Genomic DNA, 56,718 nt, shown 5'->3' with positions numbered 1-56,718 from the left:
ATGTGCGGGTGCGGGGGCACCTGCATGCCGGGTTCGCCGGCGATGTCGTCCGGGCCGTAGTGGTCGACGAAGCACCAGGCACCGACCATCCGCCGCCCGAGCGTGGGCAGCAGCCGGCGTACGACGGTGGATTCGCCGAGCGGCACCAGGCGGCCGGTCAGCAGTTGCTTGACCGGCCCCTCGGAGGCCTCGCCGCCGCAGCGGGCGGCCGTCGGGCGGAGGTCGAGGTTGCTCATGCCGCGAGTATCCCCCGCGCACGCGCCGTCGGCCGTGAGCCGCGGCCGCCCGGCGGCGGGCTGTTCGGGGCTCGTCCCGGGCCGGGCCCGGCCGCCGGGCGGGGGCCGCTCAGGACTGCCGGGCGAGGGCCTGCCCGAGGAAGGCGGTGGCGTCCGGCAGCACGCGCCGCCAGAAGCCGTCGGTGTGGGCGCCGCGCGGGAAGTGCGTCTCCGCGGCCCGGTCGGCGAGCGTCCGGGCGGCCGGGCAGAACGGGTCCTCGGTGCCGCACCAGACGGCGAGCCGCCGGGTCAGCGGGCGGTCCAGGTGGCGCAGCGGCTCGTGTTCCAGCCAGTCGGCCTCGTCCTGGAACGCGTCGAGCGGGCGGGCCACACCCCAGGAGGTGAACAGGGCCGGGCTGAGCAGGGCCGCTGCGGCGAGGCCTCCGTTGCGGGCGCGGGCGTACTGCAGGGCGCCGGAGCCGCCCATGGAGATGCCGAGGACACCGGTGGGCGCGGCGAGGCCGCGGGCGGCGAGCCAGCCCGGGACCTCGTCGAGCAGCATCGCCATCGGGTCGCCGGTGCCACGGCGGCGGTGCCAGTAGCTGGCGTCGCCGCCGTCCACGGCGACCAGGTGGAAGGGCGGCACGCCCCTGCCGGTGGCGGCGGCCAGGAACTGCGGCAGCCCCAGCTCGAGCAGGCCGGCCGCCGAGCCGCCGCGGCCGTGCAGTGCCAGGCAGACCGGCAGCCTGCCGGGGTCGGCGGTTCCGGGCGGGGTGAGGATGCTCAGCTGGACGCGGGTGCCGCGGGCCGCCGAGGCGAGGTGCTCGGTGCGGACGGGCCCGGGGGTGACGGCCGGCACGGTGCCGTCCGGGCCGGTCATGCCGACGGCACGGCGCAGTCGGGGCCCGCCCGGCAGGACGTCCTCGATCATGGCGCCGCCGACGGCTGCGGTGCCGACGCCGGCCACCAGCAGCGCGCGCAGGAACCTGCGGCGGCCGGTGCCGGTCTCGGCAGGGCCGGGATCCGGCGTGTCCGTGTCGGACGGCTCGGCCTGCACCGTCCGGCGGGCCCTGCGGGACTGCGGCGGCACCGTCCCGGTCGGCGCCGGCGCCTCGGTCGTCCGCTCGTCCCCGCTCTCCCCCAAGGCCCCTCCCCCGGTCGATCTTGGGCCCCTACTCTACGGGTCGTCAGATCCGCCCAGGGCCCAAGGTCCTCATCCGCAGTCGGGCAGCCCGTGGGGGCGCCGAGGTGTTCCCCGCGCCCCTGTGGGCTGCCCCGGTGGCCTCGCCTAGTGGCGGCAGGCCCACGGGGCGGTGGCGGTGGCTGCCTCGGCCTGGGCGCGGAGGGCGCGGACGGCCTCCGCCGGGTCGTCCGCGTTGTAGACGGCGGAGCCGGCCACGAAGACGTCGGCGCCGGCCTCGGCGCAGCGCTCGATGGTGGACGTGGCGACGCCGCCGTCGACCTGCAGCCACAGGTCGAGGCCGTGCTTGGAGATCAGCTCCCGGGTGCGGCGGATCTTGGGCAGCATGATGTCCAGGAAGGCCTGGCCTCCGAAGCCGGGCTCCACGGTCATGATGAGGACCATGTCGAGCTCGGGCAGCAGGTCCTCGTAGGGCTCGATCGGGGTCGCGGGGCGCAGGGCCATGGCGGCGCGGGCGCCCTTGGCGCGGATCTCGCGGGCCAGCCGGACGGGCGCGGTGGCGGCCTCCACGTGGAAGGTCACGGAGCCGGCGCCGGCCTCGACGTACTGCGGGGCCCAGCGGTCGGGCTGCTCGATCATCAGGTGGCAGTCGAGCGGGGTGTCGGTGGCCCTGGCGAGGGACTCGACGATCGGCACGCCCAGCGTGAGGTTGGGGACGAAGTGGTTGTCCATCACGTCCACGTGCAGCCAGTCCGCGCCGCGGACGGCCTCGGCCTCGTCCGCCAGGCGGGCGAAGTCGGCGGAGAGGATGCTGGGGTTGATCTGCGCCATATCCGGGTACCTTCACAGCTCGGTGCGGGCGGTCGTCTGCGGCCACCTCCTCCCATCATCCCGTGAAGCGGTGGCCGGAGGGGAACGCCGGGGTGCCGGGTGACCCGCATCACAGCAGGACCGGATCGATGCAGGACTCGCAAGGGGGGCGCGGCAGCAGTGTGCGCCTCGGCCCGCACCGGGAGCCCGCCGGCTCCAGAGAGGCTGTCCGTCAGTGGCTGAACACGTCCATCCCGCCCGTGCCCTGTGGTGGCTCTTCGAGCCCGTGCACGCACTCACCTACTTCTCGCCCGAGGGCCGGGCCGCCTACGAGGCGGTCGGCCTGCGCGGCTACTGGCGCGGGTACTTCGGCGGCCGTTCGGCGCCGCTCGGCCCGGTGGACCCGGCCCCGGTGGTCGCCGCGTTCTTCAACTTCGCCCCGGCGATGGTCGAGCGCGCGCTGCCGGACATCTGGCACCGTGCTTCCCCGGACGCCGCCCTGGAGGCCCGTCTTGCAGGTGCGACCGCCGCGCTGGAGCGCGTCCTGGAGACGGTGAAGCCCGATCTGGTCGACCGCTCGGTGGAGCTGCTGGAGCGCGCCGTCGACGGCCTGGACTGTTCCGGCCGCGTGCTGGCCGCCGCCAATGCGGTGCTGCCCCGCCCGGAGGGCAGGTTCGGCCGGCTCTGGCAGGCGACGACGGTGCTGCGCGAGCACCGCGGGGACGGCCATGTCGCCGCCCTGGTCTCCGAGGGCCTGGACGGCTGCGAGGCGCTCGTCCTGCGCTGTGCCCTGGACACCCGCCGCGAGGTGCTGCAGCCGCACCGCGGCTGGACGGACGAGCAGTGGCAGGCCGCCACGGACCGCCTGGTCGAGCGCGGCTGGCTGCAGTACGGCGGTGCGATCACCGCCGAGGGCCGCTCGCGGCACCGGGCGCTGGAGGCGGTGACCGACCTGGCCGCCGCCCGGGTGTGGGACGGCTTCCACCGCGCCGAACTCGACGAACTGGCGACCGCGTTGCGCCCGGTCTCCACCGCCTGCCGGGCCGAGCTGCCGCAGTTCAACCCGATCGGCCTGCCCACGGCGAGCTGAGCGCCGTTCAGAGGGCGGCGGGTGCGGTCCGGGCTGCGCGGGCCGTCCACCGGCCGTCGTGGCGGGCGATGCTGATGGGGTGTCCGAAGCAGGCGCTGATCAGTTCGGTGGTGATGACCTCGTCGACCGGGCCGGCCGCCACGCAGGCGCCCTCGCGGAGCAGCAGGGCGTGGGTGGTGGTCTCCGGCAGCTCCTCCAGGTGGTGGGTGACCAGCACGGTGGCGAGCTGCGGGTGGCGGCGGCGCAGCAGGTCGAGGCTGCCGAGCAGGAGTTCGCGGGCGGTGAGGTCGAGGCCGGTGGCGGGCTCGTCGAGCAACAGCAGGCGGGGCTGCGGCATGAGTGCCCGGGCGATGAGGACGCGGCCGCGCTCGCCCTGGGAGAGGGTGGTCCACGGGTCGTCGGCGCGTTCGGCCATGCCCATGGTGTCCAGCAGGTGGTCGGCGTGCGCGACCTGGTCCGCGGTGGGGTGCCGGCGGGGTTCGGGTTCGATGCTGTTGGTGAGGCCGGTCAGCACCACGGTGCGGACGGGGAGCGGTGAGCGCAGCGGGTGGCGGGGGTTGACGTGCCCGAGGTGGGTGCGCAGGGCCCGGATGTCGACCCGGCCGAGCCTTCGGCCGAGGACGTGGACCTCGCCGTGGGTGGGGTGGGAGACCGCGCCGAGCAGGGCGAGCAGGGTGGACTTGCCGGCGCCGTTGGCGCCGAGCAGTGCCCAGTGCTGGCCGGCCTCGACGGTGAGGGAGACGTCCCGGAGCAGGTGGCGTCCGTCGCGCACCACGTCCACGGACCGGGTGCGCAGCAGGGGTGCGTCGGTCAGTGGTTCGGCGCTGGTCACGGCGGTCTCCCGGGTGTTCGCGGTGCGGGCGCCGGCCGTGCCCGCGGCGCGGCCACGCCAGCAGTGCGCGGGCTGCGGCGGCCGGGATGCTCACGGTACGGACGACCCGCGCCGGTTCCCGGCCGTGCGGTACGGCTACTCGGTGCGGCGCGGGGTGGGCGGGCCGAGCAGGATGCCGCGGCCGGCGTAGAACCGTTCGAGGTCGTCCCACGGCACCCGGGCGTGCTGCTGCGACTCGCCGGGGAAGCCGGAGGGGTTGTGGATGAACAGGGCCTCGTCGTCGGCGCCGACGGCGAGCACCAGGTGCCCGCCGGTGCGGGGCGGGGCGGGTTCGAGGAGGCGGATCGAGGGGTGGACGGAGATCACCGGGAGCCGTCCGCCGGCGAGGTGGCTGCGCAGTTCCTCGGCGGGGAGCGGTGCCCGGGCGTCCGCGTACAGGCCCCAGCGCTCGCGGACGTAGGCGGCGAACGGGCCGTGGATGAGCCCGTCGAGCCGCCCGTCGGGGTGCCGGACGTACGCGCCGGCCTCCCGGCTCTCCTCGGCGAGCCGGACGATCGGCGGGGCCACGCCCCACCAGTGGTCGAGGGCCATCCGCAGGCAGGCCATGCCGCAGGCGCGCCAGGACCAGTAGGCGTACTCGGCCGGGTCGGGCGCGCCGGACTCCTCCCAGCGCGGGTCGTCCTCCGCGAGGAGGGTGCCGTCGAGGATGTCCGGGACGAGCTCGGGGGATTCCCACTGCGCGTAGTAGGGAACCGGGTGGCTGATCGGCTGCACAATGATCATTCTGACGCACCCGGGCAGCGGCCGCCTCGGGTGCGGGCCCGGACGCGCATGCGCGCAGGCAGACCCCCATGGTGCGCCTGCGGCCTTCCGCGCTCCGGCGCCCTGCCCCGGCCGGCTCCCCCGGGCCCTCAGACGATGCCCGCGCCGCGCAGCAGCCAGCGGTTGGTGCGGCCGACCAGGCCTGCGCGGTCGAGGACGCCGACCACCTTGGCGGCCATCTCGGTCTTGGCTGCCCGCCAGTGCGGGTTGCGGCGGGCCGCCCGGCGGCCCTCCTTGGGGTCGATGCCGACGGCCGCGTACACCCGCGGGTTGATGAGGTGGGTGGTGGCGACGTGGATCACGATGCCCATCAGCAGCTGCTCCACCCTGCGGCGGACCGGCCCGAGGTCCTGGCGCACCAACTCCTCGCGCGCATAGGTGATGTGGCGGGACTCCTCGATGACGTGGATGCGGGCGACCTGGCGGGACAGCGGCTGGAGCGACTCGTCGGCCGTCATCTCGCGCTGGAAGGCGTCCAGGATCTCCTCGACGTACATGGTGCCGCCGAAGGTCTGGCTGTGCGTGGAGATCGCCTTGAAGACCCGGCCGAGCTCGTGGGCGAGGCGGCCGGGGCCGTACGCGGGCGCGCCCATCCACGCGATCATGCGGGCGAACATCACGGAGTGCCGGCACTCGTCGGCGATCTCGGTGAGGGCGTACTGGACGTGCGCGGTGGTCGGGTCCCGGTCGAAGGCGTGCCGGAGCAGCATCTGCATGAGGATCTCCTCGAACCAGATGCCGACGCTGGCGACGCAGGCCACCTCGTGCTTGCTGAGCTCGATCCGCTGCTCCTCGCTGAGGCGCTCCCAGAGCTCGGTGCCGTAGAGGGAGATCCGGTGCGGGGTGATGTAGTAGGCGCCGGGGACGGGTTCGCTCGCCCAGTCGACGTCCTTGAGCGGGTCGAAGGAGAGCTTGGCGGAGGAGGCGAGGAGGCGCTCCGCGGTGCGCCGGCGCTGCCGGTCGCGCTCCTCCAGGACGGCGGTGGTGTCCTTGCGCGCGGTGGTGGCCATGGGGGTCGGCTCCTCGGTCGCTCGGGCGGGGTCTGCCGAGACCGTAGACCGTATTAGATTGAGCGTCAATAACTCGCGCAGCGCCAGGGGTGCACCCCTGCGGTGCACCCCTGGCGTCCTAGAGGTCGATGCCGAGGACGTAGACGGTGTCGGACGCCCGGTCGAGCAGGAAGGACGCGCGGGCCGGTGCGGGCGTGGACAGTTCACTGTCGAGGGAGGGGCAGCCGATCCAGGACGCGCCCTCGGGTGCGGCGTCTGCCAGGTCCATCAGCCAGTCGCTGTCCAGGTCCGGGGCTTCCTTCGGCGTGCACTCCCGGCCTGCCGTCAGTTCGGCGACCCGGCCCGGCCGCAGCCGGAAGAAGCCGGCCAGCCCCGGGTCCGGCGAGGGCAGCAGGTCGCGCGGGCCGTCGGTGGAGCGCCACGTGCCGGAGACCGCCGGGGCGAGCGGCGGGAAGCTCCGGTCGAACCAGTCGGTCGAGGTGTGGCGCTCCTCGGCGCGCGGCTCGTCCCGCTCGGCGACCAGCGTGCAGCCGCCGACGATCACCGCCCAGAACGCGGTGAACACGCCGACCGGCACCCACAGCGACCTCGGCACCGCGCTCTTCTGCTCCTGCATGCCGACCCCCTCCCCCTGGATGATCGATGCTAGATGATTGATGCCGAGGGGTTCAGTGGTCGTACCCCGCCAGCGAGCGCATGACGGGCCGGCCGGTGTGGTCGTTGTGCCGGATCGCGGCGGTCGGCGCGAGGATCCGCCGGAGGACGCGGACCATGACGCCGCCGGGTGTGCGGCCCCGGTGTCGCTCGAGGTCGAGCCGACCCTGGAAGGTGTCGTCGACGGATTCGACGATCTGCCGCAACGGCTCGAACAGCTGCGATCCGGCCCGCTCGGCCTCGCCCTTGCGGGCCGGACGCAGGAGCCGGAGTTGCAGCTCGGCGAGTTCACGCTTCCTCGGATGACGATGTCTCAAAGATCGCCCGCACAACTGTTCCACTTCAGTAACATGCGTTTCCGACGCCGCCGACGACCTGCCGGCGACCAAGGACATGGAGAGGACGCGTGATCCCGGTGGGGGTTGCCAGCTGGCTCGTGCTCGGGACCGAGGACCCTGAACACTCTCTTCCCGAGGCTGCCGGACAGGCCGGCCTGGTCAGTCAGCTGCGGCCGCTGATCCGCGAGCTCAGCGCTCCCGGTGACCTGGTGTTCGACCCGTTCGCCGGGTGGGGGACGACGCTGGTGGCCGCCTCCGTGGAGGGCCGCCGCGGGTTCGGCATCGAGGTGAACGAGGCCCGCGCCGAGGAGGCCCGCAGGTGGCTGGAATCGTATCCGGGTCAGGAAATGGTCTGCGGAGACGCCCGTAAGCCCCCGCTGGCGGCCGGCTCGGTCGACCTGGTGCTGTGCGACCTCCCCTACTTCGGCACCAACCTGGACGTCGACGCCACGGACGGCGCCCAGTTCTACGCGCTGCGCGACTACGACGACTACCTGGCTGCGCTCGACGAGGCGTTCGCCGCCATCGCGCAGACCATGCGTCCCGGTGCGCGCGCCGTGATCGCCGTCCAGAACCGGCGCATCGCCGACCGGTTCGTCCCGCTCGCCTGGGACGCCGCCCGGGTCCTCGGGCACCACCTCACCCTGGGCGACGAGCGCATCCACCTCTACGACCGGCCGGCGAGCGGTGACGACCCGATGCTGACCAACCGGTCGCACGAGTACCTGCTGATGGCCACCAAGTAGGACCCACCGGGGTCCGGGGCCGCCAACGCCCGCCGCGGGCGTACGCCGCTACCGCGCGCCGTACGCCCGTCCGATCTCCTGCGCCAGGTCGACGAGGCCGGAGGCGGCCCGCTGCTGCAGGCCTCCTCCGAAGGTGACCCGCGCCGCGCCCAGGCTGCCGAGGCGGCCGGGCGAGGCCGCGCCCGGCAGGTACAGGGCGTTCACCGGCTTGAACAGGTTGGTGGCCAGATCGGGCAGCAGCTCCTCGGGGGCGAGGATCGGGTAGATGACGTCCGCTCCCGCGTCGATGTAGAGCCGACCGCGCCTGACCGCCGACTCCACCGAGCGGTCACCGTACAGGAACGTGTCGACCCTCGCGTTGAGGACGAGCCGGTCCCCGGCCGCCACGCTGACCTCGGAGAGCCACTCGGCGTGCTGCTCGGGGTCCTTGAGCCGTCCGGTGGCGGCGTCGGAGTCCTCGAGGTTGCAGCCGACCGCGCCGGCGTCGAGCAGCCGCTCGACGATCTCGACCGGCGCGAGCCCGTAACCGCCCTCGATGTCGGCCGTCACCGGCACGTCCACGGCCCGGACGATCCGTCCGACCGCCGCGAACATCTCGTCGGCCGGAGTGTCCTCGCCGTCCTCGTAGCCGAGGACGGCGGCGATCGCCGCGCTGGAGGTCGCCAGCGCGGGGAAGCCCGCGTCCGCGAAGGCCCGCGCGCTGACCGCGTCCCAGACGTTGGGGAGCACGAGGGGGTCGCTGGGATCGGTACGGTCGTGGAGTGCCAGGAACTCTCCGGCGCTCGTGGTGTCCACCATCAGGTGGTCTCCTCCTCATTCCAGATTCGGGTGGGTGTCACGCGTCGGCTCACGGCCGCACGGGTGGGCGCGTGGTCTCAGACGGGGGCAACGGCGTAGATGCTCGCCAGTTCGAAGGCGACATCGAGTGCCTGGCCGAGGTTAAGCCGCGGGTCGCAAGCGCTCTCGTAGCGGGCCGGCAGGTCCTCGGGGCGGATCTCGTAGGTGCCGCCCACGCACTCGGTGACGTGTTCTCCCGTCAGTTCCAGGTGGACGCCGCCGGGATGGGTGCCCAGCGACCGGTGGACCTCGACGAATCCCCTGACCTCGTCCAGGATGTCGACGAGCCTGCGGGTCTTGTGCCCGCTCGGGGACGACACGGTGTTGCCGTGCATGGGATCGCAGATCCAGACCACCTCGGCGCCGGAAGCGGTCACCTTCGCCACCAGGTCCGGCAGCGCATCGCGCACCGCACCCGCACCCATCCGGCTGATGAAGGTCAGCCGGCCGGGCTCGCGGTCCGGGTCGAGCCGGTCGACCAGGCGCAGGGCGTCGTCCGGGGTGGTCGAGGGCCCGAGCTTGACGGCGATCGGGTTGCGAATTCGCGCGGCGAACTCGACGTGCGCGCCGTCCAGTTGGCGCGTCCGCTCGCCGATCCACAGCAGGTGACCGGACAGGCCGTAACAGCCGGACGGCGTGCTGCGGCTCAGCGCCCGCTCGTACTCCAGCACCAGCGCCTCGTGGCTGGTCCAGAACTCACCGCCCCGGTCGGCGGTCAGCGTCCGGAGGTGGTCCAGCGTCTGCGCCGAGGCACGGTAGACGCGCCGCAACCGGTCGGGGTCCGGGGTGCGGGCCTCGGCGGTGAAGGCGGACCCGTTCACCATGTCACCTCGGTACGAGGGCAGCTCGACGCCGTCCCGCTGCTCGACCTGACTCGACCTCGGCTTGGCGAACTGCCCGGCAATGCGTCCCAGTCGGGTCACCGGGAGACCGGCGGCCTCGGAGAGCACGGCGGCCATCCGGCCCAGGGTCTGGAACTTGGCCGCGGTCGTCTCCGGACCGACCGCGTCCAGCCTCTCGGCGCAGTCGCCGCCCTGGAGCAGCAGCGCCTCACCGCGGGCCACCGCGGCCAGCCGGTCACGGAGCCGGTCGCACTCCTCGGCCGCGACCAGCGCCGGAAGTCCGGCGAGCTCGGCCGCCGCCGACAGCAGGGCCTCCCGGTCGGGCCAGTCGGGTTGCTGCGCCACCGGCGGGCCGGTCACGGCTGCGATGTCGTACAGGTTCATGAGGTATCGACCCTTCGTCCACCGAGGGCTCGGTCGACGAGCAGTCCCGCCGCCCCGGTATAGCCGTTCGGGTCCAGGAGGCCCGCAAGCTCCCCGTCGCCGAACACGTTCTCGAGTTCGGGAAGTTCCGTGAGGACCGCGGCGAGCGGGCGGCCCTCGTGATCGGCCAGTACGGACGCCCGGGCGAGGCACTGGCGGGCCGTCGCCTTGCCGATCCGCGGCGCGAGGACGGCCGCGATCCGCTCGGTGACGATCTGACTGTCCGTCATGTCGAGGTTGGTGCGCATCCGCTCCGGGCGGACGGCCAGGCCCTCGGCGAGCTCGACGGCGGTACGGGCGGCGCCGCCCGCCAGCCGCAGGCACTCCCTCAGCAGCAGCCACTCCGCGTGCCAGACTCCCCCGGACCGCTCGTCCTCGGTGGTCAGGCACTGCGTCAGACCGGCCGCCAGCACCGGCACCTGCAGCGCGGCCGAGCGGATCAGCGTCGCCAGCACGGGATTGCGCTTGTGCGGCATGGCGGAGGAGGCCCCCCGCCCGGCCGGTGCGGGTTCGGCGGCCTCCGCCACCTCGGTGCGGGCCAGCACCTGCACGTCGACGGCCAGCTTGCCGAGCGCCGCCGCGGTGTGGGCGAGGCCGGCGGCCAGATCGGCGAGCGGAGTGCGCAGCGCGTGCCACGGCAGCACGGGTCGGGCGAGTCCGGTCTCGTCCGCGAAGGCGGCGGTGAGCCGGTCCAGGTAGTCGCCGAGCTCGTGGTCGGCGATGCCGCCGTCGATCCTCGCGTACTCCAGGTATCCCGCCAGGGTTCCGGCGGCGCCGCCGAGTGCCACCGGCAGCCCGCCGTCCCGGATCCGCTCCAGCCGCTCGGCGGACTCCAGCACCAGCTGACGCCAGCCGGCCGCCTTGAGGCCGAAGGTGGTGGGCACGGCGTGCAGCGTGAGGGTACGGCCGGCCATCGGGGTGTCCCGGTGGTCCCGGGCGAGGTCGGCCAGCGCGTCGGCGGTGCGGTGCAGGTCGGCGATGACGATCGTCAGGGCGCGGGAGGCCACCAGCATCGCCCCGGTGTCCAGAATGTCCTGGCTGGTGGAACCGCGGTGAACGTACTCGGCCGCGGCCGGGTCGTCGGCGGCGACGACGGCTGTGAACGCCTGGACCAGGCCGACCACCGGGTTGGCGGTCTCCCGCGCGGCCAGGGCGAGGTCCCGGAGGTCCAGCCGCTCGGCGCGGGCGGCGCCGCTGATCGCCGCGGCGGCCGGCGCGGGAAGGGTGCCCAGCCGTGCCTGCGCCCTGGCAAGGGCTGCCTCGGCGTCCAGCATCGCCTGGAGCCATGCCCGGTCCCCGGTCGCCTGCTCCACCGGCGTGCCGGCGCGCACCGGGGACAGCAGGCCCGCATCGAAGTCGTACGCGCTCACGCGGCGGACTCCTCACTGCGGGCCGGGGCGCCCGCGGCCGGCAGCGCCAGCACCGCGGCGGCGATGGCGTCGGAGTCCTCCACGGTCACCGAGCCGACGCCCGGGCGGATGCCGGCCGCGGTGACCCAGTGCACCGACTCGGTCGGAACACCGTGGACGAACCGGCGCGGGTGGGGTCGGCCCTCGGCGTCGAGCAGGTGGTGCGGCCCCTCCGACACCGCGATTCCGCCGGACTCGTACTCGGTGCCGCACTCGCCGGGAATGCGGTACGGCGCGCACTGACCCGTCCTCAGCAGATGCCGCATCAGCCGGTCCTCGGTACGCCTGAGATCCGGCTCGGGCAGCCGGGCCTCGACCAGCGCGCCGGCCCGGATCCGGAAGCCCGGTATCCGGCGGGATCCCACCTGGAAGGCGGCACCCTCGGGGTCGTCCGCCACCGCCTCCACGATCATGCCCGGGCCGGTGATCTCGACGATCCCGGCCTCGATGAGGGCGATGAGCTCCTCGATCCGGGAGACCGGCGGGCCGATCGACAGGAAGGCGTTGAGCGGGGTGTACCAGCCGTCCAGCTCGTCCCGGTGGGAGTTGCCCTCCAGGCCGCCGTAGTCGACCGCGAGCCGGATCTCGTTGCGCAGATCGCGCAGTACGTCCAGGGCCGCCTTCAGCGGACCGCTCACATTGCCGGCCCGGGCCTCGGCCGCGTCCTGCCGCAGGTACTCCAGCAGCCAGGTCCGGAACTCCGCCGGGGTGGCGAACTCGCGCTGCCCGTACGGCTGGGCGATGCGGTCCCAGTCCCAGCGTTCGGCAGGGGCGACACCCGCGGCGTCGAGCGACCGGGCCTTGTCCGCCGCCGAGCCGGCGGCCGCGAGGTAGCGGTCGGTGAAGGCCGCCACGTCGGTCCCGTCCGCGCGAGCGGTCAGCAGGGTGGCGTAGTAGACGCTCTCCACCTCCGTGGCGATCAGCGGCCACAGGTGGGTGCCGAACCGGATCCACTCGTCCTGGGCGGCCCGGGCGCGCAGCTCGTTCGCCCGCTCGACGGTCAGCAGCCTGGGCTGGTACCTGCCGTAGGCGCCCTTCTCGTTCTCACCGCGGGCGTGGTACGGGATGCCGCGGCGGGATCCCGCGTGGATCCGCGGCTCGCGACCGGAGGGGCGGTAGACGAGCCGACCGTCCGCCTGCTCGAACGAACCGCCCCGGCCGACGGTGAGCAGGGCCGTGTAGTCGAAGAAGTTGAGGCCGAGGCCGCGCAGCACGACGTTCTCACCCGGGCCGATCCGGGAGAGGTCCACATCGGCCGGGTTGGACGACCTGAGGTACACCAGGCCGTGCTCGGCCGCGAAGGCGGTGAGCCGCTCCTCCTCGGGAGTGGGCCGGGCCGGCACGTGGCCTTGCGCCAGCACCACCGCTTCCAGACCGGCCAGCCGGGTGCCGTCGGCGAGGAGCAGGGTCTGCGGGCCGTGCGGATCGCCCTCCTCGTCGTCCAGTGCGACCGCGAACTCCGAGTGGACGTGGATCTCCAGGTGGGCCGGGGCCTCGGCGACCAGCTTCCGGAACACCCACTCCAGGTAGTGTCCGTAGAAGGCGCGGCTGGAGTACGAGTCCGGTCCGAGCCGGCGGGCCTCCGCCAGCACGCCCTCGTCCCCGGGGTTGGGGATCACGCCGGCTGCCACGTCCCGGGCCCAGTCGTGGAGGCTCGGGCCCTCCTCGATGGGGCCCGTGAGGTTCACGCTGGCGTCGGTGAACGCGGTGATCTGCGACGTCACGGTGTTCATCAGCAGGTCACGGGGCTGCTCGGTGCGCCACACCGTGCCGGGACCCGGCGAGGAGGGGTCGAGCACGTGGATGGCGAGCCGGGCCCGGGACGCGGACTTCCGTTCCTGGGCGCAGATGCGCTCCAGGACCGATAGGCCGCGGGGACCGGCCCCGACGATGGCCACGGCCGACGTACTGCTCTTCACGAGTGTTCTCCGCTCGGAGGTAGGGATGGGATCGGGTCCGGTTCGGCGGGGAGCTGCACACGAGGGGGCGCGGGCCCGGCGGAAAGCCGGTGCGAGACCTCGACGCCGCCGCCGATCGCCAGGGAGGTCGAGGTGTAGTCGCCCGATCTCCGGACCCGTGCGAGGTACTCGGGCGACGGCGGACCGGCCGCGACGACGACCGTTCCCGGGCGCATCCGCGGTTCGAGCGCCGCCAGCGCCGGCAGCATGTCCTCCCGCCAGCCGCTCAGCACCGCGATGTCGACGGCCCCGGCCAGTTCGTCCGGGACTCCACAGGTGGAGCGGTCGCACACCTCGGCCCAGCCGGCGAGGCCGGCCTCGGTCAGCGCCCTGCGCACCCGGGCGGCCCAGTAGGGGCTCGGTGCGGAGCCGACGAGCCGCCCGGACGAGTTGTCCCGTAGCCCGGCGGCGAGGTGGAGCAGCGCGCTTCCGTACGAGCCGCCGCACTCCAGGACATTCGTCGGGCGCAGTGACCGGACCAGCGAGTACAGCAGCCAGCCGAACTCGGAGGACGCCGTGGCGACGGAACCGGAGCTGCGGAGCGAGGCGAGCGCGGACCGCACGGCAGGATCGTCGAGTCCGGTCCGCCCCGCCGCCGTCGGGCGACCGGCGGCGCGGACCGACGGTGGACCACCCCGCTCCCGCTCGGCCGGGTGCGCGGTGCCGGCGCGGCGCACTCCCGGTGAAGTGAGCCCTGGCACCCCGGTCGCGTACACCGGGATGCCGAGCTCGGCCAGCTTCCGTACCGCCTCGGGGTCGACGGGCTCGCCGCACCACAGCAGCGGTGGCCGTTCGGTGCCGAAGAGGGCCGGCAGCGGCAGTGCGCGCCGGACGGTGGACGCCGCGGCCCGGGACAGCTCGGCCGCCAGCCACGAGGTCACCGCCAGTGCCGTCGGCCGGGCGGCACGCAGCCAGCCCGGCACGCCGGAGTCCGTCCCGGCGACCGTCCGGGCCGGAAGCACCGGTCCCGGAGGTGGCAGAACGAACCGGCCGCCGAGCTCCAGTACCATTGCCAGAAAGGCGGTTTGACGTTCGGTCACCGACATCGGCGCCGCGATCACGCAGCGGGCGAGAGCGGCCTCGGGCACCTCGCCGCGCAGGGCTTCCAGCGTGGACCGGACGAGCGGCCCGTCAAGTCGCGCACCGCCGCCGCAGACGTCCGGCACCGGTTCGCCGGCGCGCGGCGGCAGCCGGCAGGGGCGCACCGCAGCAGCGCCGGCGGCAAGGTCCACCGCCACCACCGGGAGCTCGGCGGGCAGCACCCGCTCGGCGCCCCATGCGTCGAGGCGGGCACGCCCCGACGCATCGGCGACGATGACGTGGGCCCTTCGGACCGTGGACGCCGCGGACTCCGGGGAAGCCGTGAGCGGCACCGGATGGGCGGTGGCCCGCAGCGCGAGCAGCGCGAGCGCGACCACCAGGTGCTCCGCGCTGTCACCGCACACGACGGCCACGTGCAACCGGTCCCGACCGTCCCGGCCGGAACGCCGGGTGGTCGCCAGTATGTCCGCCAGTTGAACTGCCGCGCGCGCGACCTGACGCACTGTGTACAGAGCATCAACGCTTCCGTCGGCGCCGAGGATCTCGATCAGCGGCCGGCCGCTCTCCGCGTGTCGCAGTGCGCGTTCAATCGACCACACTGCGACACACCTTTCGGCCGGGCGACGCCCACCGGGGCTCGGAGCCGGGGCGGACGTCGGCCGGGCAGCCGGCATCACGGGCGCTGGGCATGCCCGACCTCCCCAGTCATGACGAATGGCACGGAGCGCCGACCGAGTCGATCGGTTCCCGACCCCAGGGCGGGGCGAATTTCCTGACTTGACGTCAGATCAGGTGAGCCGTACCCGATTTGGCGCAACGTTCCAGCCCACGTCACACTTCGGCGCGACATTCCAGCCCACGTCACCCTTCGGTGCGACGTTCCAGCCCACGTCACACTGCGGCGCAACGTTCCAGCCCACGTCCGCGCGGGCGGAGGACTCGCCTCCGGCCCGTGCCGACACCCCCAGTGCCAGCGCTGCGGCAAAGGCCACGGCGGCAATCGAATACGAACTACGAACGGTTTTCCGAAGCATCATCGAATTCACCCTCAGTGAAATTGCCAGAATTGTCGGTAATGAACTGGAGAGTTAATTTGACATACGCTCGGCAGACTGAGGCTGAATTCTGACCAGCCACCCCCCCGGCGCCCCCCGAAACAACTGTGCAATCCCCTCGACTAGCTGGACAAGATCGCCGATACTTCGGGTAGTCGCAGTGCCGCGAAACGAGGGATGCAAATGCAAATGCAGTGGTACAAACCGGACAGGCTGGATTTAGCTGCAATGTCCACCGTCGAAGCCGTGGACGACGCCCTGGCGGCCACCCCGCCACAGGACGACCTCGGCTACCGCGAGACCCTCTTCATGATCGGCGAAGCGCTCGGCGATCTCTCCCGCGCGATCTCCGCCCAAGCCGAACGCAACCCCGTCCCCACCCGCCAGGCGATCGAACCGTCAGGTCCACGACAAGTAGCGGGCTTCGAAACCATCGAAGGATTACCTGAGATCAAGGACGCCATCCAGGAGGTGCTCGACGGTGTCACCTCCGAGATCCTCACCGCCCAGCCGGACGGGCCGCGCCCGGGCGTCGTCCTGGACGACGCGCTGACGGCCGTCCGCAAGCAGATCGCCGCCGGCGTCTCGATGCGCACGCTCTACCAGCACAGCACCCGGTTCGACGAGCCGACGAAGGAATACGTCAGGGCAGTCACCTCGCACGGCGCACAGGTCCGCACTCTGGCCGAGTTCTTCGAGCGGATGATTATCGTCGACCGGCGGACGGCGTTCATACCGGCAAATGCCTCGCGCACCGCGGCCCTGAAGATCACGCAACCGGCAGTGGTGCAGTTTCTGGCCGATATCTTCGACCGGGCCTGGGACCGGGCCGAGTCCTATCCGTTTCTGCCGGTCCGCGCCGCGGACGCGGCGCCGGAGGTCATTCCGGCCATCCGCGGTTCGATCCGGAAGCTGCTGATCGAAGGCAGGTCCGACAAGGAGATAGCCCGAAGACTGGGCCTGAGCCTGCGCTCCCTCCAGGCACACGTCGCGCGGCTCAAGGAGGAGTACGGGGCCGAGCACCGGCTACAGCTCGGCTATCTCATGGGGCTTCAGCAGCGCTGCGCCGGCAGCGCGGAAACCGGCAGCACGCTGTCCTGACCGTGGGGGCCGGGCAGCACGTACGGCCCGGCCGGCACCATCGCCGGCCGGGCCCACCTCCCGACGGAAGGCGCCTCAGACCGCCCCGCCGTCCGGCTCCAGCACCAACTCGCCCAGGAACCACTGCTCCAGGACGCGCAGCCGGCTCTCGCACTCCGCCCGGTCCGCCCCGGAGACCAGCGCGGTGACCAGGAAGTCGGAGGAGTAGGCAGCGGCCTGCATGGTCTGCCCCGGTGCGACGAAGACCTGGTACTTCTCGATCCAGGGAAAGGCCGGCGGCTCCTCGGGCACCGACACCACCCGGCCGGGTCGCTTCATCAGCACCAGCTGTCCCACCATCCGGCGCGGGGTCGGCTTCTCGGAGCCGAGCCACTCGGGCAGCGGCAGTCCCAGCTGCGCCCGCACCCAGGCCTCGCTGGGATCGACGGCGAACATGGTGCGGACGATGTCCCGGATGGCGGCGCCGCCCGTTCGGCATGCGATCTCGCACAGCACCAGCTCGTCCTCCGGGGTGTGGAAGAACTCCGCATGGAACGCGAAGTTCTCCGGGCCCGAAAGCGCTTCCAGCGTTCGTTCGGTGAACTCCAGCAAGCGGTGGGCGAGCGGGTCGTCCACGTCGAGTGTCAGGTCCAGCCGGCCGCCGGTGTCGGTCCGGAAGGACGACAGCGAGTACTGGTACTGCGAAGGCCAGGCCAGCACCGTCCGGCCGTCCACCACCAGCCCGTCCACATGGCACATCTTCCCGTGGACGAATGCCTCGGCCAGCAGGTTCGGCTGGTACGGCCCGTAGAGGTCGAAGCCGTCGGCCAGGTACTCGTCCAGTTCCTCGCGCGAGTCCAGGATGCGCAGGCCGACCGAGCCCGCGCTGTCCCGGGGCTTGAGCACCAGCGGAAAGCCGTACTGCTCGGCGAAGGCGATCAGCTCCGTCGCACACTCGAGTTCCAGGTAGGGCGCCACGGGCAGACCGGCCGCGGCGGCACGGCGCTTCATCACCGCCTTGTCGCGGAACGGGAGCACGGTGGCCATCCGCTGGCCGGGAAGCCCCAGGACGTCCCGCAGCTCGGCTGCCCGCTCGAGGTCCCGCTCCTGGCAGGCGACGATGTGCCTGATCCCGTACTCGCGCGCCCAGTCCAGCGCGAGGGCCTCCAGTTCACCACTGGTCTCGTAGCCGTCCACGGCCGCGGTACGGCGGTAGGCGCCGCCCTCGGCCGGCAACTCCTCCGCCACGAGCGCCAGGTGCTCGCGTGAGGTGATCAGCAGCACGTCACCCTCGTAGTCGGCCAGCCAGCCGTGGTACGGGGTGCCTTCCAGTGAACCCCGGTGGTGCAACACCAGAACGGTCATCTCAGACCACCTCCGCCGATTCCGGGTCCAGCCCCGCCTGCGCCCGCACCAGCACCCGCGCCGAGCGGGCCCCGGGATCGTAAGCGACGGTGTGCACCAGCCAGTCACCGTCCTTCGCCCGGACGGCCTCCACCGCGTACGGGTGGCCGGGGTCGGCGGGCAGCGCCGCCGGCAGCGCGTCGGTGACCCCCGGGCCCGGCCCGCGATGCCGCTCACCGACCGCGACCGGTTCGACGGTCAGACTCGGCACCACTGCGGGGTCGTCGGGCAGCAGACCGCCCGTCACCAGGGCGCGCAGCGCGACCTCGTCGGCGATCTCCGCGATCACCGACCGGTCCGGCCCCCGGCGCGGGCGGACCGCCAACGGGTAGCCCCAGCGGTGAGCCCACCAGTAGAGGTCGGCCACCCGCCGTACCTCCTCCCGAGGGGTCGCGCCGATTCCGGCCGTGGCCAGCAGATCGTCGAGCGCCACCGAGTCGGCCAGGGCCAGCGCCGTGTCCCGCGTCTGACCCGGCAGGCCGAGGTGGTCCCGCAGGCCACCGGCCCGCACCTGGTCCACCGGATCGAGCGCGATCACGGCCCGCACCCCACCGCGGCCCGCGACCTCCAGCACCGCGAGCTCCACTGCGGCGCTCTGCGCGTACCGTTCCACCACCCGGACCCCCGCGAAGCCCGGGTACTCCCCCGCGCGGCCGGTGACCAGCCACAGGTCCTGGCCCGAGTCCGCGAGCCAGGCGGGGCAGTCGGGCGCGTACCGACCGTCCTGGTCCAGCACGACGATGGTCATCGGGGCTCGTCCTCCATCCGCACCGTCAGTACGGTGTCGCGGAGCTGCTCGCAGAGCAGCACGGCCGCATCGGTGTCCGGGGCGGTGACGGCGAGCAGGCCGAGCCGGTCCCAGTTGTCCTGGATCGGGCGGATCACCGAGCCCACCCGGGCGGCCAGGTCGAAGGCGAGCACCGCCGGATGGGTACGCAGTTCGTCCACGCCGGTGATCTCGGCCACCCTGCCGGGCCGGCCGATCACGCCTCGGACGCAGCCCGCCGCCACCGGCTCCGGACGCTCCGTCAGCGGCTCCACCAGACCGAACGGCCAGGCCAGTGCGTAGCGGGTCAGGTCGATGCCGTACGCGGCCTGGACCAGGTCCGGGATGTGATCGCCGCCCAGACGGTTGTGGCCCTCGATGATCAGCGGCCCGCGCGAGCTGAGCCGCAGCTCGGTGTGGCCGGGACCGTCGGCGATGCCGATCGCGTCGAGGAACGCCGAGACGGCCTCGACGATGCGCGCCTCGTCCGCGGCCCCCAACCGCGCCGGCTGGGCGTGGCCGAGCTCCACGAAGTGCCGGCCGTCGGTGAGCTTCTCGGTGATCGCCACCACGACGTGGCGGCCGCCGAAGCTGAAGCTCTCGACGCTGAACTCGGGGCCGTCGATGTACTGTTCCATCAGGAACTCGGTGACGGTGTACAGGGTGGTGCCGCGGTCCATTCCGCTCTGCCGGACCGCGTCGATCCGCTCCCAGACCTCGTCCACGTCCTGCGGGCCGTCGACCTTGAACAGCGCGAAACCGGCTGTCAGGTCCACCGGCTTGACCACGAACGGGTAGCCGTGGGCCGCGCCGAAGGCCGTCATGCTCTCCCGGCCCGCCAGCGGCTCCGCGGCCACCGTGGGCGCCCCGACCGCCGCCAGGTGACGGCGCATCGCGAGCTTGTCGCGCAGCAGCCTGGCCGGCTCGAAGCCGGTGCCGCCCAGGCCGAACAGGTCGTTGACCCGGCCCGCGACCTCCAGCCCGGGCTCGGTCAGCGACAGTGCGGCGGAGAACTTCCAGATGGTGTGGGCGGCCCGGACGAGCGGCTCCAGCACGGACCAGTCGGTGTAGTCGGCGATGAGGGTGACGTCGGCCAGCTCGGCCTGCTCCGGCTGGAACTTCTCCTTGTGCTGGACGAGGATCACGTTCAGCCCGAGCTCCTTGGCGATCCGCACCGGCTCGGTGAGGTGGCCGATCAGCAGCAGCGTCCGCTCGGGCACCATCGGCGGGGTGGGGGCCGCGTGCACGGCGTTGAGGACGTCGGAGCCGGTCTCCACCCGGAGCAGCGTCTTCGTCTCGGCCGCCAGCCGCTCGGCCTCCTCGGCCGAGGCCGCCGCCACGATGACGTGGCCGTGCCGGGATCCCGAGTGCCGGGTGCGCGGCAGCACGTCGCCCTTGCCGAAGGGGAACCTGACGTCGTGCACGTACGGAAGGGCGGTGATGCGCTCCAGACCCTCCACCCGCGTGATCGCGCCCGGCCGGAACCCGAAGAACGAGATCGCGGCGGTCCGCTCGGCCGGGGTGGGCTCCACCTCGCGGCCCAGCAGGAGGTCGAAGATCGCGCCCTCGATGTCGAAGCCGCTCGCGATCCGGATCAGCGCGGGGATGCGGTCGCCGCCGAACCGGGCCTGGGACTCCACCACGCGCGGTCCGGAGGCGGTCAGGATGACCTCGGTGTGCGCCGGGCCGAACCGGTGCCCGGCCGCGTCGAGCACCGCGACGACCAGCTCCCCGATGGCCGCGACGTCGGCCTCGGGCAGCGGCGCCGGGTAGACGTGGCCGGTCTCCACGAAGGCCGGGGCCGGCGTCTTGCGCTTCGCGGTGATGCCGACCACCAGGTGGCGTCCCTCGCACGTCAGCGTCTCGACGCTGAACTCCGGACCCTCCAGGAACTCCTCGACCAGCACCGGCCCCCGGTACGAGAACCCGGCCAGCTCCTCCCGCCAGTCGTGGAGATCGGCCGGACCGTCCACCAGGCTCACCGCCGCGCTGCCCTGCAGGCGGGTCGGCTTCACCACGGCGGGAAGGCCGAACCCGGCCAGCACGTCCGCGACGTCGTCCGGCGTGCCGGCCACTGCCGTGCGAACGGGCGACAAACCGTGCTCCGCGAGCAGCTCGCGCAGCGCCGCCTTGTCGTTGAGCCGGCGGATCGCCTCCGGCGGGTTGAGGGCCAGCCCGAGGGCCTGCGCCTCCTCGGCAACGGCCACCATGGTGGCCTCCTCGCCGAAGTGCAGCACATGGGCCACGTCATGGGCGAGCGCGGTCTCCCGGACGAGGCGGCGCAGCGCCGGCTCGTCGGAGAAGTCCACCCACAGCATCTCCCTGGAGTTCTTCTCCACCTCCTGCAGGTAGGAGGCCGGCTGGAGCGTCGGGTCCCATATCGACCAGACCTCGAAGCCGAGAGCCACGGCCTTCTCGACGAACTGGGTGTACGGCTGCACCATCAGCAGCCGGTTGTTTCCGGGCACTGCGCGCTCAGTCACGGCGGGCCATCCCTTTCGCGGCGGGTGTGTCGGTGGTGGTCCGGGGGGCATCCCCGGCCGGCGGCGGGCTGTCGGCCGGGGCCGGCCAGCCGAGTGCCCGGCCGCCCTTGGGCACGTCGCTCATCACCAGGGCGGCCGCGCCGATCAGCGCGCCGTCGCCGACGGTGATCGGCCCGAGCAGGGTGGCGCCGGCGCCCACCGTGACGCCGTCGCCGAGCCGCGGATGGCGGCGCTCCCCGGCCGCCACCAGGTCACGGTCGTTCCACCAGCCCCGGGAGCCCAGCGTGACCTGGTGGAACAGTGAGACGTCGTCGCCGATCAGGGCGGTCTCGCCGATCACCGTGCCGCTGCCGTGGTCGATGAAGAAGCGCCGGCCGATGGTGGCGCCGGGGTGGATCTCGATGCCACCGGTGACCGCCTTGGCCAGGGTGGAGACCGCACGGGCCGAGCAGCGGCGGCCCCGGCGGTACAGCGCGTGGCTGATCCGGTGGCCTGCCAGCGCGAGGGCGGTCGGGTGGAGCAGGGCCTCGCTCCGGCTGTGGACCGACGGGTCGCGGGCCACCACGACGTCCAGCGTCTCGCGCGCGTCGCGCAGTGCGGCGCGCAGCCGGGGCAGCGACCCACGGGGTCTCATGCGACGGCCTCCGCCTTCGGCTCCGCGGTGGCCGCGCGGGCGTCCTGGACGCGGAACAGGAACCGGTACAGCTGGATCGCCGCCGCACCGAAACCGGCGTAGAGCAGGGCCATCACCCAGGAGTCCACGACCGAGCCGAGGATCACCGACAGTGAGCCGACCAGGTAGCCGAGCCGGACGTGGAGCCCGTAGGCGGCCATGTACTTGGTCCGGGCGTCGGCGGGCACCAGGTCGGCCACGAGCGCCTGGTTGACCGGCTGGTTCATCAGTTCCCCGAGGGTCACCACGAAGGCCGCCACGATCAGCAGCCACGCGTTGTCGCTGACCGCCCAGGCCATGTAGCCGGCGGTGAAGATCACCACGCCGGCCACCAGCCGCAGCCGGTCGCGCAGCCTTCCGAGCACCTTGCCGACCCAGAGCCCGCACACCACGACCAGCAGGGTGTTGATCGCCCGCAGGATGCCCAGCACGTTGACGCCGTCGACGGTCACCCCCCAGGAGCCGATCGACAGCAGCTGCTGCTCGGGGAAGTCGGAGCCGAGCCGCACCGCGATGTAGGAGGAGATCTGGACCTCGACGCACCAGACCAGCAGGGCGGCCACGATCAGCCGCAGGAAGACCCGGTCCCGGGCCACCGAGAGGTAGCCGAGCAGCGCCGACTTGACGCCCCGCGGGTTCTGCGCGGCCTCCGCCGGCGCGGTCTCGGAGAGCGCGAGGAAGGTCACCAGGAAGATGCCGCCGGTCGCGACCGCGGCGGCGGTCAGCAGCTGGAAGAAGTAGCCGTCGTAGAAGAAGCCGCCGACCAGCGAGCCGAGCATGAAGGCGACGTTGATCACCCAGTAGTTGATCGTGTAGACGGCGGTCCGGCTCTCCGGGGTGGAGACGTCCACGATCATCGCCTCGTTGGCGGGCAGGGCTATTCCCGCCGAACAGGTGGCGGTCAGGTAGAGCCCGTAGGTCAGCGGACCGGAGTGCACCAGGGGCGAGTTGACCAGAGCCAGGCCGACGTACGAGAGGCAGACGCCGATCTCACCGGCCATCAGGACCCTTCGGCGGCCGTAGACGTCCGAGAGGTGCCCGCCGACCAGGTTGCACGCCACCGTCGCCACCGCGACCACCAGCGTCATCAGGCCCGCGGTCGCCGCCCCGTAGAGGCGGGAGAAGTGGATGACCATCAGCGGCACGAGCATGATGTCGAAGAACCGCTGGAAGAAGCCGACGCCTATGCGCAGCTTGAGATTGCGGTGCAGCTCGCGGAAGTTCACGCGTCCCCCTCCTCGGTCGGCCACCAGCTGAGGTAGCGCTCGCCGCTGTCCGGGAAGACGGTGACGACCGTGGCGCCGGAGAGGTCCCGCCGACGGGCGAGCTCCAGGCAGCCGTACGCGGCGGCGCCGGCGGAGACCCCGACCAGCAGGCCGGTGGAGGCCGCCAGGGCGCGGGTGGTAGCGGCGGCGTTCGCGTCGGACACCACGACCACCTCGTCGATGCAGTCGACGTCGGTGACCGGGCTGATGAAGCCGCCGTTGAGGCCGGGTATCCGGTGCGGTCCGGCGCAGCCGCCGGACAGCAGCGGCGAGCCCTCCGGCTCCACCGCGACGACGTGCAGCGCGGGGTTGCGCTCCCGGAGGTGGTGGGCGATGCCGGTGATGGTGCCGCCGGTGCCGACACCGCAGACCAGGACGTCCACCCTGCCCCCGGTGTCGCGCCAGATCTCCGGACCGGTGGTCTCGTAGTGGGCACGGACGTTGGCCGGGTTCTCGTGCTGCCGGGCGTACCACGAGCCCGGGATGTCCGCGTGCCGCTTCTCGGCGAGCTCGACGCAGCCGGCGAAGCCGAGCGCCGGGTCGGTGAACTCGACCTCGGCGCCGAGCATCCGCAGCGTCAGGATCCTCTCCCGGGAGGCGTTCTCGGGCATCACGATCAGGCACGGGTGGTTGCGCGCGGCGGCCAGCGCTGCCAGGGCGATGCCGGTGTTGCCCGAGGTGGCCTCGATCACGGTGGCCCCGGGTGTCAGCTCGCCGGCCTCCTCTGCCGCCCGGATCATGTGGAGGGCAGCCCGGTCCTTGATGCTGGACAGCGGGTTGGCCGCCTCCAGCTTGGCCAGGACGGTCACGTCCGGCGGCAGCCCGTCCAGGGCCAGGCGCAGCAGAGGGGTGTTGCCGACCAGGTCCTCGAACGAGGCGGCCACCCCAGCGGCCAGTCGGTTGGTCATCGCGGTTTCCTCGGACTCGGTGCTACTCGGCGGTGTTCTGCTCGGTGCTGGTGTTTCCCACGGTGATCCGGAGCGTCTCCCTGACGTGCTTCAGCGCGTCCTCCCGCTCGGTCGGGGAGGCGGCGTTGACCAGCACGTGCCCCATCCGCTGCGAGGAGGAGGTCAGGGGGCGGACGAGGTCGCCGGGCCGCTTGCGCAGCCGCACCCGGACGACCGAGGGATGGGCCGACGCATCGTCAACTCCCTCGATGGACTTGATCGTACCGGGATCGGTGATCGGGAAGTGGGTGGCCGACCAGGAAACCGGCGATGTGCGGACCAGTTCGTCGACCGGCAGTCCGAGCGCCAGCCGGACCACCGCCTCGTACAGGTCGAAGCCGTAGCTGAGGCTGATGGCGTCGGGCAGGTAGTCGCCCGGGGTGCGCACGGCGATCTCCATCAGCGCCGGCCCGCGCCGGCCGACCTTGAACTCCAGGTGCACCAGTCCGGTCCGCATGCCGATCGCGGCCAGTACGCCGTAAGTCAGCTTCCGTACCTGCTGGGCGAGTTCGGCGTCGTCGAACCGGTGCCCCGGGCGGTGCGTCAGCTCGACGAAGTACGGCGGGAGCGTGGTCTCCTTGGCGGTGACGTTCTCGAACAGCACCTCGCCGTCGCGGACCAGCGCCTCCCAGCTGTACTCCGGCCCCTCGACGGCCTCCTCGACCAGCACCTTGCCCTCGGCCGATCGGCGGGCGACGATGTCGTCCGCCTCGGCGGCCGTCCGGACCAGCTCGACCCCCTCGCTGCCGGCCAGGGTGAGCGGCTTGACCACCACGGGCAGCCGCTCCAGCATCCACTCCCGTGCCTCGGCGAGGTCCGACACCAGCAGGTGTTCGGGCTGCGCGATGCCCTGGGCCGCGAAGGTGGCGCGCTGCAACGCCTTGTTGCGCGAGACCACCGCCGCGTGCAGCGACGGGCCCGGGAGTCCGAGCCGCTCCTGGACCAACGCCCCGGCCATGACCTGTGGTTCGGCGAACGAGATCACGCCGTCCGGCACCCGTTCGGCGACCGCCGCGGCGACCGCCCCGGCCCAGGCCTCCTCCTCGTGGCCGTCGACCCGGTAGAACGTCTCGGCGAGGTCGGTCGGCCGGCTGTCCCAGGCGGCCGCGGACTCCACGGCCCGCACCCGGAGGCCGAGCCTGGCCGCCGCGTCCAGGTAGGGCCGGCCCATCGTGCCGACGCCGACCACCAGCAGGTCCTTGGGAGTGTTCATGAGGCTACCTCTTCGGCGGGGACGGGCACGGGCTGCAGCATGCGGGTGACAGGGGTGACCAGGAGTCCGGCGAGGCCGAAGACCGCCGCCAGCGCGACCCAGCCGAGGGGTCCGGCGGCGATCACCGCGGAGGTGATCAGGGCCGGACCGGTGATCCGCTGGCCGGTACCGCCCAGGCTGAACACCGACAGGTAGACGCCCTTGCGGTCCTCGGGGGCGAAGTCGTAGCTCAGCTCCCAGCCTCCGACGGCCTGCCACATCTCGCCGAAGGTGAGCAACAGGACGGCGAGCAGCAGGACGGCTCCCGCGACCGGCGCCGACGTCGGGGCGTCGGAGAGGGCGAGGGCGAGGCAGCAGGCGGTCAGCGCGAACCCGCTGAGCCGCAGCGTGCGCTCGGCGCCACCCGCTCGGTCGACCATCCGGGAGATCGGGACCTGAAGCACGATCGACAGCACGGTGTTGACCAGGACCAGCACCGGCAGGAACCCGGCCGGCACGGCGGTGGCCTCGATCGCCCACAGCGAGATGCCGACCGACAGGATCGTGGTGTGCAGGTTCAGCACCCCGTTGAGGGCGGTCAGCAGCAGGTACCGCCAGTCGCGGAAGTCCCGCAGCGCGGTCAGCGGTGCCACCTTCTTCTGGACGGCGGCCTCGGTGGCGGTGCGGATCCGGGTGAGCAGGCCCGCCGACAGTACGAACGCCGCCGCGGTGCCGAGCACGATGCCCCGGTACGCCCAGACGCTGTCGGCGGCCAGCAGCGGCGCGGCCAGCAGCGCACCCAGCGAGAAGCCGACGTTGCGTACCGTGCGCACGATGGCCATGGTCCGGGTGCGGTCGGTTCCCTCGGTGGTGGCGGAGGCCACCGCCTGGGTCATCGGCTGGGTCGCGGCCTCTGCCGCCGCCAAACAGCAGGAGACCGCGACGAAGCCGACCATGCCGTGTGCGAAGGCCAGCGCGACGAACCCCCCGGCCCGCCAGAGCTGGAGGACGATCAGGGTGGGCTTGGCGCCGAACCGGTCGGCCAGCGCGCCGATCGGAACCGTGGTGAGGAAGCCGACCACACCCGACACCGCGAGTGCGAGGCCCACCTGAGCGGTCGTCAGGCCCACCGAGCGGACGAAGAACACCGCCGAGCCGGCCAGGTAGAGGCCGGTGCCGATGGCGTTGATCAGCGAGGTCACGGCGAAGGAACGGCCGGCGGCGGTGGCCGGTACGTAGTCCTTCGCCGAGGGCAGCCTCACTTCTCGCTCCCGGCGGTGCGCACGTCGATCAGCGACAGGGCGTGCTCCGCGTGGCGGCCCGCCTCGGCGGCGTCCGCGCCGGTGGCGACGAGCAGCCCGGCGCGGTCCCAGGAGCTGGTCGTGGTGCGGACGACGCTGCCCGGCGCGACCGACAGGTGCAGCTCGTGGACGCCCGGCGCGGCCTGTGCCTCGTCGACCCCCGTGACGGCCTCCACCACGCCCGGTCGGGCGACCAGGAAGCGCACCGCTGCGGCGCGCTTCGCGGGCAGCGCGGCGACCGGACCGGTGCCGGTCAGGACGTGCAGCAGGTTCCCCAGGATGTCGGTGTCGTAGGAGAGGTCGATCAGGATGGTGATTCCGCCACCGGGGAGCCGGCCTGCGCACTCGACCAGGTGCGGTTCGCCGTCGACGAGGATCCACTCCGAGTGCAGTATCCCGGAGCGGAAGCCGACGGCCCGGGCCAGCCCGGCGATCGCGTGGCGCAGCGCGTCCGCGGTCCGTTGCGGCAGGTCGGCCGGCAGCGTGTGACCGGTCTCGACCGGGTGGCCGGTGTCCTGCACCAGCTTGGCGGTGACGTTGGTGAAACCGACCTCACCGTCGTGGACCACGGCCTCGACGCTCACCTCGGGGCCGCGCAGCCGCTGTTCCACCAGGAACCGGGCGGTGTCGGCGTACTGCGCGCGCAGGGCCGGCTCGTCCGCCGCGGTGGTGTGCTCCCAGGCCGCGGCGACGTCGTCCTGCGGACCGAGCAGCTGCACCCCCAGGCTCGCCTGGCGGTTGGCCGGCTTGAGCACGCACTCGCCGCCGTGCGCGGCGCGGAAGGCGGCGACCTCCTCGGGGCTCGTCACCACCGTCCAGTCGGGCTGGGCGATGCCGCTGCCGGCCAGGGCGGCGCGCAGCTCGCCCTTGTCGCGCAGCACCCGGGCCGCGGCCAGGCCCGCGCCGGGAAGCCCCCAGGCCTCGGCGAGCGCGGCGGCCACCACCACCCCGTACTCGACCACGGGCACCACGGCGCGCACCCCGGCCGGGCGCGGCACGGCCTCGATGATCCGGTGCGGGTTGGCCTCGTCCTGGCTGGGCACGGGGAACAGCGCGGCGACGCAGGGGTGGCGCTCGGCCAGGGCGGTGATGCCGCGGGCGTCGATGACGGCCGGCTCCTCCAGGACGAGGACCGAGCCGGCCGGCAGCTGCCCGTCCAGCTTCGCCAGCATGACCGGGCTGTAGCCGACCAGGACGTGGGTCACGCTCTCCGGTATCGAGGGGACGGTGTGGACGGTGACGGCGCGCCGCACCCGGCCCTCCAGCTCGTCCAGCTCGGCCACGGTGGGGGCGTCGATGAAGAAGGAGACCGCCCGGTCCTCGGAGCTGCGCAGCGGGCCGAGCTCGGTGCCGCGCTCGTGGTGCACCAGCACGCCGCGCAGGGTGGGCGGGTCGGCGGGCGCGGCCGGTCCGACGGCGGGCCACAGGCCGCTCTCACCGACCCACACCGGCTCCACGTCGAAGCCCTGCACCCGGACGTCGGCCAGGATGCCCGGCACGTGCTCCAGGTAGACCTGCCGGGCGACCCGGGCGGGCTGCGGGTAGCGGGCCGGTTCGCCCAGCGCGATCTGCACGATCGCCGGCTCCAGCGGCGCGCCGGTGGCGAGCTCGTACAGGGTGCACAGCCCGTCGCCCGGGGTGCGGGCGGCGACCTCCATCAGGAACGCCCGGCCGTCGGCGTCGATCCGCCACTCGGCGTGGGCGATGCCGTCCTGGAAGCCGAGCGCCTCCAGCATCCGCCGGTTGGCGTCCAGCAGCGGGCCGTCCGCCTCCGGCCGGTCGCTGGGGACGGTGTGCGAGAGCTCGACGAACGTGCGGGCGTGGGAGTCGGTGGTCGACTTGCGGGTGACCGAGGAGAAGATGATCCGGCCGTCCTGCACCAGACTCTCGACGGAGTACTCCTGGCCCACGACCTTCTCCTCGACGAGGACGGTCTCGTGGGCGGGGTAGGACCCCAGCAGGGTCAGCAGCGCGGCGCGGTCCTCGACCGTCTCCACACCCGAACTCGAGTGCCGGCTGGCGGGCTTGACGACGACCGGGTAGCGGACTTCGTCCGGGTCGAAGGCGCCGCGCTCGTCGGCGGGGACGGTGACCGACACCGGGCTGAACTCCGGCAGGTACCAGCGCTGCAGGTACTTGCTGCGGCAGACCCGGGTGGCCCGCAGACCCGGGGTGCGCAGTCCCAGTGCATCGGTGAGCAGGCCGGTCGGCTCCACCTGGGTCTCACCGACCGCGTAGGCGCCGACGATGTTGTAGTTCTCGCGCCAGCGGCGGGCGGCCGAGACCACGCCGGGCAGGTACGAGTTGTCGCGGCTGACGTCGCCGTCCACGAACGCGACCTCGTCGATCACGTACGCCGGGTGGCCGGGGTCCTTGGCGGCCGCCAGCGCGTCGTCGCGCCAGTAGGAGGGGGTGATCAGCAGGATCTTGAGGCCGCGGCGGGCCAACTCCTCCAGGTAGAGCGGCGCTCGGCAGACCACCAGGAACGACCCGGTGAGTACGAAGGCGTCCGGCCGCTGCCCGGGAGCCGTCTGAGTGTCCATCTGTGTGTGTCCGTCCGTCCGCATGGGTGCGGACCGCTCCCGCCGGGGAGCGGTCCGCAGGGGGTGACTCAGTCGAAGTTGAGCTTTCCGGTACGGGTGCGCTTCAGTTCGAAGAAGTCCGGGAAGTTGGCCAGGGCGCGCGCGCCGTCGAAGATGCGCGCCGCCTCCTCGCCCCTGGGGATCGAGTTGAGCACCGGACCGAAGAAGGCCACCCCGTCGATGTGGATGGTCGGCGTGCCGACGTCCTCACCGACCGGGTCCATGCCCTCGTGGTGGCTCTTGCGCAGCGCGTCGTCCCACTCGTCGGTGTCCGCGGCGGCGAGCAGCTCCGCGGGCAGTCCGACCTCGGCGAGCGCCTCGGCGGCGACGACCGGGAAGTCCTTGTTGCCGCCGTTGTGGATGCGGGTGCCCATGGCCTCGTACAGCGCCGGGAGCACCTCCTCGCCGTGCTGCAGCGCCGCCGCGGTGCAGATCCGGGTGAGCGCGATCGACCGGTCGACCAGATCGCGGTACCAGTCCGGGAGTTCACGGTTCTCGTTGAGCACGTACAGGCTCATCACCCGGAAGTTGAGGTCGAGGTCCCGGTGCTTCTGGACCTCGACTATCCAACGGGAGGTGATCCAGGCGAAGGGGCATGCCGGGTCGAAGTAGAAGTCGACCTTGGCGGGCTGGGCAGCGCTTGTCGTCACGCGGCGTCTCCGGTCTGAACGGCGGCGAAGGACTTGCCCTGCGCCGACTGACGGTACTCGGACAGGGAAGCGTACTTCTCACGGAGCTGTCGCTTCAGCACCTTTCCGGTGACTCCCACCGGGAAGTCCGCGTCCGAGGTCGCGATCTCCAGGAATCCGAGCTCCGGGTGCCCGGCGGCCTTGAGCACCTCGTTCGCCTTGACCAGCAGCTTCTCGGGCTCGGCGGCGACGGCGGCGGTGACCACGGCGACCGGCACCACGGTGTCGCCGTCCCGGCCGGCGACCACCGCGACGTCGTCGACCTCGGGCACCCCGAGCAGCATGACCTCCTCCATGAAGACCGAGTAACCGGTCCCGTAGGTGGTGTGGATGGCGTCCACCGCGCGGTCCACCAGGAAGAAGTCGCCGTTGGCGTCCTCGTAGGCCATGTCGCCGGGCAGCCAGAAGCCGGCGAGCTTGAAGGTGTAGGTGGTGGCGGAGTCGCCCCAGTAACCCGGGGTGACCGCCGGGCCCTTGGCGGCGAGATAGCCGATCTCGCCCACGTCGGCGCGGCTGCCGTCCTTGCGCAGGATGGCCACCTCGGCCACGCCGACCGGCTTGCCGGCGCACCGGTCGTTGCGCTCGCTCTCCAGGGTGTGGATCTGCAGCAGGCAGCCCCAGCCGAGCTCGGTGGTGCCGAGGCGGTCGTAGAAGGCGGACGGCGCGAGGCCCTCGCTGCGCTGCGACAGCACCTTGTTGATGTGCGCCTTGTGCACCGCGTCGCCGATGGAGATCCACACGTGCACCGAGTCGAGCTGACCCGGCTTCAGGTCGGCGGCGGCCAGCTCGGCGTAGCCGTGCGCGAAGGACATCACCGAGGTCGGCTTGTACTTCTCCACCGCGGCGGCCAGCTCGTCGCCCTTGCGGTCGCTCAGCGCGACGATCGGGGTACCGCCGAGCACCGCGTACACCGTGTACGCGACGCAGCCGAGGTGGGACTGCGGCAGCGCCGTCATCATCAGCGCGCCGGGCACCTCCTTGTGGTCCACCAGGCGGAACTTGGGGCCGGCCACGATGGTGCTGTGGGTGTGGATGGTCGGCTTCGGGCGGCCGGTGGTCCCGGAGGAGTGCAGGATCGCCACCGGGTCGTCCGAGTGGTGGTTCCAGTAGTCTCCCTCGGCGAGCTGCGCGGCCTTGGGCGCCGGCAGCTCCTCCACCACGCGGGTCCAGGTGATGCTGGTCAGACCCTCGATCTCGGCGCCGAGCAGCTCCAGGCGGGCACGGTCGGTGTAGAGGCCGACCGGGGCGGTCTGCTCCAGCAGCGACTGGGCGATCGTCTGCGAGGCGTTGCTGTTGATCAGCACCGCGATCGCGCCGATCTGGGCGAGCGCGTAGAAGTGCACCGAATAGGCGAACGAGTCCTCGAACCAGACCGCGACCCGGTCGCGCGGCTGCACGCCCTGCTCCAGGTAGAACACCGACCAGCTCTGGGCGAGTTCGTCGATCTCGTTGAGGCTGAGGTCGTGCTTCGACTCGCCCGAGGCGATGGTGACCGGCCGGTAGGAGTGGACGAACGGCAGGTCGGGGCGAGGGTTGGTGGCGATGGCCGAGCGCAGCAGGTTGCCACCGCCCACCGTGGTGTCGGCGGCGAGCCGCTCACGCTGCTCCGGCGTCAGGACAGTCTCGGCGAACGTCGACATGTGGGGCACCTTCCTTGTCAGAGGGATGTGAACATCTGTGCACAGCGGTCGCGGTAGTGCGGGGCGTGCTCGCCGAGGTGCCCGCGGATCTCCGCCAGCACGGCGGCGAACTCGGCCTCGGAGCCGCGTTCCACGCAGTCGGCCACCCGGCGGACGCCGTCGGCCAGTTCCTTGCGCACCGCCGCTGCCTCGGGGTTGGCGGCCTGGACGTCCCAGTAGACCTCCGGGGTGCCGCCGGCGATCCGGGCGAGCAGCGCGAGCAGTGCGTTGTGCGGCGGCGGGGCGATCTCACGGATCTCCCCGATGTCGGCACCGAGTCGGGCGAGGGCCAGCCCGAAGCCGAGCACTGCGGCGTGGGTGAGCGCCTGGGTGGCGCCGGCCAGCCGGTCGTGCTCAGCCGCGTCGAGCCGCACCACCCGGGCGCCCCAGCTCTCGACCAGTGCCAGCAGGTCGCCGACCCGCGGCCCGTCGTTGACCACGACGGCCGCCACCGGTCGGCCCTCGAAGCCGAGCGCCGGGGCGAACATCGGGTTGAGGCCGACCGCCTGCACCGAGGGAGCGTGGGCCCGTACGGCCGCGGTGATCGGCTGCTTGACCGAAAGCGTGTCCACCAGCAGGGCGTCCGGGCGCAGCACCTCGGCGAGCCCCGGGACGGCGGCGAGCGCGACCGCGTCGGGCACCGCGAGCACCACGAGGTCGGCGTGGCCGAGGTCGGCCGCCAGGCGGAATCCGATGTCCGTGGCGTCGCCGCGCACGTAGTGGACCCCGGGCAGCTCCGGGCCCTGCTCGGCGGTGTCGACCACCGCGACCCGGACGCCGCCCGCCAGCAGCCGCTCGACGAACAGCCGGCCCACCGCGCCGGCACCACCGATCACCACGCAGCGGCGGATCACCGACTGCCTCCCGCGGGTTCCAGGGCGGTGGCGAGGACGGCGGAGATCACGGCCCTCGACTTCACGGCCGTCTCCGTGTACTCCTCATCGGGGTCCGAAAGGGCGATGATCGCGCCGCCGACACCGAAACTGACGCGGTCCTCGGTCGCCACCAGGGTGCGGATCACGATGTTCAGGTCCGCCGCACCGCTCAGCGAGAACCACCCGATGGACCCGGAGTACACGCCGCGCGCCCCCTCCTCCAGCCGGTCGATGATCTCCATCGTCCGGAGCTTGGGCGCTCCGGTCATCGAACCGCCGGGGAAGGCCGCACGCACACAGGAGACCGCCGACTCCTCGGCCCGCAGGGTGCCGCGGATGGTGGAGACCAACTGGTGCACGGGCGCGTACGTCTCGACGTCGAACAGCTTGGGCACGTGCACCGAGCCGACCTCGCAGACCACGTTGAGGTCGTTGCGGATCAGGTCCACGATCATCAGGTTCTCGGCGCGGTCCTTCTCCTGGGAGAGCAGGTCCTGCCGCAGCGCCGCGTCCTCGGCAGGGGTCGCGCCGCGCGGTCGGGTGCCCTTGATCGGCTTGGACTCGGCCACCCGGTCGGTGCCGATGGTCATGAACCGCTCCGGCGAGGCACTCAGCACCGCCACCCCGGGGAAGTCCAGCAGGGCGCCGTACGGCACCGGCGAGATCTTCCGGAGGTGGGCATAGGTGCGCAGCGGGTCGACGGTCGCGCGCAGGGTGACGGTGTTGGTCAGGCACACCTCGTAGGTCTCGCCGTTGCGGATCTCCTCCAGGCTCTCGGCGATCCGGGCGAGGTACGCCTCCTTGTCGTGCCGCTGCTCGACGATCGGCTCGGCCTCGGGGTCGGTCATGCCGATCCCGGCGAAGCGCACCTCCGCACCGTTCGACTCACCGCCGGCCCGGGGCAGCGCCAGCACGGCGGCCTCGGTCCGGTCGAGCCACTCGACGGCCGCCGACCGGTCGTCACCCTCGGACAGCGCCAGGAGGTAGGCGGCGCCCTCGGTGTGGTCGATCGCGAGCATCCGGTCGGCGAACAGCAGCGCGGCGTCGGGCGTCTCCGCCTTGTGCGCGGCATGGGCACCCGCGTCGGCCTTCAACTCGTAGCCGAGGTAGCCGACGTAGCCGAGGTTGAACGCGAACGGCAGGCCCTCCGGCTGGGGGACGGCGCGCACCCGGAGCTGCTCCTCGAGGTAGTCGAAGAAGCTCTGCTGGACGAGCTCGTCATCGTTGCCGGGGCTGCCGGGCCTGGCGATCCGGACGGTGCCGTCCTGAACCAGGTACGTCACGTACTCCGCCAGCGGGCCGGAGCCGTCGCCCAGGAAGCTGAAACGGGACAGGCCGTCGATGACGCTGCTGCTGTCCAGCCAGAACGCGTGGCTACGGCCGGCGAACAGGCTGCGGTACGCGCTCTCGCCGTCCGGCTCGACGGCCAGCCGACGCACGTGCACGGTGTAGCGCCGTTCCCGCTGCCGCTCGGCCCGCCGCTCGGCGTGGTACGCCATCGCCAGGTCACGGAAGTTGGCGAGCAGCTCCCGGCCGTACTCGCTGCTGATGGACTCCGGGTGGAACTGGACACCCCAGATCGGCCGGGTACGGTGGCGCACGCCCATGACCACGCCGTCCTCGGTCCAGGCGATCTCCTCCAGCTCCTCGGGCAGTCGGCCCGCCGCCAGCGAGTGGTACCGCACCACGTCGTACGGGCTCGGCAGGCCCGCGAAGATGTCGGCGCCGGTGTGGTGCACCGGCCAGATCCGGCCGTGCATCGGCTCCGGCGCGTGGACGACCTCGCCGCCGAAGAGGTGGCAGATGCCCTGGTGACCGAGGCACACGCCGAGCACCGGGAGACCGCTCTCCAGAATCGCTCGCCGGCTGATGCCGAAGTCCCTCTCCCGGTCGGGCCGGCCGGGCCCGGGCGAGATCACGATCGCGTCGAAGTCGTCGAAGCGCAGCTCCGACCAGTCGGAGCCGTTCTTCACCACCACCGGCGGGCGGCCGTTGGTCTCGCCGAGCAGCTGGTAGAGGTTGTACGTGAAGGAGTCGTAGTTGTCGATCAGCAGCGTTCTCACGGCGCGCTCCCGATGACCATGTCCTCCACCCGGCAGGTCTCCTCGATGATCAGGTCGTAGAGCGCGCGCAGGAAGTCCTGGCTGATGCCGTGCTCCTCGCCGAACCGGGCGGCACGGTCCTGAACAATCCTGATCCGGTGAGGCTGCATCATCTGGACATCGTGCTCACGCTTGAAGTGCGCGATTTCCACACAGGTCTCGATGCGCGCCCGCAGCTCCTCAAGAAAACGTTCGTCAATGCTGTCGAGCCTCGCCCGAAGCACCTCGAGACCATCTGCAGCCGGTTTTTCCGGCATGGGCTTTCCTCCCCTGCCCGTCGCTTTTCCGAAAGCGCCGGAAAACGGCGTCGATCGGTGCCCCACTCATGCCCTGTACTCTGCCGTCCGGCCCTCGCGGTTGCCATGCCCGAGATGGTTCGGAACAGCGCAGTGCGCGAAATGCCATGGTGCCAAATCGGGCAAATGCTGACACATCACCTGCTCTTCGAGCTGTTTTGCGGGTCGACCGGAGCGCCACCAGCATGAATCGGTCATGTCAATTCGGTCGGGAGCCGCAACCGCCGAGCCGCTTTACGACGCCTCCTCCCTGGTCACTTGCCAAAAACGTCGGCGTGAACTCATAGTTTCGGTCTGTCTGACGGATGAGGATCCATTCGAATGGGGGGGTGCTATGGAACTCCTGGCCGCCGGCGGTCCGGATTCTGCGAGGCACGGAATTGATGAAGTGACGTCCCTGACCGACCTGCTCACGGCGCAGGCCGGGATTCGTCCCGACGACATCGCGGTGGAGTACGGGGACGAGCTCCTGTCCTTCCGCGGACTCCTGGACCGGGCCGCGGACCTCGCCTCCTGTCTGCGAGGTCTCGGCGTGGGACGCGACGACTGCGTTGGCGTCTTCCTCGAACCGTCCACGGCCCTGCCGGTGGGCGTCTGGGGCGTCCTCTTCGCCGGCGGCGCCTACCTCCCGCTGTCACCGGACTACCCCGACGAGCGCATCCGCGCGATGGCCGAGGATTCCCGTGCCAAGGTCCTCCTCACCGATGAGTCGCTCCGGGCCCGGCTCGCCGAGCTCGCACCGCCCGGCACCCGGATCATCACCCCGGCGGACGTGACCGTCGGTCCACGTCCCGCCGGGGACCCGTCGGACCGCCTGACCGCCTCTCCGGCCCCGGGCGACCTGGCCTACGTCATCTACACCTCGGGCAGCACCGGCAGGCCCAAGGGCGTGATGGTCGAGCACCGCAGCATCGTCCATCAGATGCTCTGGCTCGGCCGGGCGTACGGCCTGGGTCCGGCCGACACCGTCCTGCAGAAGACACCGATCAGCTTCGACGCCGCTCAGTGGGAGATCCTGGCGCCCTGCGTCGGCAGCCGGATCGTGCTGAGCGCGCCCGGGGCGTACCGGGACCCGGAGGGCCTGGTCGACACGGTCGTCCGGCACGGCGTGACCACGGTGCAGTGCGTGCCCACCCTTCTGCAGGCGCTGCTGGACACCGACCGGCTGCCCGAGTGCGCCTCGCTGACCCAGGTGTTCTGCGGCGGCGAGGCACTGCCTCGCCGTCTCGCGCAGCGCTTCGTCGAGACCCTGGAGAAGTGCGAACTGATCAACCTCTACGGGCCCACCGAGTGCACCATCAACGCCTCTGCCTTCACCGTGGACCCGGCCACCGTCGCAGACGGGCCGCCGGGCATCCCGATCGGCGCTCCCGTGGACGGCACGGTGTTCCACGTCCTGGACGAGCGGATGGCACCGGTGGCCCCCGGCTCGATCGGCGAGCTGTACATCAGCGGTGTCCAGGTCGCGCGCGGTTACCTGCACCGCCCGGACCTCACGGCCGAACGCTTCGTGCCCAATCCCTTCTCCGACCACCCGGCCCACGCCACCCTGTACCGCACGGGCGATCTGGTCCACGAGACGGACGACTCCCGGTTCCGGTTCGCCGGCCGCGCGGACCGGCAGGTGAAGCTGCGCGGGTACCGGGTCGAGCTGGACGAGATCCGGCTGGCCATCGAGGCGCACGACTGGGTCAGGAACGCCGCCGTCCTGGTCAAGGACGACCCCGCGACCGGCTACCAGAACCTCGTCGCCTGCATCGAACTCAGCCCGCGCGAGGCGGTGTTGATGGACCAGGGCAACCACGACCCACACCATGTCTCCAAGGCCAGCAGGTTCCAGGTACGGGCACAACTGGCCGACGGCGGCTGCCGCGACGCCGCGGACCTGGCCACCCGCCCCTTCGTCGAGCTGCCGGGCCGGACACCCACTCCCGAGCAGCGACGCCGGGTGTTCGCCCGCAAGACCTACCGGTTCTACGAGGGCGGTGAAATCCGCCCGTCGGACCTTCTCGCACTGCTCGGCAGACGGGTGCGGGGCACCGGCGCCCGACTGCCGAGCGCCCTCGACCTCACCGAACTCGGCGAGATCCTCCGCTACTTCGGCCAGTACCCGAGCGACGACCGGCTGCTTCCCAAGTACGGATACGCCTCACCCGGTTCGTTGTACGCCACGCAGCTGTACCTGGAGGTCGGCCACGGGATCCGCGGCCTGGCTCCCGGCTACTGGTACTACCACCCGGTGCACCACCGGCTCGTCCTGATCGAGGCGAAGCAGGTTCCGGGCCGGGCCGGTCTCCGCTTCCACTTCGTGGGCCGGAGGCGGGCGATCGAGCCGGTCTACCGCAACAACGTCCAGGAGGTCCTGGAGATCGAGGCCGGCCACATGGTCGGCCTGCTGGAGGAGGTGCTCCCCGCCCACGGGCTGGACCTCGCTCCCGCCCCGTACGCACCCGCCGAGAAGCGGCACCTGCACTGCGCCGCCGAGGACCACTACCTCGGAGCCTTCGAGCTCGTCCCGTTCCGTGCCGACCGGCCGGACGTCCCGGTGGACGTGTACGTGCAGGTCCACCCCGGACGGATCCGCGGCCTGGCCGCCGGTCAGTACCGCTACGCCGACGGCATGCTGCAGCGGATCTCCGACGAGCTGGTGCTCAAGCGACACGTCATCGCCATCAACCAGCAGGTGTACGAGCGCGCCGCGCTCGGCATCACGGTGGTGAGCCCGGCTCCCGTGGGCTGGCGGTCCTATCTGGACCTGGGGCGCAAGCTGCAGCAGCTTCAGATGAACGACTCCGCCTTCGGGTTCATGGCGGCCGGCTACAGCTCCAGGACCGGCAACGACCTGCCCGCCGCCAAGCGGATGGCGGACGTGCTGAGCGACGGCGGTCACCCCACCGGCCCCTCGTACTTCTTCGTCGGCGGGCGGGTCAGCGAGGAGCAGCTCGCCCACGAGGGCATGCGCGAGGACAGTGTCCACATGCAGGGCCCGGCGGAGATGATCAGGGCCGACCTGGTCGACCGGCTGCCGGACTACATGGTGCCCAACCGCTTGGTCGTCATGGACCGGCTGCCGCTCACCTCCAACGGAAAGATCGATGTCAGAGCGTTGGAGGCGTCCCCCGAGACCGACTTCGCGCCCGCGGACCGGCCGTTCGTCGCGCCGCGGACGACCACCGAGCGGATCATCCGTGAGCTGTGGCAGTCCCGGATGGGTCAGCAGGCGGCCTCGGTGCGGGACGACTTCTTCGAGCGCGGCGGCAACTCGCTGATCGCGGTCGGGCTGGTGAACCAGATCAACCGTCAGTTCGGCTGCTCCCTCCCGTTGCAGGTCCTGTTCGAGTCCCCGACCATCGAGGAGCTGGCCCGCCGGGTGGACGGGCAGCGCGGTGCCTCCACCTCCCGGCTGGTGCCGCTGGGCGCCGCGCGCTCGGGCCGGCCGGTCTACTGCTGGCCCGGTCTCGGCGGTTACCCGATGAACCTGCGGCCGCTGGCCCTGCGTCTGGGCCCGGAACGCCCGTTCTTCGGCATCCAGGCCCGCGGCGTCAACGCGGGCGAGCACCCGTGTGCCACCATCGCGGAGATGGCCGCGGAGGACGTGCGGGTGATCAGGGACCTCCAGCCCGAGGGCCCGTACACGCTGTGGGGCTACTCCTTCGGCGCACGGGTGGCATTCGAGACGGCCCACCTGCTGGAGCAGGCCGGCGAGCAGGTGGATCAACTGCTGCTGATCGCTCCCGGGCAGCCGAAGCTCCGCACGACCGGCGGCGGCCGGGCGTGCTACACCGACCCTGGATACCTGACCATCCTCTTCTCGGTGTTCGCCGGCACCGTCACCGGCCCTGCCCTGGACGAGTGCCTGCGCGCGACCGGGGACGAGGAGAGCTTCGTCTCGTACATCGTCGAGCACTTCGACGGCCTGGACCGGGAGCTGGTCGCGAGGATCACCACCATCGTCCGGCAGACCTACGAGTTCACCTACAACTTCGCCGAGCTGCGGACGAGGAGGATCCACGCCCCGGTGACCATCCTCAAAGCCGACGGCGACGACTACTCGTTCATCGAGAGCAGCAGCGGTTACTCGGCCGTCGGGCCGCAGGTCGTCAACCTCACGGCCGACCACTACGGCATGCTCCGCGAGCCCGGTGTGGAGGAGCTGGCCGGCGTCATCGCCGCCCGTCTCGGAACCGGCCGGCCCGGCGCCGACCGCCGTGACACGCCGGCTGCCCACTGACCGTCACCGAACGTCCCTCACCCCGTCCCGAGAAAAGAGGAACAGCCATGCCCCACGTCAACATCAAGCACTTCCCCACTCCGATCAGCGAGGAACAGAGGGCCCGACTGGTCGCCGCGATCACCGAGGCGTTGAAGGAGAACCTCCGCTGCACCGACGACGCGGTGTCGATCGCGCTCGAGCCGGTCGACCCGGCCGAGTGGAACGACCGGGTCTACGTCCCGGAGATCGTGGACCGCCGCGAACTGCTGTGCAAGGTGCCGAACTACTGATGCTCCCACCCATACCGTCGCGGGACCTCCCGTGAACGGCTGCCGGTGGTCGCACGGCGAATGGCCGGGGTTCCGAAGAACCCCGGCCATTCACCCGCGCCCCGGGTGCGGTGGCGCTACGGCTTCACGTACAGCCGCGTCGCGTCGATGTTGGCGAAGAACTTGTGGTACGTCGCGCCACCGACGTGCGAGCCGGACATCTGCAGCTGCTTGTAGTAGACCGTCGGAACGGCCGGGACGTCGTTCCTGGCGATCGAGTCGCTCAGGGCCATCCACGCCGACGCGGCCTTCTGCGGGTCGGTCATGGTCTTGATGCAGTCGATCCGCCGGTTGACCCGGGGATCGTCGAGCATCGAGTAGTTGGAGGAGCCGTTGGCGACCGTCCGGCCGTCGAAGACCGGCGGGAGCACGGTCAGACCGCTGGGCCAGTCCGCGCCCCACGCCGAGCCGTACATGTCGAAGGTGTTGTCGGTCTTCCCGATGGTGTCGTAGTAGTTGCGGCCCGGGATCGCGACGCGCTCCACGTCGAAGCCGGCCTTCTCCAGCGCGGTCTCGATGGCCGCCGAGTACTGCTGGGCGGCGGGGCTGTCCACGAAGGCGTAACGGACCTTCATGCCGAGCTTGTGCTCGCTCGCGAGGATCCGGCGGGCCTTCGCCGGCTCGCCCTCAGGGTGCGCGACCTTTCCGAGCGGGTCGCTCTTCCGGTAGCCGGGCAGGGTGGGGCTGATGAAGCTGCCGGCCAGTTCGGCGCCGTACGCGCCGCCTTGGGCGTCGTAGACGGCCTTGGTCGGGATGGCGTAGGCGAGGGCGAGCCTCAGTCGCCGGTCGGTGATCCGCCGGGTGTTGAAGTTGATCTGGGCGACGTACGGCTGGTAGCCCGCGAGGGTCCGTTGCGCCATACCCGGGTCGGCCATGATCGCGGCGATGCTGTCCCGGTCCACCGAGTTCGTGAACGAGGTCGCGGTCCGGTCGTCACCGGTGTCGTTCATCATGCGGTGGGTGGAGTCCACACTGGAGACGCCGAAGGAGATCTGGAACGTGTCCGGGTACTGGTGGCGTGCCGAGTCCGTGGCCGCGTCCCACTGGGTGTTGCGGACCAGGGTCATCGAGGTGCCCGGCTTGAACTCCTGGATCCGGTAGGGGCCGGAGGCCACCGGTGCCAGGTCGTACGCCTCCTTGGTGTCCTTGGCCCTGGGAACCGCACCGTAGCCGGCGAGCGCCAGTGCGTAGGGAAGGTCGGGCTGCGCCTTCTTGAAGTGGAAGACGATCGTCTTCGCGTCCGGAGTGGCGAGCACGGAGTCCGGCAGGTGGCTGCCCGTGTACGGGCCCTCGGGCAGCAGGTTGCGGTAGTCCGCGCCGCTGGTGTCCGCCAGCCAGTGCTGGAGGTAGGTCGGGCCGTTGGTGACGAACGGCGCGAAGAGGCGCTCGACGGACTGGCGGATGTCGGCCGAGGTGATCGGCGTGCCGTCCTCCCACCTGATGCCGTCCTTGAGCGTGTACGTCCAGGTCTTTCCACCGTCGGTCATCCGGCCGCTGTCGGTGGCGAGATCGCCGACGAGCGTGTAGGCGCCCGCGTTGTCGAGTCGGTAGGTGGTCAAGCCGCGGTGGATCAGCGTGGCCAGCTGCGCCTGGTTGTTGACCCGGATCTGGGCGGGGTCCAGGTGGCCGAAGGTGTCCTGCTGGAGCACGTTGAGGGTGCCGCCGCCGATGGCCCCGGGAATCGGCTGCGCGGGACCGGTGGACCCCGCGGCATCGGCAAAGGTGATCCCTGCGGGGTCCGTGCCCGCGGCCTGGACGCTCGGGCCGGTCTGCGCGCCCGCGGCCGCCGTCGCGGCGGTGCCGCCGGTGAGGATCAGCGATCCCGCGGTGACGGCCACCAGGGCGATTCTGGCACTGGATCTGGACATACCGGATATGTCGGCCACACGAGCCATAGAGGTACCCCCCATTTTGTCGGAGTAGGAGTGCGTGGACGGCGGACAGCTCGCGTCGGGGCGGGTGTCCTGCCGGTGTGAACGCCTGCGGACGCCCCGCGTCGGCCATGGCTGCGGTCCGTCGGATCGCACCGCCGCCCGGCAGTCGGCCGGGACCGGTGAGTTCGAACCGAACTCCCGCCGGAACGAAGCCGATTGTTGTCGAATTCCGATGGAATGCGTGTGCGGCGTTCATTCGCCACGACTCTCCCAATCGCCGCCTTCGCCGGTCAAGGGTGCGGCGCCTCCGCTATGTGAACGGGATGGTTCGGAATAATGCAATGGCACCCTGCACGTTCCGGCAGCCCGTGTCCGAGGGGATGTGTCCGCCGTCCGGCCTGCCGCATCGCGCCGTCGTCCCCTCCCCGCACAGGCTGTCCGCGATGGCTGTCGACCGACGCACCGTGCTGCGCTCCACGGCCCGTCCGGCCGCTGTCACCGCCACCGGTGGTCTGCTCGCCGGCACGACCCCGAGCGCCGTCGCAAGCACGAACGCGCCGCCCTGCACGGCCCGCCCATCGCGTTCGCGCCGACCGGCGTCGAAGCTCGAGCGACACCGGGGCCGCACACCCGGCGGCGTCATGGTTCGCGTCCTCCGGCGGATCCTCGCACCGACCGCCGCGATCCGGCACAACGACCGCACCGGCCGGCCCGTCGTACGCCCGCTGACGGCGTACGACCACCGAACCCCTCGGCATCAATCATCCAGTACCTGCCCGGGCGCGGCCGCGCCCGGGCAGGCCACCTGTGCTACCAGGCGTAGTCCTCGGGGGCGGTGCGGTGGCCCGGGAAGATCTCGTCCAGGCGCTCCAGGGTCTTCTGGTCCAGCGTCAGCTCCAGCGCGCGGTCGGCCGCGTGCAGCTGGTCCAGGGTGCGCGGGCCGACGATCGGGGCGGTGACGCCCTCGCGGGAGAGCAGCCAGGCCAGGGCGATGTCGCCGGGCTCGTGGCCGAGTTCGGCGGCGAGGTCCTCGTACGCCTGGATCTGCTCGCGGTGCTTCTCCAGGGTCTCGGCGGCCCGGCCGGAGGCGCGCCGCACGCCCTCGCGCTCCTTGCGCAGGACGCCGCCGAGCAGGCCGCCGTGCAGCGGCGACCAGGGGATGAGGCCGAGACCGTAGTGCCGGGCGGCGGGCAGCACCTCGAGCTCGACGCTGCGCTCCAGCAGGTTGTAGAGCGACTGCTCGCTGGTCAGGCCGAGGAAGTTGCGGGCCCTGGCGGTCTCCTGGGCCTGCGCGATGTGCCAGCCGGCGAAGTTGCTCGACCCCACATAGACGATCTTGCCCTGGGCGGTGAGCACCTCCATCGCCTGCCAGATCTCCTCCCAGGGAGTCGCCCGGTCGATGTGGTGCATCTGGTAGAGGTCGATGTGGTCGGTCTGCAGGCGCCTGAGGCTGGCGTCGACCGCGCGGCGGACGTGGAGTGCGGAGAGCCTGCCCTCGTTGGGCCACTCCCCCATGTCGCCGTACAGCTTGGTGGCGATGACGGTCTTCTCGCGGCGGCCGCCGCCCCGGGCGAACCAGTTGCCGATGATCTCCTCGGTGCGGCCCTTGTTCTCGCCCCAGCCGTAGACGTTGGCGGTGTCGAAGAAGTTGATGCCCAGTTCGTGGGCGGTGTCCATGATCCGGTGGGCGTCGTCCTCCTCGGTGTGCGGACCGAAGTTCATGGTGCCGAGGCAGAGCCGGGAGACGGTGAGGCCGGTGCGGCCGAGGTGGGTGAACTCCATGGGCCCCACCCTCTGCCACCCGGCCACCGCTGTCCAGGATTTCGTTCGCGCCGTGGATCAATCCCGTCGGCGGCGCCGCACCCGGCCCGACCGGCCGTCAGCGGGGCGCCGCCGCCGGGAACGCGGGCGTCAGGCCGTCCGGCGCAGCAGTGCGAGGTACATCGCGTCGGTGCCGTGCAGGTGGGGCCAGAGCTGGACGTCCGGGCCGTCGCCGAGGGCGGGGACGCCGGGCAGCAGCGGGCGGGCGTCGATCCACTCCAGGCCGCTCTCGCCGCGCAGCACGTCGTCGACGACCGCGCGGGTCTCGGCCAGGTGCGGCGAGCAGGTGGCGTAGCCGACCACGCCGCCGATGCGGGTGGCGCGGATCGCCCCGCGCAGCAGGTCGCGCTGGAGCGGGCCGAAGCCGGCGATGTCGTCGGGGCGGCGGCGCCAGCGGGCCTCCGGGCGGCGGCGCAGTGCGCCGAGGCCGGAGCAGGGCACGTCGACCAGGACGCGGTCGAAGGTGCCGGGCGCCCAGGCGGGCCGGGTGCCGTCGGCGGCGATCACGGTGTACGGGCCGGGGTTGCCGGCGAGGGCGCGGGCGACCAGGCGGGCGCGGTGCGGCTGCTTCTCGGAGGCGACGAGGGCGGCGCCGCGTTCGGCGGCGAGTGCGCCGAGCAGGGCGGCCTTGCCGCCGGGGCCGGCGCAGCCGTCCAGCCAGAGGCGGTCCGGGCCGTCCAGCGGGGCGGCGGCGAGGGCGAGGGCGACGAGCTGGCTGCCCTCGTCCTGGACGCCGGCCCGGTTCTCGCGGACGGCGGCCAGCCCGGCCGGGTCGCCGCCCTCGGCGAGCCGCAGCGCGTACGGGGACCAGCGGCCGTCCCCGGCCTCGGGCAGGGCCTCGCGGAGTTCGGCGACGGTGGCGCGGCCGGGCCGGGCGACGAGGGTGACCTCGGGGCGGTCGTTGTCGGCGCGCAGGAGTTCCTCGATGGCGGTGCGGCCGGAGGCGTCGGGCTGCCAGCGGCCGAGGGCGTCCCAGAGCGAGGAGACCACCCAGCGGGGGTGGGAGTGGACGACGGCGAGGTGGTCCTCGGCGTCCTCGTCGTACGGCGGGGCGACCTGCTCGATCCAGGCGTCGAGGTCCTGGGCGCTGATCCGGCGGAGCACCGCGTTGACGAACTTGGCCCGTCCGTCGCCGAGCACCGCGCGGGCGAGTTCGACGGTGGCGGAGACCGCGGCGTGGGTCGGGATGCGGGTGGCGAGCAGCTGGTGGGCGCCGAGCGAGAGCACGTCCAGGACGGGCGGGTCGACCTCGCGCAGCGGGCGGTCGATGCAGGCGGCGATGATCGCGTCGTAGGTGCCCTGGAGGCGCAGCGTGCCGTAGACCAGTTCGGTGGCGAGGGCCGCGTCGCGGCGGTCCATGCCCTTCTGCTCGGCCTCGCGGAGCAGCGAGGGCAGGACGAGGTTGGCGTAGGCGTCGCGCTCGTCGACGGCGCGCAGGGCGCGGAAGGCGACGATCCGGGCCGGGTCCTTCTTGGGGCGGCGGTGCGGGCGGGGTGCGCGCTTGGCGCTGGGCGTGGTCACAGGTGCCTCGAATGTGCTGCGGAGGAAGGGTGGTTCGGGTTGTTGCCGCAGGGGCGGCGGGTTTGCGGCAGGGTCAGTCGCCGAGCCGCTCGCCGGACTCGATGCGGACCCCTCGGGCCCAGTCTGCCGCCCGCATCTGCTTCTTGCCCTGCGGCTGGACGTCGCCGAGTTCGATCTCGTGGCTGCCGGTGCCGACGCGGACGCTGCGCTTGGTCACGGCGAGCTCGCCGGGGGCCAGCTCGGAGGAGCCGGTGACCAGGGTGACCGGGCCGGCGAGCTTGAGCCGCTCGCCGCGGAAGACCGTCCAGGCGCCGGGGGCGGGGGCGCAGCCGCGGACGAGGCGGTCGACCCGCAGGGCGGGGTGGTGCCAGTCGATCCGGGCGTCCTCGACGTTGATCTTGGGGGCGACGGTGACGCCGTCGGCGGGCTGCGGGACGGCGTGCAGGTTGCCGTCCTCGATGCCGTCCATGGTGGCGGCGAGCAGGCGGGCGCCGGAGTGCGAGAGGCGGGTCAGCAGGTCGCCGCTGGTGTCGGCGGGGCGGATCTCCTCGGTGACGACGCCGTACACCGGGCCGGAGTCCAGGCCCTCCTCGATGAGGAAGGTGGAGGCGCCGGTGACCTCGTCGCCGGCCATCACCGCGTGCTGCACCGGGGCGGCGCCGCGCCAGGCGGGCAGCAGCGAGAAGTGCAGGTTGACCCAGCCGTGCCGGGGGATCTCCAGGGCGGCGGGGCGCAGCAGGGCACCGTAGGCGACCACCGGGCAGCAGTCGGGGGCGAGTTCGGCGAGGCGGGCGAGGAAGTCCGGGTCGCTCGGCTTCGCGGGCTTGAGCACCTCGATGCCGGCCTCCTCGGCGCGCTGGGCGACCGGGCTGGCGACCGTGCGGCGGCCGCGGCCGGAGACCGCGTCGGGGCGGGTCACCACGGCGACCACCTCGTGCCGGTCGGAGGCCAGCAGGGCGTCCAGGGCGGGGACGGCGACCTCGGGGGTGCCGGCGAAGACGAGGCGCATGGGTGCCTTTCTCGGAGCGGTTCCTCGGGCCCGGCGGGGCGGCGGAGGAGGGTCAGCGGGCGGAGCCGAAGGTGGAGTGCGGGGACAGCCGGACGGTCGGCGCCGGCCCCTCGCCCCAGTCGGCCTCGCGGATGGCCTTGAGCGCGGCCTTGCGCGCCTCGCGGTCGAGGCGGTCGACGAAGATGATGCCGTCGAGGTGGTCGGTCTCGTGCTGGATGCAGCGGGCGAGCAGCTGGGTGCCCTCGATCGTCACCGGGTCGCCGTGCATGTTGAAGCCCCTGGCGACGACGCCGTAGGCCCGCTTGGTCTCGAAGCGCAGGCCCGGCAGCGAGAGGCAGCCCTCGGGGCCGTCCTGCTCCTCATCGGTGAGCGACAGGTCGGGGTTGATCAGGTGGCCGACCTCGCCGTCCACGTTGTAGGTGAACACCCGCAGCGATATGCCGAGTTGGGGCGCGGCGAGACCGGCGCCGGGGGCGTCGAGCATGGTGTCGGTGAGGTCCTTGACCAGGCGCCGCAGCTCCTTGTCGAAGGTGGTCACCGGCTTGGCCGTGGCGCGGAGCACCGGGTCGCCGAAGATCCTGATCGGCTGGATCGCCATGGCTGCGGAGGCTCCTCGGGGCGTCGGCGGCGGAGAACGTACCCGGAGAGTCTATGCAATGGGCACGGCCCGCCGGGGCCGGGTTCGGCGAGGTCGGGGCGGGTGGGCGGTGGTCGCGGAATTCCCATCGACCTTCTCGGACGGGCGCGTTACCCGGGCCAGGGGTCGGGCGTTGGTCAAGTGGAATTGACCGGGACGCAGTGGCGTCACGGTCGCAGCCGACGGTACGGAGAGGTGGCGCCGAGGCCATGGCCGAGCAGATCAACCACGATGCAAGGGCGCGGGCGAGCCTGCACCTGCTGGTGCGGGACATCGAGCGGGTCCGGCGCCAGGTGGACGCCCTGCGCACCCTGACCGCCCAGCTGGGGAACGTCTACCGGCCGCGCCGGCCCAGCACCTCGGCGGGTTTCGTCGTGTACGGGCGGGCTCCCGCGCCGACCGTCCGGCTGGCGCAGGAGCTGCGGGAGAGCGTGGAGACGCTGGTGGCGGCGGCGGTCGAGTTCGACCGGGCGCTCGGCTTCTCCTGGGACTCGGTGGGCTCCGCGCTCGGGGTGACCAAGCAGGCGGTGCACCGCCGGTACGGGATGCGCCGGCCCGCCAACGAGCTGCTGGCGGCGGTCTCGGTGCCGGCGTCCTCCGCGCCGCGCGAGGAGCAGTCCGCCGAGCCGGTCCACGAGCGGGCCGAGGCCTCCGCGGCCGGCGACCTCTCCGGGACGGTGCCGCAGGCCCGGCAGGGCGGGCTGGGCGTCCCGCACGGCGCCCGCATCGCCCGCTGACCCGGCGGCCGCGGTCTGCCGTCCCGTCCGTGGGCGCCTGCAGACCGCGGGCGCGGGGCGGGTGTCAGCGCCCTGCCTCCTCGTAGGCCGCGACCTTCTCCGAGACGCCCTCGAGCAGCGGCTCGAGCCGGTCGACCGGCTTCTGGTACTCGGCGACCCGGCCGTCGGACCACTGTCCGAGCCCGACGACCATCGCCCGTCCCTGTCCGGTGAACGACTGCACCATGCCGCTGTCCGGGGGCAGGGTGGGCAGGCCGGAGCCGGGCGGCGGCGCCTGCGCGCCCACCTGGTAGGAGTCGAAGGCCATCGTCAGCCTGGTGACCAGCTTCACGGTGTCGGCCGGGTCCTTCATGGTGAAGACCGCCAGGTTGAACTGGTTGTTCTGCGCGTCCTTGTAGAGCGCGACCTGCTCACCGACGCAGCCCCTGCTCTCCTCGATCATGGTCGCCAGCAGCGGCCCGACCGAGTCCGGCTCGGTGCAGCTCTTCAGCACGACGGCGCCCACCTTGGTGAACACCGCGCCGCCCGCTCCCTTCACCTGGGCGGGGAAGGCCTCGGCCGGCGGCACCATCGGGCGGTCGGAGAGCGGCGCGGCCGCGACGCCGGTGCTCGGCGGGGCGGAAACGGTCGGCGACGCGGGGGCCGTCGGCGGGGCGGAAGCGGTCGGCGGGGCCACCGGGGCGTCCTCGTCGGCCGGCTGCCCGAGGAACGTGAACGCCGCGAAGGTCAGTGCCGCGGCCGCCGCGGCGAAGGCGACGTTGCGCGGCCACGCCGCTTGAACCGGTCCGGCACCGGAGGGCCCGGTACCGGACTCTCCTTGACGGTCGCGGCCCGGACGAAGTCCTCGTCGAGCACCACGTCGAACGGGTCGCCGGACGGCCGCTCCGGGCCCTGGTCACTGTTTCTTCTCGACACGGAGCAACCCTGGTGATCAGCGGGTTTGCGCCGACAACCCGCCGGTCGCGGCTCGATCACCGTTTTGGATCAACCGATGTCGGGCGGGTCGACGCGGATCCGCACCGGATCGGCGCCGCGCAGCGCCAGCCGGGCGATCTGCGCCGCCTTCAGGGCCGAGGCCAGCGCAGCGCCCTGCCCCGGCGGGACCCGCAGCAGCGCCCGCTCGACCTCCTCCGCCCTGCCCCCGGGCACCGGCACCGGGCCCAGGACGTCGGCGCCCTCGGGCAGCCTGAGCAGGCCGAGCAGGTCCGCCACCGCCCGGGGCGACCCGGTGACCGAGGCCATCCGGGAGACCGGCGGGAAGTGCAGCAGCTCCCGTTCCTCCAGCTCGGTGGCGGCATGGCCGGCCGGGTCCCAGCGGACCAGGGCCTGCACGGGGCGGGCGGTCGGCTCGGCGACCACGACGACCGTGCCGCCCTCGGCGGCGGGCCGCACAAGGGCGGCGGCGGTCAGCCAGCGGCGCAGCGCCTCCTCGCCGGCCCGCAGGTCGGGGCGGGTGAGCAGCGCCCAGCCGTCCAGCAGCAGGGCGGCCGCGTACCCGCCCTCGGCGACCGGTTCGGCCCCCGGGGTGGAGATCACCAGTGCGGGTGTGCCCGGGACGGCGGCCAGCACCGACTCCCGTCCGGAGGCCCGTACCGGCACCCGGGGGAAGGCCTTGCCGAGTTCCTCGGCCGTCCGCCGGGCGCCGACCACCTGGGCGCGCAGCCGGAACGAGCCGCACTCGGCGCAGTGCCAGTCCGGCTCGTCCGTGCCGCACCAGGCGCAGGTGAGCGGCACCTCGGCCCCGGCCGACTGCAGCGGGCCGCCGCAGGGCCGGCAGCGGGCCGGTGTCCGGCAGCGCCCGCAGGCCAGGCTCGGTACGTATCCGCGCCGCGGCACCTGGATCAGCACCGGGCCGCGGGCCAGCGCCTCGCGCGCCACCTCCCAGGCCACCGTGGGCAGCCGGGCGGCCTGTGCCGCGGCGTCCCTGGCCTGGTCCTGGTCGGTCACCGTGCGCACCCGCGGGGCCAGCGCACGGACGGTCTCGCGCTCGGCGGCCAGCGGCCGCGCCCAGCCGGTCTGCAGCAGCCGGGCCGCCTCGACCGTCGTGGAGAGCCCGCCGAGCAGCACGCCGGTGCCCTCCTCCGCTGCCCGCAGCAGCGCCACCTCCCGGACGTGCAGGTACGGGGCGTTCGGGTCGCTGTGGCTGCTGTCGCCGTCGGACCAGACGGCGATCAGCCCGAGGTCGCGCACCGGCGCGAACACGGCCGCCCGGGTGCCGACCACGGCGCGCACGGAGCCGCGGCTCACCGCCAGCCAGCTCCGGTACCGCTCCTGCGGGCCGGCCTCCGCGGCCAGCACCGTGTGCCGGCCCGCACCGAGCAGGTCGGTCAGTGCCTCGTCGACCCGGGCGACGGCCCGGCCGTCCGGCAGGACGACCAGTGCGCCGCGGCCGGAGGCCAGGGCGGCGGCCACGGCCCGGGCGATCTCGGCGGGCCAGCCGGGGCCCGGCAGTGCCGTCCACACGGCGCGCGGGGCGTGGCCGGCGGCCAGTGAGTCGAGGAAGGACGGGCCCTGCGGGTAGTCGGTCCAGCTGCCCGGCTCCGGTGCGGCGGGCGGCGGCAGCGGGCGCGGGGAGGGCTCGGCCTCGGCACCGGCGTGCCGCGGCGGCACCGCGAGTTGGAGGACGTCGGCGAGGCTGCCGGCGTAGCGGTCGGCGACGGCGCGGCACAGCCGCAGCAGGGCCGGGGTGAGCACCCGCTCCGGGGAGAGCACCCTGGCCAGCGGCGCCAGCGGGCCGGCGTAGTCGGAGGTGGCGCGGCGTTCCACGACGAAGCCGTCGTGCAGGGCGCCGCCCTCGCGGCGGCCGGAGGCGGCGACCCGTCCGCCGAACCGCACGCGGACCCGCACCCCGGGCAAGGCGTCCTCGGCCATCGCTGCGGGCACCGCGTAGTCGAAGTACTGGTCGAGGCTGAGCACGCCCTTGTCCACCAGCACCCGCGCCACCGGGAGCTCGGCGGCCAGCTCGACGCCCCGGGCGGCCCGCGGCCTGGCCTTGCGCACCGTCTCCCGGATGAACGCCAGCTGCTCGCCGGCGCCGTCTTGGCCGCTCATCCACCCTCCGCACTACCCGTCCGCCGCCAACATAGCCGACCGCGCCGACAGGTCCGCCCGCCGCGCGGACCGGCCGCGGAGGCCGCCGTCCGGCCGGGTGCGGGAAGCCGGGTGCGGGAACGCCGGAGGCGGCAGCCCCCGAGTGGGTGGCTGCCGCCTCCGGTGCGACGGCTGGGTCAGGCGCTGACGGCCTTCTTCAGCTGCTCGACGCGGTCGGTGCGCTCCCAGGTGAAGTCCGGCAGCTCACGGCCGAAGTGGCCGTACGCGGCGGTCTGGGCGTAGATCGGCCGGAGCAGGTCCAGGTCGCGGATGATCGCGGCCGGGCGGAGGTCGAACACGTCGGTGACGGCCTTCTGGATCGCCAGGACCGGGACGGTCTCGGTGCCGAAGGTCTCGACGAACAGGCCGACCGGCTCGGCCTTGCCGATCGCGTACGCGACCTGCACCTCGGCGCGGCGGGCGAGGCCCGCGGCGACGATGTTCTTCGCCACCCAGCGCATCGCGTACGCGGCGGAGCGGTCGACCTTGGACGGGTCCTTGCCGGAGAAGGCGCCGCCGCCGTGGCGGGCGTAGCCGCCGTAGGTGTCGATGATGATCTTGCGGCCGGTGAGGCCGGCGTCGCCCATCGGGCCGCCGATCTCGAAGCGGCCGGTCGGGTTGACCAGCAGGCGGTAGTCCTCGGTGACCAGCTTGATGCCCTCGTCGGCGAGCGCCTTCAGCTCCGGCTCCACGACGAACTCGCGGATGTCCGGGGTGAGCAGCGACTCCAGGTCGATGTCGCTCGCGTGCTGCGAGGAGACGACGACGGTGTCGAGGCGGACGGCCTTGTCGCCGTCGTACTCGATGGTGACCTGGGTCTTGCCGTCGGGGCGCAGGTACGGGATGGTCCCGTTCTTGCGGACCTCGGACAGGCGGCGCGAGAGGCGGTGCGCGAGGGTGATCGGCAGCGGCATCAGCTCCGGCGTGTCGTCGCACGCGTAGCCGAACATCAGGCCCTGGTCGCCGGCGCCCTGCTTGTCGAGCTCGTCGTCCTCGCCCTCGACCCGGTGCTCGTGCGCGGTGTCGACACCCTGGGCGATGTCCGGGGACTGCGCCCCGATGGAGACCGACACGCCGCAGGAGGCGCCGTCGAAGCCCTTCTTCGAGCTGTCGTAGCCGATCTCGAGGATCTTGTCCCGGACGAGCTGCGCGATCGGCACGTAGGCCTTGGTGGTGACCTCACCGGCGATGTGCACCAGGCCGGTGGTGATCAGGGTCTCCACGGCGACGCGCGAGGAGGGGTCCTCCTTGAGGAGGGCGTCCAGGATGGTGTCGCTGATCTGGTCAGCGATCTTGTCGGGGTGTCCCTCGGTGACGGACTCCGAGGTGAACAGGCGGCGAGACACAGCGCTCCCTGGGGTTGCAGCGGCTGCTGACTGAATGCCCCGTGAGCAGGGGCATCCGGAAAGACTTGATTCCTGGAGTGTAACGGCCGACCCCCGACATCCGGCACTCCCCCGGTATGGCAGTCGTGTGACCGTTGTTGCGGTCGGTCAGCCGAGGCGTGCGGCCACGGCGTCCCAGACGGCGTCGGCGAGGGCCTCCTTGGGGCCGTGCGGCACCGGGGTCTCGCCGCCGTCGGCGGCCAGGATGGTGGCGGCGTTGGTGTCCTGGCCGAACGCCTTGCCGTCGCCGACCTCGTTCACCACCAACAGGTCGCAGCCCTTGCGGGCGAGCTTGGCGCGGCCGTTGGCGAGCACGTCGTCGGTCTCGGCGGCGAAGCCGACCACCAGCTGGCCGGGGCGGGCCCGGTCGGCGGACAGCTCGGCGAGGATGTCGGGGTTGCGCACCAGGACGACCGGGGCGGGGTCGACCCCGTCCACCTTCTTGATCTTCCCGGCGGCGTACTCGGCGGGCCGGAAGTCGGCGACCGCGGCGGCCATCACCACCGCGTCCGCGTCCGGCACGGCCTTGTGCGCGGCCTCCCGCAGCTGCAGCGCGGTGGAGACCCGCACCACGTCCACGCCCGCGGGGTCGGGGAGCTCGACGTTGGCGGAGAGCAGGGTGACCCGGGCGCCGCGGGCGGCGGCGGTCGCGGCCAGCGCGTAGCCCTGCTTGCCGGAGGAGCGGTTGCCGAGGAAGCGCACCGGGTCGAGCGGCTCGCGGGTGCCGCCCGCGGAGACCACCACGTGCCGGCCGGCCAGGTCCTGCTCGGCGGCACCGCGGGAGAGCACCCGGCGGCAGGCCTCGAAGATCTCGGCCGGGTCGGGCAGCCGTCCCTTGCCGGTGTCCTTGCCGGTGAGGCGGCCGACCGCGGGCTCCAGCACCACGGTGCCGCGGCGGCGCAGGGTTGCGACGTTCTCCTGGGTGGCCGGGTGCTCCCACATCTCGGTGTGCATCGCGGGCGCGAGCACCACCGGACAGCGGGCGGTGAGCAGGGTGTTGGTGAGGAGGTCGTCGGCCAGGCCGTGGGCGGCCTTGGCGAGCAGGTCGGCGGTGGCCGGGGCGACGACGACCAGGTCGGCGTTCTGGCCGATCCGCACGTGCGGCACCTCGTGGACGCTCTCCCAGGTCTCCGTGGCGGCCGGACGGCCGGAGAGCGCGGCCCAGGTCGCCTCGCCGACGAAGTGCAGGGCGGCCTCGGTCGGCACCACGGTGACCTGGTGGCCGGACTCGGTGAACCGTCGCAGCAGATCGCAGGCCTTGTACGCGGCGATGCCGCCGCTGACGCCGAGGACGACGCGCGGTGCGTTCATGGTGGCTGTGTCTCCTTCGGGGGCCGCCCGGGTGGGCTCGACCTCACCCTACGGCGCATCAGACGGCGCGTGCAGCATGACCCCGGGCACAGCGAAGGGCCCGCCGGAACGCGTCCGGCGGGCCCTTGCGCAAGGGGAGGCTCAGGCAGCCTCGACCGCCTCGGCGGTGAGCATGCCGGCGTTGATCTCGCGCAGCGCGATCGACAGCGGCTTCTCGTGCACGTGGGTGTCGACCAGCGGGCCGACGTACTCGAGCAGGCCCTCGCCCAGCTGCGAGTAGTACGCGTTGATCTGGCGGGCGCGCTTGGCCGCGTAGATCACGAGGCTGTACTTGGAGTCGGTCGCCTCGAGCAGCTCGTCGATCGGCGGGTTGATGATGCCCTCGGGCGCGGTCATCGAAGAGGACACGCGAAAACCTTCCGAAAGTGGATTGGTTGATCACACACTGCCTGACGACCGGCTCGACGAGCCGATCCGGTCAGGCTACACCGAGCAAGGCTAGCAGTTCGGCCGCTACCTGCTCGACGGAGGTGTTGACAAGGGTCGTGTCGAACTCCGACTCCGCGGCCAGCTCGACCTTGGCGGCGTCCAGCCGCTGGTCGATCACGTGCTGCGGCTCCGTGCCCCGCCCGGTCAGCCGGCGGACCAGCTCCTCCCAGCTCGGCGGCGCCAGGAAGACCAGCTGGGCCTCGGGCATCGACTCGCGGACCTGGCGGGCCCCCTGCAGGTCGATCTCCAGCAGGACGGGCTCGCCGCGGTCGAGCCGGTCCTGGACCGCCCGCCGGGGGGTGCCGTAGCGGTTGCCGGCGAAGACGGCCCACTCCAGCAGCTCGCCGTTGGCGATCAGCTTCTCGAACTGGTCGTTGTCGACGAAGTGGTACTGGACCCCGTCCCGCTCGCCCGGCCTCGGGTGGCGGGTCGTCACCGACACCGAGAGCCAGACCTCGGGGTACATCTTCCTCATATGAGCGACGACCGTGCTCTTGCCGACCCCGGAGGGGCCGGAGAGCACGGTCAGCCGCGGACGCTCACTCATGCACCGATTATCCCGGATCGCGGACCATCCGGGGACCAGGGGGCCGGAGTCAGGAGGCCGCGCCGCCGAACTCCCGCTCCAGGGAGGCGATCTGGTTGGTACCGAGACCGCGCACGCGGCGGCTCTCGGAGATGCCGAGGCGCTCCATGATCTGCTTGGCGCGCACCTTGCCGACGCCCGGGAGGCTCTCCAGCAGGGCGGAGACCTTCATCTTGCCGATGACCTCGTCATCGGCCTTGCCGGCCTTGATCACGTCGTGCAGCGACGCACCGGAGTGCTTGAGCTTGTTCTTCACGTCGGCGCGCTTCCGCCGAGCTTCGGCGGCCTTGGCGAGCGCAGCGGCGCGCTGTTCGGGGGTAAGGGGCGGAAGAGCCACGCCGTTCACCTCAGGTGTGGATGGAAGGGATGAGCTATGACTGGTGGTGCCCGGCCTCCGGAGAGCAGGCTCTGACCTGCGCAGCGTCGGAAATCCGCCGCTTTCCGGTGACCTACCGCCGGACACTACCCAACTTAGGCCGCCACGTCAGGAAAAGAACACGAAAAGTCCTGGTCAGCCGGGGCAGACACAGGACTTTTCGGGCAAATCCACCTCCCTCGGGGGAGGTTTCTCAGCCGTTTGTGACGCCGCTCACATCCTTGACGAATCGTTCCGCCGCCTCGCGCAGACCGTCGACCGAAGGCCCGTGCTTCAGGACGTCGCGGCTGACGCTGGGCACGACGTTCTTCACCGAGGCCCCGAAGACCCGCGGCAGGTCGGCCGCGGTGGCACCCTGCGCACCCACGCCGGGGGCCAGCAGCGGGCCGTTGATCGCGAGGTCCACGCCCGCCTCGGCGAGGGTCGCGCCGACCACCGCACCGAAGGATCCGAGCGGCTCGGCGCCGGCGTTCTCCGCCGCGAGCCGGCGCAGGATGCCCTGGGCCACGCTCTCGCCGTCCGCGGCGACGGCCCGCTGCACCTCGGCCCCCTCCGGGTTCGAGGTGAGCGCGAGCGCGAACAGGCCGCAGCCGTTCGCCCGGGCCAGGTCCACGGCGGGCTGCAGCGAACCGAAGCCGAGGTACGGGCTGACGGTCAGCGCGTCGGAGAACAGCGGGCTGCCCGGGGAGAGGAAGGTCTCCGCGTACGCGGCCATGGTCGAGCCGATGTCGCCGCGCTTGGCGTCCATCACGACCAGCGCACCGGCCGCGCGGGCGTCGGCGACGCAGCGCTCCAGCACCGCGATGCCCTTGGAGCCGAAGCGCTCGAAGAAGGCGGCCTGCGGCTTGAGCACGGCGACCCGGTCGGCCAGCGCCTCCACAACGGTGCGCGAGAAGGACTCCAGGCCGGCGACGTCGTCGCCGAGGCCCCAGGCGGAGAGCAGGGAGGCGTGCGGGTCGATGCCGACGCACAGCTGCCCCCGGGTGTCGAGGGCCTGGCGCAGGCGGGCGCCGAACGGGGCGAGGGTGGTCATGGGTGTCCTCCGGTCGTCGGGGCGGGCAGAGCTGTGGTCGTACGGGTGCGGCGGGTCAGTCCCGGCGGTGGGCCAGGCCGACGGCGTCGGTGAAGGCGGCCAGGCCGCGGGCGGCGAGCGCGGTGCGCAGCTCGTCCAGGATGCGCAGCGGTGCGGTGGGGTCGTGCAGGAGCGCGGAGCCGATCGCGACGGCGCTCGCACCGGCCGCCGCGAAGGCCAGCGCGTCCAGGCCGCCGGTGATGCCGCCCATGCCGAGGATCGGCACGGTGGGCAGGCGGCCGGCGAGCATCGCCGAGTGCACCAGGTGCACGCAGCGCAGCGCCACCGGCCGGACGGCGGGCCCGGAGAGCCCGCCCGGGCCCGCGGCGAGCGCCGGGCGCAGGGTGTCCGGGTCGATCTCCAGCCCCGGCACCGTATTGATCATCGAGAGGCCGTCCGCGCCGGCCCGGACGCAGGCGGCGGCGATGTCGGTGATCGACAGCACGTCCGGGGCGAGCTTGGCGTAGACCGGCAGTTCGGCGGGGGCCGCCCGACGCACCGCGCGGACCAGGTCGTAGGAGATCGCCGGGTTGGCGGCGAAGACCAGGCCGAGGTCGGCGTGGCTGGGGCCGCCGATGTTCAGTTCCAGGCCGACCACGCCGGGCAGGCCGCCGAGCCGGCCGGCGAGGGCGGCGAACTCCTCGATCCGCTCCCCCGCGATCGACACCACCACCCGGGCGCCGCGCTCGGCGAGCCAGGGCAGTTCCCGCTCGGCGAAGGCCTCGATCCCGGGGCCCGGCAGGCCGAGGGCGGTGAGCAGGCCGGCGGGCGTGGCGGCGGCCCGCGGCGTCGGGTGGCCGGCCCTGGGCCGCGGCATGACCGTGCGGGTGGTCACGGCGCCCAGCGCGTCCAGCGGGACGAACTTGGCGAGTTCGCGCCCCGCGCAGCCCGCCGCCGTCAGCAGCGGGTTGGGCAGGGCCAGCGGGCCGAAAGGCGCACGGAGGTCGACGTCCTGCGGCTCCATCACACCCCCTCCAGGTCGGCCGGCACCGTGCCGATGTCCGCCCAGCGGACCCGGGTGCCGTCGAAGACCGGGCCCTCGGTGCAGGCCCGGGCGAAGCGGCTGACCCCGTCCGCGCCGATCACCGGGACGACGCAGGCGGCGCAGAGGCCGGTGCCGCAGGGCAGGTCGGTGGCGAGCAGCGCCCAGCACCGGATGCCCAGGTCGGCCGCGACCGCGGCGGTCGGCGCCAGCACGTCGGGCGGGCCCGCGGCGAAGACCACCGAGGCGTCGATGGCCCGGGCGGCCTGCGCCAACGGTTCGAAGACCAGGCCGGTGAGGCCGGCCGAGCCGTCCTCGGTGACCACCAGCACGTCCTGGGTCAGCGCCCCGGCCCGCTCCACGCCGTGCAGCGCGGCGGCGGTCGGGGCGCCCAGCAGGAAGCCGAGCTGGCCGCCGCGGGCCTTCAGCTGCTCGCCGAGGGCGAGGAGCGGGGCGCTGTGGGCGCCGTGGCCGACCAGCAGCGCCCGTACCGGCTCGTCGGTGAGCGGGAAGGGGGTGCCCAGCGGGGCGATCAGGTCGACGGTGCCGGTGCGGGGGCCGCCGGCGACCACCAGCTCCAGGGTGCCGGCCGCGGCGTCGGCCCGGGCGATCGGGACGGCGTCCCGGACCACCGGGTGCTCGCCCGCCAGTGAGGCGAAATGGCCCGGCCGCACCCGGGGCGCGGCCTCGGGCGCCCGCAGCACCAGACGCTGGTACGCGCCCTCGGCG

At 72.7% G+C, this 56,718-nt stretch carries 46 protein-coding genes and 3 pseudogenes (1 of these 49 cut by a window edge); 7 read left to right on the top strand and 42 right to left on the bottom strand.

From position 1 onward, the window contains the following. The 3 genes and pseudogenes from AB0M03_RS18545 to rpe all read right to left on the bottom strand — a co-directional run. Positions 1–236: pseudogene (locus tag AB0M03_RS18545) on the bottom strand (pirin family protein); the annotation flags it as partial. 109 nt (positions 237–345) lie between these two features. Then, entirely contained in the window at positions 346–1,359 is a 1,014-nt protein-coding gene (locus AB0M03_RS18540; protein ID WP_363492624.1) for an alpha/beta hydrolase-fold protein, read from the bottom strand. 144 nt (positions 1,360–1,503) lie between these two features. Beyond that, positions 1,504–2,187, bottom strand: a complete 684-nt coding sequence (gene rpe, locus AB0M03_RS18535; RefSeq protein WP_363492623.1) for a ribulose-phosphate 3-epimerase — start codon at positions 2,185–2,187, stop codon at positions 1,504–1,506. Between the two features lie 214 nt (positions 2,188–2,401). On the opposite strand from rpe, the gene AB0M03_RS18530 reads away from it, so the two are divergent. Beyond that, a complete protein-coding gene (locus AB0M03_RS18530) occupies positions 2,402–3,256 on the top strand; it encodes a hypothetical protein (protein ID WP_363492622.1) in 855 nt (284 codons plus the stop codon). Positions 3,257–3,263: 7 nt separating this feature from the next. On the opposite strand, the gene AB0M03_RS18525 is transcribed toward AB0M03_RS18530, so the two are convergent. The 5 genes and pseudogenes from AB0M03_RS18525 to AB0M03_RS18505 all read right to left on the bottom strand — a co-directional run. Further along, positions 3,264–4,088 (bottom strand): ATP-binding cassette domain-containing protein, encoded by an 825-nt coding sequence (locus AB0M03_RS18525; protein WP_363492621.1) that lies wholly within the window; start codon positions 4,086–4,088, stop codon positions 3,264–3,266. 135 nt (positions 4,089–4,223) lie between these two features. Next, positions 4,224–4,871, bottom strand: a complete 648-nt coding sequence (locus tag AB0M03_RS18520; RefSeq protein ID WP_363492620.1) for a C39 family peptidase — start codon at positions 4,869–4,871, stop codon at positions 4,224–4,226. 128 nt (positions 4,872–4,999) lie between these two features. After that, positions 5,000–5,920, bottom strand: a complete 921-nt coding sequence (locus tag AB0M03_RS18515; protein ID WP_363492619.1) for a diiron oxygenase — start codon at positions 5,918–5,920, stop codon at positions 5,000–5,002. Positions 5,921–6,038: 118 nt separating this feature from the next. Further along, the gene (locus tag AB0M03_RS18510; protein ID WP_363492618.1) at positions 6,039–6,536 is read right to left on the bottom strand and encodes a hypothetical protein; all 498 of its coding nucleotides are present in this window, start codon (positions 6,534–6,536) and stop codon (positions 6,039–6,041) included. Positions 6,537–6,588: 52 nt separating this feature from the next. After that, positions 6,589–6,870 (bottom strand): annotated as a pseudogene (locus AB0M03_RS18505) (IS982 family transposase); the annotation flags it as partial. Positions 6,871–6,989: 119 nt separating this feature from the next. Between AB0M03_RS18505 and AB0M03_RS18500 the strand changes: the two are divergent. After that, complete coding sequence (locus AB0M03_RS18500) at positions 6,990–7,658, top strand: DNA methyltransferase (protein ID WP_363492617.1); 669 nt, start codon at positions 6,990–6,992, stop codon at positions 7,656–7,658. Positions 7,659–7,706: 48 nt separating this feature from the next. On the opposite strand, the gene AB0M03_RS18495 is transcribed toward AB0M03_RS18500, so the two are convergent. The 5 genes from AB0M03_RS18495 to AB0M03_RS18475 form a co-directional block, all read right to left on the bottom strand. Further along, a complete protein-coding gene (locus tag AB0M03_RS18495; RefSeq protein ID WP_363492616.1) occupies positions 7,707–8,456 on the bottom strand; it encodes an isocitrate lyase/phosphoenolpyruvate mutase family protein in 750 nt (249 codons plus the stop codon). Positions 8,457–8,533: 77 nt separating this feature from the next. Beyond that, positions 8,534–9,721 (bottom strand): 3-deoxy-7-phosphoheptulonate synthase class II, encoded by a 1,188-nt coding sequence (locus tag AB0M03_RS18490; RefSeq protein ID WP_363492615.1) that lies wholly within the window; start codon positions 9,719–9,721, stop codon positions 8,534–8,536. Beyond that, complete coding sequence (gene pcaB, locus AB0M03_RS18485) at positions 9,718–11,130, bottom strand: 3-carboxy-cis,cis-muconate cycloisomerase (protein WP_363492614.1); 1,413 nt, start codon at positions 11,128–11,130, stop codon at positions 9,718–9,720. Before pcaB ends, AB0M03_RS18490 begins: the two co-directional genes overlap by 4 nt. Then, a complete protein-coding gene (locus AB0M03_RS18480) occupies positions 11,127–13,088 on the bottom strand; it encodes an FAD/NAD(P)-binding protein (RefSeq protein WP_363492613.1) in 1,962 nt (653 codons plus the stop codon). Before AB0M03_RS18480 ends, pcaB begins: the two co-directional genes overlap by 4 nt. Beyond that, positions 13,085–14,581 (bottom strand): class I SAM-dependent methyltransferase, encoded by a 1,497-nt coding sequence (locus AB0M03_RS18475; RefSeq protein WP_363492612.1) that lies wholly within the window; start codon positions 14,579–14,581, stop codon positions 13,085–13,087. The genes AB0M03_RS18480 and AB0M03_RS18475 overlap by 4 nt, the downstream gene beginning before the upstream one ends. Positions 14,582–15,469: 888 nt before the next feature. On the opposite strand from AB0M03_RS18475, the gene AB0M03_RS18470 reads away from it, so the two are divergent. Beyond that, positions 15,470–16,324: a LuxR family transcriptional regulator gene (locus AB0M03_RS18470; RefSeq protein ID WP_363492611.1), complete on the top strand. Its 855-nt coding sequence runs from the start codon at positions 15,470–15,472 to the stop codon at positions 16,322–16,324. A 75-nt stretch (positions 16,325–16,399) separates the two neighbouring features. Here the strand turns inward: AB0M03_RS18470 and AB0M03_RS18465 are convergent, their stop codons facing one another. The 14 genes from AB0M03_RS18465 to AB0M03_RS18400 all read right to left on the bottom strand — a co-directional run bounded on the left by AB0M03_RS18465 (position 16,400) and on the right by AB0M03_RS18400 (position 34,518). After that, on the bottom strand, positions 16,400–17,668 hold the full coding sequence (locus AB0M03_RS18465; protein ID WP_363492610.1) for a NikS protein: 1,269 nt from the start codon (positions 17,666–17,668) through the stop codon (positions 16,400–16,402). Position 17,669: 1 nt separating this feature from the next. After that, positions 17,670–18,455 carry a hypothetical protein gene (locus AB0M03_RS18460; protein ID WP_363492609.1) on the bottom strand — a complete coding sequence of 262 codons (786 nt, stop codon included), beginning with the start codon at positions 18,453–18,455 and terminating at the stop codon, positions 17,670–17,672. After that, the gene (locus tag AB0M03_RS18455) at positions 18,452–20,956 is read right to left on the bottom strand and encodes an ATP-grasp domain-containing protein (protein ID WP_363492608.1); all 2,505 of its coding nucleotides are present in this window, start codon (positions 20,954–20,956) and stop codon (positions 18,452–18,454) included. The genes AB0M03_RS18460 and AB0M03_RS18455 overlap by 4 nt, the downstream gene beginning before the upstream one ends. Further along, positions 20,949–21,590, bottom strand: coding sequence for a serine O-acetyltransferase EpsC (epsC, locus tag AB0M03_RS18450; protein ID WP_363492607.1), 642 nt, complete (start codon positions 21,588–21,590; stop codon positions 20,949–20,951). Before epsC ends, AB0M03_RS18455 begins: the two co-directional genes overlap by 8 nt. Then, positions 21,587–22,855: an MFS transporter gene (locus AB0M03_RS18445; RefSeq protein WP_363492606.1), complete on the bottom strand. Its 1,269-nt coding sequence runs from the start codon at positions 22,853–22,855 to the stop codon at positions 21,587–21,589. Before AB0M03_RS18445 ends, epsC begins: the two co-directional genes overlap by 4 nt. Beyond that, a complete protein-coding gene (locus AB0M03_RS18440; RefSeq protein WP_363492605.1) occupies positions 22,852–23,802 on the bottom strand; it encodes a cysteine synthase family protein in 951 nt (316 codons plus the stop codon). Before AB0M03_RS18440 ends, AB0M03_RS18445 begins: the two co-directional genes overlap by 4 nt. Positions 23,803–23,824: 22 nt before the next feature. Then, positions 23,825–25,054, bottom strand: a complete 1,230-nt coding sequence (locus tag AB0M03_RS18435) for an ATP-grasp domain-containing protein (protein WP_363492604.1) — start codon at positions 25,052–25,054, stop codon at positions 23,825–23,827. Continuing rightward, positions 25,051–26,295: an MFS transporter gene (locus AB0M03_RS18430; RefSeq protein ID WP_363492603.1), complete on the bottom strand. Its 1,245-nt coding sequence runs from the start codon at positions 26,293–26,295 to the stop codon at positions 25,051–25,053. Before AB0M03_RS18430 ends, AB0M03_RS18435 begins: the two co-directional genes overlap by 4 nt. Then, positions 26,292–28,877 (bottom strand): ATP-grasp domain-containing protein, encoded by a 2,586-nt coding sequence (locus AB0M03_RS18425; protein ID WP_363492602.1) that lies wholly within the window; start codon positions 28,875–28,877, stop codon positions 26,292–26,294. Before AB0M03_RS18425 ends, AB0M03_RS18430 begins: the two co-directional genes overlap by 4 nt. Positions 28,878–28,945: 68 nt before the next feature. Continuing rightward, complete coding sequence (locus AB0M03_RS18420) at positions 28,946–29,566, bottom strand: DsbA family protein (protein ID WP_363492601.1); 621 nt, start codon at positions 29,564–29,566, stop codon at positions 28,946–28,948. Beyond that, positions 29,563–31,245 carry a class I adenylate-forming enzyme family protein gene (locus AB0M03_RS18415; RefSeq protein WP_363492600.1) on the bottom strand — a complete coding sequence of 561 codons (1,683 nt, stop codon included), beginning with the start codon at positions 31,243–31,245 and terminating at the stop codon, positions 29,563–29,565. The genes AB0M03_RS18420 and AB0M03_RS18415 overlap by 4 nt, the downstream gene beginning before the upstream one ends. Before the next feature lie 17 nt (positions 31,246–31,262). Next, positions 31,263–32,138 (bottom strand): prephenate dehydrogenase, encoded by an 876-nt coding sequence (locus tag AB0M03_RS18410; RefSeq protein WP_363492599.1) that lies wholly within the window; start codon positions 32,136–32,138, stop codon positions 31,263–31,265. Then, on the bottom strand, positions 32,135–34,222 hold the full coding sequence (gene pabB / locus AB0M03_RS18405; protein ID WP_363492598.1) for an aminodeoxychorismate synthase component I: 2,088 nt from the start codon (positions 34,220–34,222) through the stop codon (positions 32,135–32,137). Before pabB ends, AB0M03_RS18410 begins: the two co-directional genes overlap by 4 nt. Beyond that, complete coding sequence (locus AB0M03_RS18400) at positions 34,219–34,518, bottom strand: chorismate mutase family protein (RefSeq protein ID WP_363492597.1); 300 nt, start codon at positions 34,516–34,518, stop codon at positions 34,219–34,221. Before AB0M03_RS18400 ends, pabB begins: the two co-directional genes overlap by 4 nt. A gap of 427 nt (positions 34,519–34,945) precedes the next feature. Here AB0M03_RS18400 and AB0M03_RS18395 point away from each other — a divergent pair, with 427 nt between their 5' ends. Together AB0M03_RS18395 and AB0M03_RS18390 are read left to right on the top strand one after the other, a co-directional pair. Next, positions 34,946–38,788, top strand: a complete 3,843-nt coding sequence (locus tag AB0M03_RS18395) for an amino acid adenylation domain-containing protein (protein ID WP_363492596.1) — start codon at positions 34,946–34,948, stop codon at positions 38,786–38,788. 47 nt (positions 38,789–38,835) lie between these two features. Further along, a complete protein-coding gene (locus tag AB0M03_RS18390) occupies positions 38,836–39,060 on the top strand; it encodes a tautomerase family protein (protein ID WP_363492595.1) in 225 nt (74 codons plus the stop codon). 116 nt (positions 39,061–39,176) lie between these two features. Here AB0M03_RS18390 and AB0M03_RS18385 read toward each other — a convergent pair whose 3' ends face one another. Further along, positions 39,177–40,967 carry an ABC transporter substrate-binding protein gene (locus tag AB0M03_RS18385; RefSeq protein ID WP_363492594.1) on the bottom strand — a complete coding sequence of 597 codons (1,791 nt, stop codon included), beginning with the start codon at positions 40,965–40,967 and terminating at the stop codon, positions 39,177–39,179. Between the two features lie 611 nt (positions 40,968–41,578). Between AB0M03_RS18385 and AB0M03_RS18380 the strand changes: the two are divergent. Then, a pseudogene (locus tag AB0M03_RS18380) lies at positions 41,579–41,716 on the top strand (IS982 family transposase); the annotation flags it as partial. A 67-nt stretch (positions 41,717–41,783) separates the two neighbouring features. Here AB0M03_RS18380 and AB0M03_RS18375 read toward each other — a convergent pair. The 4 genes from AB0M03_RS18375 to def form a co-directional block, all read right to left on the bottom strand. Next, the gene (locus AB0M03_RS18375; protein WP_363492593.1) at positions 41,784–42,755 is read right to left on the bottom strand and encodes an aldo/keto reductase; all 972 of its coding nucleotides are present in this window, start codon (positions 42,753–42,755) and stop codon (positions 41,784–41,786) included. 129 nt (positions 42,756–42,884) lie between these two features. Next, positions 42,885–44,315, bottom strand: coding sequence for a transcription antitermination factor NusB (locus tag AB0M03_RS18370; protein ID WP_363492592.1), 1,431 nt, complete (start codon positions 44,313–44,315; stop codon positions 42,885–42,887). Positions 44,316–44,388: 73 nt separating this feature from the next. Then, positions 44,389–45,324, bottom strand: coding sequence for a methionyl-tRNA formyltransferase (gene fmt / locus AB0M03_RS18365; protein ID WP_363492591.1), 936 nt, complete (start codon positions 45,322–45,324; stop codon positions 44,389–44,391). A gap of 52 nt (positions 45,325–45,376) precedes the next feature. Next, on the bottom strand, positions 45,377–45,922 hold the full coding sequence (gene def / locus AB0M03_RS18360; RefSeq protein WP_363492590.1) for a peptide deformylase: 546 nt from the start codon (positions 45,920–45,922) through the stop codon (positions 45,377–45,379). 248 nt (positions 45,923–46,170) lie between these two features. Here def and AB0M03_RS18355 point away from each other — a divergent pair, with 248 nt between their 5' ends. Beyond that, a complete protein-coding gene (locus tag AB0M03_RS18355) occupies positions 46,171–46,698 on the top strand; it encodes a hypothetical protein (protein ID WP_363492589.1) in 528 nt (175 codons plus the stop codon). 64 nt (positions 46,699–46,762) lie between these two features. Here AB0M03_RS18355 and AB0M03_RS18350 read toward each other — a convergent pair whose 3' ends face one another. The 10 genes from AB0M03_RS18350 to AB0M03_RS18305 form a co-directional block, all read right to left on the bottom strand. Next, a complete protein-coding gene (locus AB0M03_RS18350) occupies positions 46,763–47,374 on the bottom strand; it encodes a hypothetical protein (protein ID WP_363492588.1) in 612 nt (203 codons plus the stop codon). Positions 47,375–47,682: 308 nt separating this feature from the next. Continuing rightward, positions 47,683–49,749, bottom strand: a complete 2,067-nt coding sequence (locus AB0M03_RS18345) for a primosomal protein N' (protein ID WP_363492587.1) — start codon at positions 49,747–49,749, stop codon at positions 47,683–47,685. Between the two features lie 176 nt (positions 49,750–49,925). Beyond that, positions 49,926–51,134: a methionine adenosyltransferase gene (metK, locus tag AB0M03_RS18340; RefSeq protein WP_363492586.1), complete on the bottom strand. Its 1,209-nt coding sequence runs from the start codon at positions 51,132–51,134 to the stop codon at positions 49,926–49,928. A gap of 147 nt (positions 51,135–51,281) precedes the next feature. Next, positions 51,282–52,484, bottom strand: a complete 1,203-nt coding sequence (gene coaBC / locus AB0M03_RS18335; protein WP_363492585.1) for a bifunctional phosphopantothenoylcysteine decarboxylase/phosphopantothenate--cysteine ligase CoaBC — start codon at positions 52,482–52,484, stop codon at positions 51,282–51,284. 141 nt (positions 52,485–52,625) lie between these two features. Beyond that, positions 52,626–52,892, bottom strand: a complete 267-nt coding sequence (gene rpoZ, locus AB0M03_RS18330) for a DNA-directed RNA polymerase subunit omega (protein WP_030056185.1) — start codon at positions 52,890–52,892, stop codon at positions 52,626–52,628. Between the two features lie 70 nt (positions 52,893–52,962). Continuing rightward, the gene (gene gmk / locus AB0M03_RS18325; RefSeq protein WP_363492584.1) at positions 52,963–53,520 is read right to left on the bottom strand and encodes a guanylate kinase; all 558 of its coding nucleotides are present in this window, start codon (positions 53,518–53,520) and stop codon (positions 52,963–52,965) included. Positions 53,521–53,569: 49 nt separating this feature from the next. After that, positions 53,570–53,896, bottom strand: a complete 327-nt coding sequence (mihF, locus tag AB0M03_RS18320; RefSeq protein ID WP_363492583.1) for an integration host factor, actinobacterial type — start codon at positions 53,894–53,896, stop codon at positions 53,570–53,572. A gap of 232 nt (positions 53,897–54,128) precedes the next feature. After that, positions 54,129–54,968: an orotidine-5'-phosphate decarboxylase gene (gene pyrF / locus AB0M03_RS18315; protein ID WP_363492582.1), complete on the bottom strand. Its 840-nt coding sequence runs from the start codon at positions 54,966–54,968 to the stop codon at positions 54,129–54,131. Between the two features lie 55 nt (positions 54,969–55,023). After that, positions 55,024–55,971, bottom strand: a complete 948-nt coding sequence (locus AB0M03_RS18310; protein ID WP_363492581.1) for a dihydroorotate dehydrogenase — start codon at positions 55,969–55,971, stop codon at positions 55,024–55,026. Next, on the bottom strand, positions 55,971–56,718 hold the 3' portion of the coding sequence (locus tag AB0M03_RS18305) for a dihydroorotate dehydrogenase electron transfer subunit (protein ID WP_363492580.1). 44 nt of this gene lie beyond the right edge of the window; only the last 748 of its 792 coding nucleotides appear in the window; the start codon falls outside the window, past its right edge; the stop codon is at positions 55,971–55,973. Before AB0M03_RS18305 ends, AB0M03_RS18310 begins: the two co-directional genes overlap by 1 nt.

This window comes from Kitasatospora sp. NPDC051914, from assembly GCF_040680995.1.
Taxonomy (GTDB): domain Bacteria; phylum Actinomycetota; class Actinomycetes; order Streptomycetales; family Streptomycetaceae; genus Kitasatospora.
This window is presented reverse-complemented; position numbering and strand designations above follow the sequence as displayed.

Bases quoted from the DNA above. Each gene is read 5' to 3' on its own strand.
- coaBC (WP_363492585.1), bottom strand. From the start codon at position 52,484: ATGAACGCACCGCGCGTCGTCCTCGGCGTCAGCGGCGGCATCGCCGCG.
- AB0M03_RS18425 (WP_363492602.1), bottom strand. From the start codon at position 28,877: ATGGACACTCAGACGGCTCCCGGGCAGCGGCCGGACGCCTTCGTACTC.
- AB0M03_RS18495 (WP_363492616.1), bottom strand. From the start codon at position 8,456: ATGGTGGACACCACGAGCGCCGGAGAGTTCCTGGCACTCCACGACCGT.
- pyrF (WP_363492582.1), bottom strand. From the start codon at position 54,968: ATGACCACCCTCGCCCCGTTCGGCGCCCGCCTGCGCCAGGCCCTCGAC.
- AB0M03_RS18390 (WP_363492595.1), top strand. From the start codon at position 38,836: ATGCCCCACGTCAACATCAAGCACTTCCCCACTCCGATCAGCGAGGAA.
- def (WP_363492590.1), bottom strand. From the start codon at position 45,922: ATGGCGATCCAGCCGATCAGGATCTTCGGCGACCCGGTGCTCCGCGCC.
- AB0M03_RS18385 (WP_363492594.1), bottom strand. From the start codon at position 40,967: ATGTCCAGATCCAGTGCCAGAATCGCCCTGGTGGCCGTCACCGCGGGA.
- gmk (WP_363492584.1), bottom strand. From the start codon at position 53,520: ATGAGTGAGCGTCCGCGGCTGACCGTGCTCTCCGGCCCCTCCGGGGTC.
- AB0M03_RS18515 (WP_363492619.1), bottom strand. From the start codon at position 5,920: ATGGCCACCACCGCGCGCAAGGACACCACCGCCGTCCTGGAGGAGCGC.
- AB0M03_RS18415 (WP_363492600.1), bottom strand. From the start codon at position 31,245: ATGTCGACGTTCGCCGAGACTGTCCTGACGCCGGAGCAGCGTGAGCGG.
- fmt (WP_363492591.1), bottom strand. From the start codon at position 45,324: ATGCGCCTCGTCTTCGCCGGCACCCCCGAGGTCGCCGTCCCCGCCCTG.
- AB0M03_RS18345 (WP_363492587.1), bottom strand. From the start codon at position 49,749: ATGAGCGGCCAAGACGGCGCCGGCGAGCAGCTGGCGTTCATCCGGGAG.
- AB0M03_RS18460 (WP_363492609.1), bottom strand. From the start codon at position 18,455: ATGACCATCGTCGTGCTGGACCAGGACGGTCGGTACGCGCCCGACTGC.
- AB0M03_RS18400 (WP_363492597.1), bottom strand. From the start codon at position 34,518: ATGCCGGAAAAACCGGCTGCAGATGGTCTCGAGGTGCTTCGGGCGAGG.
- AB0M03_RS18465 (WP_363492610.1), bottom strand. From the start codon at position 17,668: ATGACCGTTCTGGTGTTGCACCACCGGGGTTCACTGGAAGGCACCCCG.
- AB0M03_RS18310 (WP_363492581.1), bottom strand. From the start codon at position 55,971: ATGGAGCCGCAGGACGTCGACCTCCGTGCGCCTTTCGGCCCGCTGGCC.
- AB0M03_RS18375 (WP_363492593.1), bottom strand. From the start codon at position 42,755: ATGGAGTTCACCCACCTCGGCCGCACCGGCCTCACCGTCTCCCGGCTC.
- AB0M03_RS18435 (WP_363492604.1), bottom strand. From the start codon at position 25,054: ATGAACACTCCCAAGGACCTGCTGGTGGTCGGCGTCGGCACGATGGGC.
- AB0M03_RS18440 (WP_363492605.1), bottom strand. From the start codon at position 23,802: ATGACCAACCGACTGGCCGCTGGGGTGGCCGCCTCGTTCGAGGACCTG.
- AB0M03_RS18490 (WP_363492615.1), bottom strand. From the start codon at position 9,721: ATGAACCTGTACGACATCGCAGCCGTGACCGGCCCGCCGGTGGCGCAG.
- AB0M03_RS18520 (WP_363492620.1), bottom strand. From the start codon at position 4,871: ATGATCATTGTGCAGCCGATCAGCCACCCGGTTCCCTACTACGCGCAG.
- rpe (WP_363492623.1), bottom strand. From the start codon at position 2,187: ATGGCGCAGATCAACCCCAGCATCCTCTCCGCCGACTTCGCCCGCCTG.
- AB0M03_RS18510 (WP_363492618.1), bottom strand. From the start codon at position 6,536: ATGCAGGAGCAGAAGAGCGCGGTGCCGAGGTCGCTGTGGGTGCCGGTC.
- AB0M03_RS18355 (WP_363492589.1), top strand. From the start codon at position 46,171: ATGGCCGAGCAGATCAACCACGATGCAAGGGCGCGGGCGAGCCTGCAC.
- epsC (WP_363492607.1), bottom strand. From the start codon at position 21,590: ATGAGACCCCGTGGGTCGCTGCCCCGGCTGCGCGCCGCACTGCGCGAC.